General features: G+C 37.3%; 68 protein-coding genes (1 of these 68 running past the window's edge). 31 read left to right on the top strand and 37 right to left on the bottom strand.

What is annotated here, in order from left to right; all coding sequences use genetic code 11:
• Window positions 1-611 carry the 5' portion of a hypothetical protein gene (locus R7Q39_RS19220; protein WP_318076622.1) on the bottom strand. Its footprint begins 25 nt before the window's first position, so the window shows 611 of its 636 coding nt (coding positions 1-611); it begins with the start codon at window positions 609-611; the stop codon falls past the left edge of the window.
• A gap of 130 nt (window positions 612-741) precedes the next feature.
• Between R7Q39_RS19220 and R7Q39_RS19215 the strand changes: the two genes are divergently transcribed.
• Window positions 742-1,188 (top strand): hypothetical protein, encoded by a 447-nt coding sequence (locus R7Q39_RS19215; RefSeq protein WP_020330845.1) that lies wholly within the window; start codon window positions 742-744, stop codon window positions 1,186-1,188.
• 90 nt (window positions 1,189-1,278) lie between these two features.
• On the top strand, window positions 1,279-1,956 hold the full coding sequence (locus tag R7Q39_RS19210) for a hypothetical protein (protein WP_318076621.1): 678 nt from the start codon (window positions 1,279-1,281) through the stop codon (window positions 1,954-1,956).
• Between the two features lie 46 nt (window positions 1,957-2,002).
• Here R7Q39_RS19210 and R7Q39_RS19205 read toward each other — a convergent pair whose 3' ends face one another.
• Entirely contained in the window at window positions 2,003-2,230 is a 228-nt protein-coding gene (locus R7Q39_RS19205; RefSeq protein ID WP_085762157.1) for a hypothetical protein, read from the bottom strand.
• A gap of 126 nt (window positions 2,231-2,356) precedes the next feature.
• Here R7Q39_RS19205 and R7Q39_RS19200 point away from each other — a divergent pair, with 126 nt between their 5' ends.
• Window positions 2,357-2,905 (top strand): hypothetical protein, encoded by a 549-nt coding sequence (locus R7Q39_RS19200; RefSeq protein ID WP_318076620.1) that lies wholly within the window; start codon window positions 2,357-2,359, stop codon window positions 2,903-2,905.
• 55 nt (window positions 2,906-2,960) lie between these two features.
• Here the strand turns inward: R7Q39_RS19200 and R7Q39_RS19195 are convergent, their stop codons facing one another.
• The 6 genes from R7Q39_RS19195 to R7Q39_RS19170 form a co-directional block, all read right to left on the bottom strand.
• Window positions 2,961-3,341, bottom strand: coding sequence for a hypothetical protein (locus R7Q39_RS19195; protein ID WP_318076619.1), 381 nt, complete (start codon window positions 3,339-3,341; stop codon window positions 2,961-2,963).
• 47 nt (window positions 3,342-3,388) lie between these two features.
• On the bottom strand, window positions 3,389-3,703 hold the full coding sequence (locus R7Q39_RS19190; RefSeq protein ID WP_045592171.1) for a hypothetical protein: 315 nt from the start codon (window positions 3,701-3,703) through the stop codon (window positions 3,389-3,391).
• Between the two features lie 99 nt (window positions 3,704-3,802).
• Window positions 3,803-4,384, bottom strand: coding sequence for a hypothetical protein (locus R7Q39_RS19185; RefSeq protein WP_045592173.1), 582 nt, complete (start codon window positions 4,382-4,384; stop codon window positions 3,803-3,805).
• A gap of 103 nt (window positions 4,385-4,487) precedes the next feature.
• Window positions 4,488-5,198, bottom strand: coding sequence for a hypothetical protein (locus tag R7Q39_RS19180; protein WP_045592174.1), 711 nt, complete (start codon window positions 5,196-5,198; stop codon window positions 4,488-4,490).
• 80 nt (window positions 5,199-5,278) lie between these two features.
• The gene (locus tag R7Q39_RS19175; protein WP_038128624.1) at window positions 5,279-5,671 is read right to left on the bottom strand and encodes a hypothetical protein; all 393 of its coding nucleotides are present in this window, start codon (window positions 5,669-5,671) and stop codon (window positions 5,279-5,281) included.
• Window positions 5,672-5,805: 134 nt separating this feature from the next.
• Window positions 5,806-6,186, bottom strand: coding sequence for a hypothetical protein (locus R7Q39_RS19170; protein ID WP_318076618.1), 381 nt, complete (start codon window positions 6,184-6,186; stop codon window positions 5,806-5,808).
• A gap of 450 nt (window positions 6,187-6,636) precedes the next feature.
• Here R7Q39_RS19170 and R7Q39_RS19165 point away from each other — a divergent pair, with 450 nt between their 5' ends.
• The 5 genes from R7Q39_RS19165 to R7Q39_RS19145 all read left to right on the top strand — a co-directional run bounded on the left by R7Q39_RS19165 (window position 6,637) and on the right by R7Q39_RS19145 (window position 11,950).
• Window positions 6,637-7,407: a hypothetical protein gene (locus R7Q39_RS19165; protein ID WP_318076617.1), complete on the top strand. Its 771-nt coding sequence runs from the start codon at window positions 6,637-6,639 to the stop codon at window positions 7,405-7,407.
• Between the two features lie 49 nt (window positions 7,408-7,456).
• On the top strand, window positions 7,457-8,188 hold the full coding sequence (locus R7Q39_RS19160) for a hypothetical protein (RefSeq protein WP_318076616.1): 732 nt from the start codon (window positions 7,457-7,459) through the stop codon (window positions 8,186-8,188).
• A gap of 279 nt (window positions 8,189-8,467) precedes the next feature.
• Window positions 8,468-9,595, top strand: coding sequence for an RNA-guided endonuclease TnpB family protein (locus R7Q39_RS19155; protein WP_318076615.1), 1,128 nt, complete (start codon window positions 8,468-8,470; stop codon window positions 9,593-9,595).
• A 239-nt stretch (window positions 9,596-9,834) separates the two neighbouring features.
• Window positions 9,835-11,523 carry an ankyrin repeat domain-containing protein gene (locus tag R7Q39_RS19150; protein ID WP_318076614.1) on the top strand — a complete coding sequence of 563 codons (1,689 nt, stop codon included), beginning with the start codon at window positions 9,835-9,837 and terminating at the stop codon, window positions 11,521-11,523.
• A 214-nt stretch (window positions 11,524-11,737) separates the two neighbouring features.
• Window positions 11,738-11,950: a hypothetical protein gene (locus tag R7Q39_RS19145; protein WP_045592188.1), complete on the top strand. Its 213-nt coding sequence runs from the start codon at window positions 11,738-11,740 to the stop codon at window positions 11,948-11,950.
• A gap of 41 nt (window positions 11,951-11,991) precedes the next feature.
• On the opposite strand, the gene R7Q39_RS19140 is transcribed toward R7Q39_RS19145, so the two are convergent.
• Window positions 11,992-12,351: a hypothetical protein gene (locus tag R7Q39_RS19140; protein WP_118894546.1), complete on the bottom strand. Its 360-nt coding sequence runs from the start codon at window positions 12,349-12,351 to the stop codon at window positions 11,992-11,994.
• 891 nt (window positions 12,352-13,242) lie between these two features.
• On the opposite strand from R7Q39_RS19140, the gene R7Q39_RS19135 reads away from it, so the two are divergent.
• Complete coding sequence (locus R7Q39_RS19135) at window positions 13,243-13,971, top strand: hypothetical protein (protein WP_318076613.1); 729 nt, start codon at window positions 13,243-13,245, stop codon at window positions 13,969-13,971.
• Between the two features lie 151 nt (window positions 13,972-14,122).
• Here the strand turns inward: R7Q39_RS19135 and R7Q39_RS19130 are convergent, their stop codons facing one another.
• Window positions 14,123-15,250 (bottom strand): ATP-grasp domain-containing protein, encoded by a 1,128-nt coding sequence (locus tag R7Q39_RS19130; RefSeq protein WP_318076612.1) that lies wholly within the window; start codon window positions 15,248-15,250, stop codon window positions 14,123-14,125.
• Window positions 15,251-15,436: 186 nt separating this feature from the next.
• Here R7Q39_RS19130 and R7Q39_RS19125 point away from each other — a divergent pair, with 186 nt between their 5' ends.
• The 3 genes from R7Q39_RS19125 to R7Q39_RS19115 are packed head-to-tail and all read left to right on the top strand — an operon-like array spanning window position 15,437 to window position 16,586.
• A complete protein-coding gene (locus tag R7Q39_RS19125) occupies window positions 15,437-15,859 on the top strand; it encodes a hypothetical protein (RefSeq protein WP_045592195.1) in 423 nt (140 codons plus the stop codon).
• 25 nt (window positions 15,860-15,884) lie between these two features.
• A complete protein-coding gene (locus R7Q39_RS19120) occupies window positions 15,885-16,100 on the top strand; it encodes a hypothetical protein (RefSeq protein WP_045592197.1) in 216 nt (71 codons plus the stop codon).
• A 15-nt stretch (window positions 16,101-16,115) separates the two neighbouring features.
• On the top strand, window positions 16,116-16,586 hold the full coding sequence (locus R7Q39_RS19115; RefSeq protein ID WP_085762173.1) for a hypothetical protein: 471 nt from the start codon (window positions 16,116-16,118) through the stop codon (window positions 16,584-16,586).
• Window positions 16,587-16,622: 36 nt separating this feature from the next.
• Here R7Q39_RS19115 and R7Q39_RS19110 read toward each other — a convergent pair whose 3' ends face one another.
• The 8 genes from R7Q39_RS19110 to R7Q39_RS19075 form a co-directional block, all read right to left on the bottom strand.
• Window positions 16,623-17,393 (bottom strand): hypothetical protein, encoded by a 771-nt coding sequence (locus tag R7Q39_RS19110; RefSeq protein ID WP_223371010.1) that lies wholly within the window; start codon window positions 17,391-17,393, stop codon window positions 16,623-16,625.
• A gap of 39 nt (window positions 17,394-17,432) precedes the next feature.
• Window positions 17,433-17,792, bottom strand: a complete 360-nt coding sequence (locus R7Q39_RS19105; protein WP_053317729.1) for a hypothetical protein — start codon at window positions 17,790-17,792, stop codon at window positions 17,433-17,435.
• Entirely contained in the window at window positions 17,779-18,528 is a 750-nt protein-coding gene (locus tag R7Q39_RS19100) for a 2OG-Fe(II) oxygenase (RefSeq protein ID WP_229623985.1), read from the bottom strand. The genes R7Q39_RS19105 and R7Q39_RS19100 overlap by 14 nt, the downstream gene beginning before the upstream one ends.
• Window positions 18,528-19,184: a 2OG-Fe(II) oxygenase family protein gene (locus R7Q39_RS19095; protein WP_038128613.1), complete on the bottom strand. Its 657-nt coding sequence runs from the start codon at window positions 19,182-19,184 to the stop codon at window positions 18,528-18,530. The genes R7Q39_RS19100 and R7Q39_RS19095 overlap by 1 nt, the downstream gene beginning before the upstream one ends.
• 173 nt (window positions 19,185-19,357) lie before the next feature.
• Window positions 19,358-19,636, bottom strand: coding sequence for a hypothetical protein (locus R7Q39_RS19090; protein ID WP_045592212.1), 279 nt, complete (start codon window positions 19,634-19,636; stop codon window positions 19,358-19,360).
• Window positions 19,637-19,696: 60 nt separating this feature from the next.
• Window positions 19,697-20,476, bottom strand: coding sequence for a hypothetical protein (locus tag R7Q39_RS19085; protein WP_318076611.1), 780 nt, complete (start codon window positions 20,474-20,476; stop codon window positions 19,697-19,699).
• Window positions 20,477-20,751: 275 nt separating this feature from the next.
• Window positions 20,752-21,102 carry a hypothetical protein gene (locus R7Q39_RS19080; RefSeq protein WP_318076610.1) on the bottom strand — a complete coding sequence of 117 codons (351 nt, stop codon included), beginning with the start codon at window positions 21,100-21,102 and terminating at the stop codon, window positions 20,752-20,754.
• 21 nt (window positions 21,103-21,123) lie between these two features.
• Complete coding sequence (locus R7Q39_RS19075) at window positions 21,124-21,513, bottom strand: hypothetical protein (protein ID WP_318076609.1); 390 nt, start codon at window positions 21,511-21,513, stop codon at window positions 21,124-21,126.
• Between the two features lie 135 nt (window positions 21,514-21,648).
• Here R7Q39_RS19075 and R7Q39_RS19070 point away from each other — a divergent pair, with 135 nt between their 5' ends.
• The 7 genes from R7Q39_RS19070 to R7Q39_RS19040 all read left to right on the top strand — a co-directional run bounded on the left by R7Q39_RS19070 (window position 21,649) and on the right by R7Q39_RS19040 (window position 25,965).
• Window positions 21,649-22,026 (top strand): hypothetical protein, encoded by a 378-nt coding sequence (locus tag R7Q39_RS19070; protein WP_053312619.1) that lies wholly within the window; start codon window positions 21,649-21,651, stop codon window positions 22,024-22,026.
• Window positions 22,027-22,039: 13 nt separating this feature from the next.
• Complete coding sequence (locus tag R7Q39_RS19065) at window positions 22,040-22,756, top strand: hypothetical protein (protein ID WP_318076608.1); 717 nt, start codon at window positions 22,040-22,042, stop codon at window positions 22,754-22,756.
• A 98-nt stretch (window positions 22,757-22,854) separates the two neighbouring features.
• On the top strand, window positions 22,855-23,433 hold the full coding sequence (locus R7Q39_RS19060) for a hypothetical protein (RefSeq protein ID WP_318076607.1): 579 nt from the start codon (window positions 22,855-22,857) through the stop codon (window positions 23,431-23,433).
• 330 nt (window positions 23,434-23,763) lie between these two features.
• The gene (locus tag R7Q39_RS19055) at window positions 23,764-24,339 is read left to right on the top strand and encodes a single-stranded DNA-binding protein (protein ID WP_318076606.1); all 576 of its coding nucleotides are present in this window, start codon (window positions 23,764-23,766) and stop codon (window positions 24,337-24,339) included.
• A 164-nt stretch (window positions 24,340-24,503) separates the two neighbouring features.
• A complete protein-coding gene (locus R7Q39_RS19050) occupies window positions 24,504-24,992 on the top strand; it encodes a hypothetical protein (protein ID WP_318076605.1) in 489 nt (162 codons plus the stop codon).
• Entirely contained in the window at window positions 24,989-25,447 is a 459-nt protein-coding gene (locus tag R7Q39_RS19045) for a hypothetical protein (protein ID WP_318076604.1), read from the top strand. Before R7Q39_RS19050 ends, R7Q39_RS19045 begins: the two co-directional genes overlap by 4 nt.
• Before the next feature lie 47 nt (window positions 25,448-25,494).
• Entirely contained in the window at window positions 25,495-25,965 is a 471-nt protein-coding gene (locus R7Q39_RS19040; RefSeq protein ID WP_318076603.1) for a hypothetical protein, read from the top strand.
• A 43-nt stretch (window positions 25,966-26,008) separates the two neighbouring features.
• Here R7Q39_RS19040 and R7Q39_RS19035 read toward each other — a convergent pair whose 3' ends face one another.
• A complete protein-coding gene (locus tag R7Q39_RS19035) occupies window positions 26,009-26,359 on the bottom strand; it encodes a hypothetical protein (RefSeq protein ID WP_318076602.1) in 351 nt (116 codons plus the stop codon).
• A 155-nt stretch (window positions 26,360-26,514) separates the two neighbouring features.
• Here R7Q39_RS19035 and R7Q39_RS19030 point away from each other — a divergent pair, with 155 nt between their 5' ends.
• Window positions 26,515-27,552, top strand: a complete 1,038-nt coding sequence (locus R7Q39_RS19030; protein WP_318076601.1) for a hypothetical protein — start codon at window positions 26,515-26,517, stop codon at window positions 27,550-27,552.
• A 38-nt stretch (window positions 27,553-27,590) separates the two neighbouring features.
• On the opposite strand, the gene R7Q39_RS19025 is transcribed toward R7Q39_RS19030, so the two are convergent.
• The 3 genes from R7Q39_RS19025 to R7Q39_RS19015 form a co-directional block, all read right to left on the bottom strand.
• Entirely contained in the window at window positions 27,591-28,064 is a 474-nt protein-coding gene (locus R7Q39_RS19025; RefSeq protein WP_318076600.1) for a hypothetical protein, read from the bottom strand.
• A 155-nt stretch (window positions 28,065-28,219) separates the two neighbouring features.
• Complete coding sequence (locus R7Q39_RS19020; protein ID WP_258637186.1) at window positions 28,220-28,765, bottom strand: phosphatase PAP2 family protein; 546 nt, start codon at window positions 28,763-28,765, stop codon at window positions 28,220-28,222.
• Between the two features lie 152 nt (window positions 28,766-28,917).
• Window positions 28,918-29,463, bottom strand: a complete 546-nt coding sequence (locus tag R7Q39_RS19015) for a phosphatase PAP2 family protein (protein ID WP_020330817.1) — start codon at window positions 29,461-29,463, stop codon at window positions 28,918-28,920.
• A 338-nt stretch (window positions 29,464-29,801) separates the two neighbouring features.
• Here R7Q39_RS19015 and R7Q39_RS19010 point away from each other — a divergent pair, with 338 nt between their 5' ends.
• A complete protein-coding gene (locus R7Q39_RS19010) occupies window positions 29,802-30,206 on the top strand; it encodes a hypothetical protein (RefSeq protein WP_318076599.1) in 405 nt (134 codons plus the stop codon).
• Window positions 30,207-30,224: 18 nt separating this feature from the next.
• Here R7Q39_RS19010 and R7Q39_RS19005 read toward each other — a convergent pair whose 3' ends face one another.
• Entirely contained in the window at window positions 30,225-30,629 is a 405-nt protein-coding gene (locus tag R7Q39_RS19005) for an NUDIX hydrolase (RefSeq protein ID WP_318076598.1), read from the bottom strand.
• Window positions 30,630-30,751: 122 nt separating this feature from the next.
• Between R7Q39_RS19005 and R7Q39_RS19000 the strand changes: the two genes are divergently transcribed.
• Window positions 30,752-31,918 carry an RNase H family protein gene (locus R7Q39_RS19000; protein WP_318076597.1) on the top strand — a complete coding sequence of 389 codons (1,167 nt, stop codon included), beginning with the start codon at window positions 30,752-30,754 and terminating at the stop codon, window positions 31,916-31,918.
• A gap of 801 nt (window positions 31,919-32,719) precedes the next feature.
• On the opposite strand, the gene R7Q39_RS18995 is transcribed toward R7Q39_RS19000, so the two are convergent.
• Both R7Q39_RS18995 and R7Q39_RS18990 read right to left on the bottom strand, forming a co-directional pair.
• Window positions 32,720-32,986 (bottom strand): hypothetical protein, encoded by a 267-nt coding sequence (locus tag R7Q39_RS18995; protein ID WP_318076596.1) that lies wholly within the window; start codon window positions 32,984-32,986, stop codon window positions 32,720-32,722.
• Between the two features lie 82 nt (window positions 32,987-33,068).
• The gene (locus R7Q39_RS18990; protein ID WP_318076595.1) at window positions 33,069-33,704 is read right to left on the bottom strand and encodes a hypothetical protein; all 636 of its coding nucleotides are present in this window, start codon (window positions 33,702-33,704) and stop codon (window positions 33,069-33,071) included.
• Between the two features lie 344 nt (window positions 33,705-34,048).
• Between R7Q39_RS18990 and R7Q39_RS18985 the strand changes: the two genes are divergently transcribed.
• Window positions 34,049-34,258: a hypothetical protein gene (locus R7Q39_RS18985; protein WP_318076594.1), complete on the top strand. Its 210-nt coding sequence runs from the start codon at window positions 34,049-34,051 to the stop codon at window positions 34,256-34,258.
• Window positions 34,259-34,372: 114 nt separating this feature from the next.
• Window positions 34,373-35,695, top strand: coding sequence for a transposase (locus R7Q39_RS18980; protein ID WP_318076593.1), 1,323 nt, complete (start codon window positions 34,373-34,375; stop codon window positions 35,693-35,695).
• Window positions 35,696-36,166: 471 nt separating this feature from the next.
• On the opposite strand, the gene R7Q39_RS18975 is transcribed toward R7Q39_RS18980, so the two are convergent.
• The 5 genes from R7Q39_RS18975 to R7Q39_RS18955 all read right to left on the bottom strand — a co-directional run bounded on the left by R7Q39_RS18975 (window position 36,167) and on the right by R7Q39_RS18955 (window position 40,110).
• Entirely contained in the window at window positions 36,167-36,880 is a 714-nt protein-coding gene (locus tag R7Q39_RS18975) for a hypothetical protein (RefSeq protein ID WP_048516419.1), read from the bottom strand.
• 176 nt (window positions 36,881-37,056) lie between these two features.
• Entirely contained in the window at window positions 37,057-37,506 is a 450-nt protein-coding gene (locus R7Q39_RS18970) for an H-NS family nucleoid-associated regulatory protein (RefSeq protein ID WP_048516421.1), read from the bottom strand.
• 159 nt (window positions 37,507-37,665) lie between these two features.
• Window positions 37,666-38,355, bottom strand: coding sequence for a hypothetical protein (locus R7Q39_RS18965; protein WP_318076592.1), 690 nt, complete (start codon window positions 38,353-38,355; stop codon window positions 37,666-37,668).
• 49 nt (window positions 38,356-38,404) lie between these two features.
• Window positions 38,405-38,929, bottom strand: a complete 525-nt coding sequence (locus tag R7Q39_RS18960) for a hypothetical protein (RefSeq protein ID WP_318076591.1) — start codon at window positions 38,927-38,929, stop codon at window positions 38,405-38,407.
• 134 nt (window positions 38,930-39,063) lie between these two features.
• Window positions 39,064-40,110 carry a ParB/RepB/Spo0J family partition protein gene (locus R7Q39_RS18955; protein WP_053312419.1) on the bottom strand — a complete coding sequence of 349 codons (1,047 nt, stop codon included), beginning with the start codon at window positions 40,108-40,110 and terminating at the stop codon, window positions 39,064-39,066.
• Between the two features lie 224 nt (window positions 40,111-40,334).
• Between R7Q39_RS18955 and R7Q39_RS18950 the strand changes: the two genes are divergently transcribed.
• On the top strand, window positions 40,335-40,604 hold the full coding sequence (locus tag R7Q39_RS18950; RefSeq protein WP_318076590.1) for a hypothetical protein: 270 nt from the start codon (window positions 40,335-40,337) through the stop codon (window positions 40,602-40,604).
• Between the two features lie 129 nt (window positions 40,605-40,733).
• Here R7Q39_RS18950 and R7Q39_RS18945 read toward each other — a convergent pair whose 3' ends face one another.
• Complete coding sequence (locus R7Q39_RS18945) at window positions 40,734-41,444, bottom strand: hypothetical protein (protein ID WP_318076589.1); 711 nt, start codon at window positions 41,442-41,444, stop codon at window positions 40,734-40,736.
• Window positions 41,445-41,541: 97 nt separating this feature from the next.
• On the opposite strand from R7Q39_RS18945, the gene R7Q39_RS18940 reads away from it, so the two are divergent.
• The 3 genes from R7Q39_RS18940 to R7Q39_RS18930 all read left to right on the top strand — a co-directional run bounded on the left by R7Q39_RS18940 (window position 41,542) and on the right by R7Q39_RS18930 (window position 43,799).
• The gene (locus tag R7Q39_RS18940) at window positions 41,542-42,009 is read left to right on the top strand and encodes a hypothetical protein (RefSeq protein WP_318076588.1); all 468 of its coding nucleotides are present in this window, start codon (window positions 41,542-41,544) and stop codon (window positions 42,007-42,009) included.
• A 119-nt stretch (window positions 42,010-42,128) separates the two neighbouring features.
• Window positions 42,129-43,127, top strand: coding sequence for a hypothetical protein (locus R7Q39_RS18935; protein WP_318076587.1), 999 nt, complete (start codon window positions 42,129-42,131; stop codon window positions 43,125-43,127).
• A 54-nt stretch (window positions 43,128-43,181) separates the two neighbouring features.
• Complete coding sequence (locus R7Q39_RS18930; RefSeq protein WP_318076586.1) at window positions 43,182-43,799, top strand: hypothetical protein; 618 nt, start codon at window positions 43,182-43,184, stop codon at window positions 43,797-43,799.
• Between the two features lie 68 nt (window positions 43,800-43,867).
• On the opposite strand, the gene R7Q39_RS18925 is transcribed toward R7Q39_RS18930, so the two are convergent.
• From R7Q39_RS18925 to R7Q39_RS18900, 6 genes are all read right to left on the bottom strand, one after another.
• On the bottom strand, window positions 43,868-44,227 hold the full coding sequence (locus R7Q39_RS18925) for a hypothetical protein (RefSeq protein WP_318076585.1): 360 nt from the start codon (window positions 44,225-44,227) through the stop codon (window positions 43,868-43,870).
• Window positions 44,228-44,283: 56 nt separating this feature from the next.
• Window positions 44,284-44,889, bottom strand: coding sequence for a hypothetical protein (locus R7Q39_RS18920; RefSeq protein WP_318076584.1), 606 nt, complete (start codon window positions 44,887-44,889; stop codon window positions 44,284-44,286).
• Between the two features lie 350 nt (window positions 44,890-45,239).
• Window positions 45,240-46,418: a restriction endonuclease subunit S gene (locus tag R7Q39_RS18915; RefSeq protein ID WP_318076583.1), complete on the bottom strand. Its 1,179-nt coding sequence runs from the start codon at window positions 46,416-46,418 to the stop codon at window positions 45,240-45,242.
• Entirely contained in the window at window positions 46,415-48,511 is a 2,097-nt protein-coding gene (locus R7Q39_RS18910; RefSeq protein ID WP_318076582.1) for an N-6 DNA methylase, read from the bottom strand. The genes R7Q39_RS18915 and R7Q39_RS18910 overlap by 4 nt, the downstream gene beginning before the upstream one ends.
• Window positions 48,512-48,712: 201 nt before the next feature.
• A complete protein-coding gene (locus tag R7Q39_RS18905) occupies window positions 48,713-52,066 on the bottom strand; it encodes a DEAD/DEAH box helicase family protein (RefSeq protein ID WP_318076581.1) in 3,354 nt (1,117 codons plus the stop codon).
• A 126-nt stretch (window positions 52,067-52,192) separates the two neighbouring features.
• Window positions 52,193-52,348 (bottom strand): hypothetical protein, encoded by a 156-nt coding sequence (locus R7Q39_RS18900; RefSeq protein WP_020330797.1) that lies wholly within the window; start codon window positions 52,346-52,348, stop codon window positions 52,193-52,195.
• A 226-nt stretch (window positions 52,349-52,574) separates the two neighbouring features.
• On the opposite strand from R7Q39_RS18900, the gene yidD reads away from it, so the two are divergent.
• From yidD to R7Q39_RS18885, 3 genes are all read left to right on the top strand, one after another.
• Window positions 52,575-52,889, top strand: a complete 315-nt coding sequence (yidD, locus tag R7Q39_RS18895) for a membrane protein insertion efficiency factor YidD (RefSeq protein ID WP_318076580.1) — start codon at window positions 52,575-52,577, stop codon at window positions 52,887-52,889.
• A gap of 61 nt (window positions 52,890-52,950) precedes the next feature.
• Window positions 52,951-53,385 (top strand): GNAT family N-acetyltransferase, encoded by a 435-nt coding sequence (locus R7Q39_RS18890; RefSeq protein ID WP_053319386.1) that lies wholly within the window; start codon window positions 52,951-52,953, stop codon window positions 53,383-53,385.
• A gap of 71 nt (window positions 53,386-53,456) precedes the next feature.
• Complete coding sequence (locus tag R7Q39_RS18885) at window positions 53,457-55,121, top strand: DUF4942 domain-containing protein (protein ID WP_318076579.1); 1,665 nt, start codon at window positions 53,457-53,459, stop codon at window positions 55,119-55,121.
• Window positions 55,122-55,144 lie beyond the last annotated feature (23 nt).

The raw sequence follows: 55,144 nt of genomic DNA, 5'->3' as shown, positions 1-55,144 counted from the left end.
AACCTTGCATATGAGCAAGCATCACCGAACACACTCTTGGTTAAAATAACACCTTCATGCGTCATTTTATCTAAAGTGTCGAACAACATCGAAATGATTTCATTAACCTGTTTGTTCTCAAGCACGTAAAACTTGTTTCGATCAAGCGGGAACGAATTATCTTTTTGCAAGTAATCGTAGAGACGATTCATTAGCACACTTTCAGTACGCTGATACTCTTCACTATTAAATGCTCGAACTAAAAAATGACGACCATGATCTTTATCCAAGCGATTTTTTACCATAGAGATGTGTCTAAGAACATTGTTCTCTCTATGCACACTATCAAGTGATAGGTTTGCAATGATTGCTTCAACCTCTTCAGTGGATGCTTTCTTGATTTGTGCTTCTAAGAACCCCAAGCTTTCAGTGTAAAAGATCCAGTGTGGCTCATCATCTTTATTGGCATTAATGAAAAAACCAGTACGTAATGCTTCCAGCGTACTTGTCTGCTGACCTTCTCTCAGGTATCGAAAAGTTTCGCCAGCTAAAGTGACAATATGACCTTTCATTAGGGCTTCGATTACCTTTAAGGTCTTATGCTCTACATGGTAATAAATACTATCATTCATGGTGGTTTCCTTATTTTTGATTAATTATACATAAATTAGTCTCAATGTAAATATAATAATTTAACTCCAATATTATTGACCCTGTCTTTCATTGGTGTATAATTGAAGCATTCATCTATAAGGAGGTTGCATGAGTCTGAAGCTAGAACAAGATATTGAAATTAATGACGATATCTGGCGAATCAATAGCATGGTCTATATTCGTGATTTGAATGGTCAAATTGAAACTTACTGCCATTTGGTTTCTACGACTCGCACACGCGACCAAATTGAAGGAGCTGAGCCTCTTCAAGCTTATGCATGGGTGCCTGGTTCTAAGTTCGAACCCGATGTGCAATACGTGAAAGCCTCGAATCCTGAAATTCATTTACGACTTTCGTTACCTGAAGCAGTTTGGTTGATTAAAAAACCAGGATTTGGCAATGAATGGGTTGTTGCTGAAGATCAATTGCAGTTTTATCTTAACAGGCATTTTGATATCGATAGCGGAGAAATCGAATGCTTTAAATATCGAAGCATTAGTGAGCTATTGAAAGAAGGTAACGAAATCTCGCTATCTAATCCTCAAATGGGATAGCGCTTACCATTCCGCTACTTAAAATAGCGTTTTGTTTCAATTATTTATTAAATAAACTATAATAATTGAAATTAATTTAGGAATTTATTTATGTTCGAACATAACTTTGCAAATCGAAGTAAAGCTGGCAAGATTTCAGTCCATGATGTCTTCGATGACATCAAATTAACTGTTGGTGGAGATGAACTTGCTGATCAAGGATATATTACTCTAGATTATGAAAACCGCGATTTAAAATTAAAGTACATGGTCAAACCTTCTAAATCTGTTGTTGACCACATGGTTGAATCAGGAAGGGGATTACCAGGAAAAGTTGAAATCAACCTCCTTAATGAAGTGCTGTTTTATGCTTACTGGGATGCTAGCTATGGTAAGTTTGAAACTACACCTAGAATCGCAGGGATTGTAGATCAAAGTGAACTAAGTGAGTTCAAGAAAAATGCAGAATATGTTGGTGACTGCCTTGTAAATAAAGCGTATATCGACCTTTTAAAAGTTCACCCTCATTACAATATCCGTTCGGCGCGTGAGCCTCTTGGAAGTGAGTTAACAGAGGTGCAAAATCGAGCCAAGCTTGTCTGGGTTGCGGTAGGATATGCGCTTAATAATAAGAAGTTTATCGAATGTGCTGAAAGAGGCGACTTTAATAACTTCTACCTAGATCAAAGCCGACTTGATTTTCTTCGAGATAAGTTCAACGTAGATGTCAGAAATGTAGATCCAGAGAAGCAGATTGAAACAAAGAAACCTGACGGATTAGAACTCTAATTCGGGTATTGGGAACCATTTCTCAACTTCTCTAAAATAGAAGTTATCACAAGACAAAGAAATCCAATTTCTTCGCGTGTTTCTTTGTCTCTTCATCATCAGTTTTTATGACAACAATCCAACCACCAACGCCATTTCTCACCATCTGATATGAGTACTTGGACTCATCCTCAAGATTCAATAGACACATGTTAGCTAAGCTATATGATGTGAAATTGTGTGCTTTACTAGACAGGATTTCCTCTAGTTTTTCATCATTGATTTCAATAGACATTTATTTCGCCATTCTAGTATTAATCTCAAAGAATCAGCTTATCAAATAACAAACCCAATATCTCTATTTCATTGGATTTTTTATCTGTGATAAAATAAAAAAAATACAAAACAATAAGAATGCATTATGATCCCCAATCCTCACAAGTTCATGGTTACTGCGATAGATATGTTTTATCGACAATCCAAAATTGCTAACAAACCATCCGATCCATATACGTTAGGCTTTGACCCCTCAAGATTCTACACAAATGGTCATTGCGCAGAATTTGCCTATGTTCTTGCTGATTTTGCCGCAAAGAAGGGTTTAGAGCCATCAATGACAATAATGTTCCGTAACCGCATTAATGCTAAATCTGGTGAGGCTATAGAAAAAATCTTATCTCATTGCATAGTAGAAATGGACGGGCAAGCATATGACATATGCGGTGATGACGCTAGAATGACCTGGTTCATTAAGTCTGGATATATGAATCAGGATAATAATGAAGAAAGAAGCGAGTGGGAGTTTGTCTCTATCCCTATTGCAGATAGAGAAGATGCTTTCAAGCAGCTACAAGAACATTGTGCGAGACATAATGTTCCATTCTCTCGCGACCAGGTTGAAAAAGATCAAGCGATCTTCAACTCATTGACAGAAAAGTCCAAAACTAAAGATTGCGCTTTAGGTCTTTAATCCTCACTTTAATGAAAAAAGCATAGCCTCTCGGCTATGCTTTTATTTTAAGTAATCAATAAGAACACTGTTCTTCGATTCTCATTTTTAGGCGCAATTCTCCGCCAATCTGTCCAATACTTTTTGTTACATACTCAGTGATGAACTCGATGATTTTATTATCGACACCTTCAATACGTTTTAATTCGTCACTGTCTAGTTGGATTTTGTTCTTCATGGCGTACTTTAGAACAAGGTATCCATTAACAACCAAGTCGATAAGCTCATCATCACAATCAATATCATCGTGACCGTTATCAAGCCCATGAATTTCAAAGGTAGCTCTGATACGACTACCGTCAAGCTCACAGATCTCTAGGCAGAATGGGTTTTCACTGACATTGTATGAAAATTGCGAAATTTCATTTTTAAGTGCCTGTTTGTTTTCAAATGGCATGGTGTGACTCCGAAAATTTGCCAGACCTTTGAGATCTGGCATTGCGATTAAGCAAGCTTACTTTCCCAGTAAGCTTTTGAAAAAATACCTTCAACAAGAGGCATCTGGATATCAAACTTTCTCTGGATCTCGCAGAGAATACTACCGATTCGACCTGCTGATACACCGCGTACTTTGATGTAGGTGTTAACAATTGAATTTACAAATTTCATGTCTGGCGTAGTGTTACGGTTGGCTTCAAGCCACTCATTAAAGAACGAATCACACATACGGCTTTCTTCAAACTCTTTAAGAGTGTATTTGTCTTTATATTTGTTCTCGTTATACGCTTTTTTTAGGAAATTTCTGTAAGTAATTGTCATAAACCACCTCTCTTTTTGATGGTTTTAATTATACATTATTTAGTTTCATGGTCAATAATTAATTTATTAAATAATGTATAAAGCCCGATTAATCTTTCACTAAATCTTAAATTTGTATCCCAGGCGGAAAAATAGCGAATCACAATCCTTTCCAAGACTAGAGCAACCGTCATGCTTCGTGTAGTTGATGTCCACATGCATTGCCTCTGTTACGTTTACAGTAAGCTGTGGAGTAGCAGCGATACGAGAAACGCGCTCATCTGAATACCCTACAAACTTTCCGTTAGAAGTAGTGTAAGTGCGTTCTGTATCGTTGATGATACCTACATTGAATCCAAGATCGATACTGTCAATCAGGTAGTTAACATCAAGACGATACTTATATGATGCCATTACGGACAAGCTAGGGTTATCGAAAATATCCTTCATGTACCAAACCTCACCTCCAAGCTTGTGATTACTGTTCTTACTAGCAAAAGGGTAGTAAGCAACACCTAAACCTAGATGATTTTTATTAAAGCTCTCACTCGCAAGACCTGAGCTAGGAGTGTGAGTTGACCACCCACCAAACTTGATATCCAATTCATTCAAGTCAGAAGACTGTTCATTTTGAAATGAGAAAGATGGCGCTGAAACTAATGCCGCAGCCAAAATCATAGATAATGTGATTTGTTTTTTCATGAGGTTTATTCCCTATATTTTATGTATTCATTATATATTAATTAGTTTAATAGTAAAGAAATATTTCAGGCAATAAAAAACCACCGACATGCGGTGGCTTTGTTCACATCCATTGCTTTCTCTTTTTGCTCTGATCTTTCCAGCAGCGAATGATGCTATCCCAGCGGCATTCACCGTAACGATTCAGAGCTTGCGCCGTGGTCTTTCTTGCAGTCCTCAAAGGACATTGCAAATCGAACTCATCGCGGCTTGTAATCGCCTTTAACTCATTCGAAAGGGTGCAAGGCTTATAATGAGCGTTAAGACGTTTCTGGTGGTTTTTATCGCGCTTGTAGCCGCTTCTTACACCGTTAGGTCGATTACTAACCCAGTATCTGCCATTTCCCTTTCTCTCATGAAGAGCCTTATAGCGTTGCTTGTATCGCTCAACAATATACTCAACTGAAATTACACGGTTAAATGCATCCAGAACAATGTATTTGTTTACACAAGACAACCATAGGTAAGGTTCATTACCGTGCTTTGTGTAACTCCAAGGTTGACCAGGATACTTACTGCGAGCAAAAATATCATTCTTATCGGAAATCTGAACAGCCTGATTAAGCTTGTATTCATGAAAATGACCGATAAGAGAAATTCTTGGAGCAAATGTCTCGCCAACAATACAGTTTTCTGTCTTTAAAAGAGAGTAACAATATCTTCCATATCTAGAATAGCAATACCTATTAGGAAACTCAGCCTCAAGCTTCTCGAAGATCTCATTAAGGGAGTTAAATTTGGATTTGCTACCGTCAATGCATTTTAAATAATACATGTATCACCTCGTTTCTTAGTTAGTTACTAAGTCGGTGATACCCCCTTGTTCTATACTCATATCGGATCATAAGAATCCCCTTATTTAAGTTTAAAGTTCTCAAGTGACTTAAAAAATTCAGAGTCGTAACCCTGACTCATCAGCTCACAGATTGCTGCACCTACCACATGCCTTTCTCTTTGATATCCAAGAGAAGGATAAGTTTTGGATTTAAGCTTTCCACTATCGACAGCCTTAACCATTGCTTTCCAACGGTCTTCAATAATCGAGCTGAACATCATTGCAGTGTCTTCACTCAACCAGCCGTTCATCATAAGAGTAACAGGAAGAGTTCCCTGTAAAACATCCTTATTACTTTTCGTCAAGTTATTGATGACGAACTCTGCCCATGCGCGGGTATCTGGATCATCGATCTTAACTCGACAGTTCTTCAGATTCCAATCATAAGTAGGGGTGATGGATTGTTCGGTCATTAGCTAGCTTACCTTGTTGATAGTGAGGTAGTGATTTAAAAGACTCAAGAAAGGCTGATGCCTTTCAATGCCCGATTTTAGCATTATACCCAGTACACTTCATTATGCGTACTGGGTATTCAATTTTCTGATAGTTATAGCGAAATTTTCGCAAAAATCTCATCCAAATTCTTAGTTTCAAAAAAATCAGGCTCTTGATCTTCGATTTCAGTAACAAGTCTGTACTTATCTTCAATCAAAACGATTTCCAAGTTATCAATTCCATCATGATCGCCTGATTCAATGTATCGATGCATCATTTCAAGGATTTCATCTGCTTTGTACGCAATTTCCATTCGAACCGAAATGCTACCACTAATGACATTACCAATTTCTACCGATGCAGGAACACCATCAGAATGCACGAAGATTGGAAACACTGGGTGCTTAACAAAAGACGGAGACCCCATCTCCACATCGTTTTCGATACGAAAGTAATCAGGGATTTGCTTTAGCTCATTGAATGGTTTGTACATGGTGAAGTCCTTTAATTATTTATTTGTCTCTATTATACATATATAAAAACATCAGTCAATTACTGAGGTTTAATTTATTTATTAAATAGAGACCTTCAAAACGCGTAGCGTTTAGTGGGAGTTGTTCATGCTTCCTTTAAAATTATTCAGTTCTGTTATGTCCAGTTTCAACACAATATCTATTATACAAACAAATCAAAAAAATAAATTAAAACATGACTCTATATTTGTTGACTCTGAGCCTTACATATGTATAATTAAGCTATAACAGAGGGGAAGGCTAAGCAAGCTCTTAGTCAGTCGCTTTGGGGGGTAGACCCTTGGCATCACTCATCCTTAACGGGAGCTGGAAACCATAAACTTAATGGAAAACTCAAAATCCTCCTTTTATTTATCAAGGGTTTTGTAACGAGTGAGAACCCAAAGATAATGTATATTGGAGATTTACAAATGCCATCAACAAAAATCATCATTCCAGGCTCTAAAGCCCTAGAAAACGTATCTGCATCATTTATCGCTAATAAAGTTGTTGCTGAAGTAAAAAACAAATACGGCTCAGATTTTCCATGCACCCTGAAAGAGCTTGATGATTTCTTTGCGCCCAAAAAGTCTAAGTTAGAGCGTTATACCAGCTTATCTTTTTCAAAAAAGAAAGATAAGTTCCGTGACTTAATGTGCGATCTGTTCTTTGATATCGATGGCTATCAAGCTTTCGAGGGTATCTGGCATAAAGCATTCAATGAAGCCTTATCTGAGGTAGAGAAAGCGATTAACACCCTTCCTGAAACTATGTATTTTTCTCGCTGCGATTCGGCAGAAACCTTATTTCTTCTTGAAGATATGGATCTAGATCTCTCTATCGGCAAATACTGCTTTGAATCTTCAAACCAATTACGAGTCGATTCACAAAACCATGAATACAATGATGGTTGGCGCGAACTGAGCTGCCTAGAAAACAATTTGGTCTGCTCTGCATTTGTTGCTACCAATATCGCTATTGATACTGGCACATCTAGCTATGGTGGCTCTAGTGGCTTTGGTGATATGCACAGCGATATTGAATACATCGAAAACACATATGGATTGAACTTTGCTGGTAATCATTCAAACTACCACTCAGTAACATCAGACGATCAGTCTATTGTTATTATTGAAGCAAAACGCCCATCTTCGATTGAAGAAGTTAAAGCTGAGTTTGCTAAAAGAATTTCATTAATTTAAACATTTAGGGGAGGGTGCAGACTCTTCCTTAATATAATTGGAGTCAACTATGTACCATTCCCTTTTATCGAAATTCTATGATGCAGGCTTAAAGTTTGAATTTAACGCTAAGGACAGCCAGATATTTTCAATTAGTGTTGAGCCTGACATTACCGTTCAACTAGTGCTTCTATCTACTGGCGACATTAAGTTTAACTGCGCATCTAAAACACAAACTCTAGATCGAGTTGATGTTGTATATGGCTCTATCCAGATGATGGGTGGATTAAACAAAAATGATGTAATGTTCACATCTCATGTAAATATCGGCTCTCCAGCCCTTACGTTAGATTATTTGTCTGAAAAAGACGAATATCAATATGCAGATATTTATGCGATCCGTACTGCACTTGGCTCTATGATTGCTTTAACGATTAAAGACATTCTAATTGAGCAGAAAAAGGATTTGGAATACCTTCGTGCTATGTATATCGCTCACCTTGATGAAGAGCGGAAGGAAGAAGAAGAAAATAAACGGATTGAAGATGAGAAAAAACTACAGGATTTTCAATCCAAGCACACAATGATTGGTTCAACGGCTGCTGATTTACTGGCTAATGAAACTCAGATCTGGAAACAGTCACAAAATGACACGCACACCTTTCATGTGATTCGTTGTTCAGACTTCTCACCAGTGCAAGTTGCGATCACCCTAAAGAAAGGCTCAGCATTGCTTAATGGTGTCCGAACATCTAAGGCAAATATTATTGAGCAGCTTAAAGAGATGTACATTTTAAAATAATTTAAGCATTTACCTTGATTGTGATTTATGTATAATTCAAAACACATAAACAATTAAGGTCAACACCATGAAACAAAAGAATAAAATCAAGCTATCATTCGTTCAGAGTGCTATCATCCTAAATGTATCTATCAATTCGTTCTCATTTTTAGCAACTCCGCCGTAAACCCTCGCCCGATAAGGTCGGGGATATAATGCGGTTATCTCGACAGAGATAAACATTGACAATTCTAGTTGTTTATAAGATATTCTTCAATAAATTCATAGTGTTTTATTGAAATGTTACGAGCAACGAAGATGCGTATTTATCCAACGATAGAACAAGCTGAGTTTCTTGAAGCTCAGTTTGGCGCGGTTCGGTTTGCGTATAATAAAGCTCTGCACATAAAAGCTCACTTTTACAAAAAGAAAAGCATTTCATTAAACCTTAAAAAAGAGATAAAGCCACTGTTATCTCTTGGAAAGAAATCAAGAAAGTACTCCTGGTTAAGTCGGTTCGACTCTATTTCATTGCAGCAATCGATCATCAATCTTGATAAAGCTTTCTCGAACTTTTTCAATCCAAAGCTAAAAGCTAAATTTCCTAAGTTTAAGCGTAAACATGGTTATCAGAGCAGTTACCATTGCACTAGTCTAAAAATCCTTGAAAACGCAATCAAGATCCCGAAATGCAAACCTATCAAAGCTAAGATCCACCGAGAGATAAGTGGGACGCTAAAAAGCATTACCATCTCTAAATCCAGCACAGGTAAATTTTATGCTTCAGTACTGGTTGATTGTGGTAATGAGGCACCTGCCAAACCAAGGTATATCACAAAACTATCAGGTTACGATTTGGGACTGACGGATTACCTCATTAGCGATAAAGGTGATAAGGTTGCGAATCCTCGGTTTTTAATTAATGCATATAAAAACTTAAGGCGGAAACAAAAAGCCCTGAGTCGATGTAAAAAAGGCTCTAAAAATAGAGTGAAAGCAAAGCTATTGCTTGCCAAAGCTCATGAGCGTGTGGCTAACGCTCGGAATGATTTTCAGCACCAGCTTTCGAAACGAATTATTGACGAAAACCAAGCGATAATTGTTGAAACGCTAAAATCATCCAACATGCTAAAAAACAAACGACTTGCGAAACATATTGCTGATGCGGCTTGGGGAGCATTTGTCTCTAAGCTGGCATATAAAGCTGAAAGGTACGGTAAGTGGCTGATTAAGTGCGATCAGTGGCTACCTTCTTCGAAGACCTGCTCTTGTTGCGGCTACAAGATGGATAAAATGCCACTCCATATCAGAGTATGGACTTGCCCGAGTTGCAATGAAGTACACTGTCGAGATACCAACTCTGGCAAAAACCTGCGTAATGCAGGGATAATTGAATTAAAAGCGGCTGGATTGACCGTTTCTGCTTGATGATGCCTGCGTGAATCCTAATCAAGAATTAGGTTGCGGCAAACGATTCAAGAAGCCTCGCCCGATAGGGCGGGGAGAATCACTCGCAAACATGTAGGATTTTATTGGTTGCAAATAACTCAGAACTAGGCGAATATTCTTTTTGTCTTGATTGCTAACCAAAAGCCCTCTAATATTGTTAGAACACCTTGATTTATATTGCCTTATGCGTATAAATCATATGCGCTAGAGGGAACGACATGCTTATACAGAAACACAGCTCTGTAACCACTCTCATCAATGAGCTTCAATCTTCAACCCCTATCTTTAGTAATGAGCTTTCTGGAGGAAAGGAAGTCTCTGAAAAGTTGCTATCTTCATCTTTCTTACTTGCTAAGCAAATATCCGAATTCTGCTCCGATTTAATTAATAAAAGCGACACGATAAATGTCTTTATTGCTGGTGCTGATTACTCCGAATCCATCAATTACGGCAGATCTTACAAGCTTCTTAACACTCTGCTAGGAACTGATATCAAATGGAATATTTACCTAATAGGCGATGAGGTAAACCTATTTCCAAAGCTTGATATACCACTCAGTAGACAATTTAACGATCCTAAAGTAACCGTATTCAGCGGTGAAATGATGCTTAATGAAGGCATTAAAACTTTCGGCTTGCCAGACATTCTTGCTTTGAATCATCCTGGATTTGAAAAGCACTTCCATACATGGTTTGTCGAAGATGAAAGCATAAAATATTGCTTACAAAAGGGCGTACCTGTTATCGGATGCTCATATGGTGATGACGAAGTAACAACGGATAAGTTTTATGCTGAAACTTGGGGTATGGAAATACCAAATCATACCGCTAACCCATTTCAATTCATCCCTGATACATCGAAAAAACCCATATTTGAGGTCTCCCAGGAGGTTATTGATCTAGTTGAGCAAGGATACTGCAACTGGGCTGGCACGATTTGGGAGATGAAACCAGGCACTTTCAAAGTAAACAAAGAGAGAGTCGATATCATCAAAGACATCGATGTCGCGTTAGAGTCGATTGGTAAGTATCTGTATTACAGCGGTCAAATTTCTAATCCGATTGCTGCTTTTGAAAAATTAATGCGAACTGAAAATGGTGATCGCATTATTCGCATCTATTCTCAATACTCACTCAATATTGACAAGCTCTACATTTTTGATGAAGAGTCGAAGAACATCATGGAAGATGATATCGAGATTGATACTTCGGATTTCGACCTGTCTTGCCTTGAGAACTCGTTTAACCAGACAATGCTAGTTTGCTCTGTATTTAGAGACTACATAAAGCCTGAGATTGAAACCGAGGATGATGACGATGAGTTCGATGACGAAGACTTACCAGATGGATACGATGTCAATGAACTGATCTCTATGCTCGCTGGTGGAATAGGAGAAAATGCAGATTTTGAAAGTATGCTACCTCAATTACACTCCTTATTTGGATTCTCTGAGAAAAGAGAAATAAACGAGTCTGAAGAAAAAATCATTACGCTCATTAATGATGAGCGATTTAACGAGCTTTCTGCTTTGCCTCTCTCTGAACTCGCTGCCTTCAGAGATCAAAATCACAGCAATCTATTTCATGTTGCGTGTACGCTAGACAATCTTGAACTACTGAAGATTGCTATTGATAGTCGCATAAGCCCTCTGGAGCGCGATGGAGACTGTTTTAGCGGAATGGATATCTGTGCGGAGCGCGGCTCAAATAAGGTCTTAGAATACATCCTGGACAACCATATAGCCGATTCACTCATCAATGCTCAATGTAATAGGGGATTTACCCCTGCTCACAGAGCCATAACGTACAACCAAACAGACTCTCTTAATATTCTTAAGTCGCATGGCGCAGATATGACCATTCGGAATGCCGTTGGCATATCCCCTAATGACTACATAGGAGAATAATCGAGACTGGCAGGCATTAGCCTGCCTTTTTGTAGCTTATACCCCAGAATTTCAGTCTTGTAGATTTAATTGGTATTGTTTTATCACCCTTCCTTTTTTACTCATTTTTTACTCATTCTATACTCGAAGAACACTCATTTTATACTCGCAAATCGATGATTTACAAAGGGTTTTTATCTTGAAATAATAGGTGAAACTTCAAAGAGGATTTAAAATGAATACAATCACGATGACCGATGAACAATCAAAAAAACTGGAAGAGTTGGTATCAATTTCTGCACACAACAACCCATTAGATTTAATCAATGAGGCGTTAACACTATATGAGTTTAAAGTTGCAGAAGAAAAAGAGGGGAGGTTTCTTGCCTCTATCGACAAAGAAAGTAAGCAATATTTTCGTGTGAGCTTATCGGGAGATACAAAATAGAATGATTTAACGGGCAGGGATAGTGCTGCCCGTTATCGAAATCATTGATTATGCTGCTCAAACAAAGGCTTAAACCAAGCTTCAGGTGCATTTTCATTAATCCACTTTAACGCGATACGCTTTACGTGTGATTGAGTTAAAGTAATAATGACTTTAGGGTATGAATCAGCTTCTTTACCCCAGTTCTCATTCATTGAATCGATATCACGTTCAGCAACTTTCATAACCTCATCAGCTTGCTCTTCAAACATGCCATTATTCACTAGCATGTCTTTCATTACTTGGCGTACCGTTTTTCCGTTATAAGCCCCACGTTGAATGATTCTTGCTTTTTGTTCTGGAGTTAGATGTTTGCCAACTGAAATATCACTAGCAAGAGATACAGGAATTTCTTTATTCATTTTGATGCCCTAATTTAATTTTCTTTTATTATACAAAAGCAGAGCGTAAAGTAAATAAATTAATTTATTCAAATCCATAAAAACAAAAAACCGCCCGAGGGCGGTTGATTGCCTACACCGATTTCTCGATACAGTGGAAAGACAGACGCTTCGCTTTCGTTCTCTAGTGATCTTGGCGTTCACGCGTTTGTTAGACGCTTCACTAGCTTTGCTACACTCACGTTACGGGCTGAGTGCGATACCTCCAACAACCATTAACTTTTTGGCTCCGATAGAATCGTTAGGCCATAACCTTCTAACTTCACCTGACTAACCTAGATACCCGAGCATCTCCTTTAGCCCCCGTTAGGGCATGTATGACTTTTCAGCCTCTACATGAAAGCACTTCGTTAATAACTGTTTGCGTTTTCATCGGGACAAATGATAATACATCATTCAATTTTTTAGTTATCTGCTTGCCATAAACGCTTAAAGGCTGACCAAAAACAGACAATGAGTTGGCGCTCACCTCATTTTTTTAGCCTTGAATCCAGCGACCCTCTATAAGATGAGCTTAACCACCCACCGTTAAGGATTCAAATTCATCCTGCACACCTTTGAGTCGCCAAACCCACTAAGTGTGCGTCATCTCTCTAGTACCAACCACCTGAGAAGGCAAAATGTACATTGATGACCCCTCTATATTAGCACCGCCGCAGTAAGCAAGCACTTTCAGTTCGGGAGGTTTCCGAACATTCCTCTGGGGAACGATTTAAATCTTATTGAGTTAGAGATTTAAAGTCAATATATTTTTTATACTTATTTCAAATTAATTTTTTTGGTTCATGTTAGATTTACAATTCTTGACCAAAATGTATACTACTAAAAACACATAAGTACTGGAAATAGATAGTGAATCTTAAAAAAATCCACTCATTGAGTAAATTAGGAAGGGAGTGCGTTCAATTCCTGGAAGGTCATGATCACAAAGATACAGCGCATTGCTTCTTCGATATACTTGAACAAACATCGAATCTTATCACCAGTTATGGTTTCCGATTAGAAGACAATGACTGTATTAAGTCCATCTTCTGCGACTCGACAGGTTTTTTTAATCAGCTTAATAAATCGCATAAACATCACTGTGATTTTCTATATTCAGTATTTGAGCTAAATCAATCACCAATTAAGAAGCTTGTACGCTTGTATGACGCAATTGCAAAGCAAGAACATGACTACTTTTCACATGACACTAAGATGAGCGTTCTATTGCAGGTATCAGAAATCATAAAATTCGAAACCGATGAGGTTGCGTTTTATAGAGGTTCTGAATCAATGTTTAGCAAAGCCTTTATGGAAAGCATAAACAATGAGCACACTATCTCGGATATCACGCATATTATTAATACCGAAGTGAATAGCCGCAATCTCCGAACCCGACTCATCGATCACCATGCTGCAAATTTTCTATTTTCATTGATTAAAAATGATAGTTTTCCCTTTTACAGTAAAAGAGAAGACAAGATTGAACTAGGAAATTTCGGAAAATTTTTGGAGTCAAACAATCTATCTGACTCAAAAGAACTTGATAAGCTTATTGTGACAGTATTAAAAGCCTCCAAATTCAAATGCCTTTGGTAGTCGAAAAGTGCAAACTTGATAAGTAATATATATAACTAGTGAGCTTTGCACTTGAGAAATGTGTAAAGTTTTACTCATTAGATTAGAATTCAGCATTTTATGAGTAAAGTTTTACTCATTGATAAAAGCCTCCAATGTCGGAGGCTTCGTATCAGAACTCATCCAAAAGTAACTTAGGCTTAATTTTTGGTACAAGTAATCCTTCATTAGATGTTTTCAGTTTATCACCACCAGAAAGAGTCATAATCGCAAGAAAAAGCTTTTCTGGATCATTCATTAGATATCTACCGCTATTTTCATAGGGATTAATTTCGATAAGCTCTACACCGCTTGTTGTTTCCGCAAAGTCTGCCACACAAATCAAAGGGAGTCTTTCTTTAAACTTGCTTGCGAAATCCTGGGCGTAATCCAGTACATGTTTAGGACTAACATAGTAGTCATAATCAAAGTAACGACTTAATGATGTTACCTTTCCATCAACGATGAAAGCACGATGCTCTTTATTCGGAGAGGAACGAAGATCATCTAAGATGTTAATGACATCGCTTTTGATGAGTTTTCCATCCAAAGATTTGTAACTTGCTGGAATAATTTGGCTTTCTCCGATCCACGGATTGAAGTAACTTGATTGTTCAGTAAATAAGGTAAGCACAGAATCTTCAGATAAGGATAGGTATCGGTATAAGGTTGTTCCTTCAACATCAAGATCTGGTCTTTCTGATGTAGGCATTAAAATACTGATATTATTTTCATCAAACACCTTCGCTAAAGTGTTGCCGTGAGAGCCTTTATCAAGAGTTTTTAGAAAGAATGGAAATGACAGTTCTTTTGATTTCAAAGAATCAAGGAATTCGGCTTGTGACAAGATTTCAACGTTACGACCAATCTCATCTTTAGTGAATAGATCAGCCCAGTATTTGACGCTTTCTGAAGTAGCTTTATCAATAAAGTAATCAAATCCAAGATTGTCAGGGTAGGAGTTCGACTGTTTTCTTACAACAAGGGCAAATTTATCTTTATCCAAAGAATTAATGTCAAAGTTAACTTCCGCAATAGAGAACTTTCCCTCTTGACGATCTTGTTTTGTTTGCGGTTTGACATAAGCCAGGTATGGGATTCCAAGTTCTCTACAGGTCAGAACCTCTTTACCTCTTTCTCTCAAGAGACAATGAGTCATATCCTCTTCAATCTCATTAAATCTACAACCTGCGATTTCAAGAGCATTTTCGAAAAACGCAAGACTTTCGAACTCAATAGCTATAATTAAACTCTTTTTCATTTTTTAGCCCTTATAAATTTAATTGTTTAAATAATGCATTTCTCAGCACAAAAGTCAACTGCAAGCGACCACTACAAATCAAAACCTACGAATAAATCATTAAATATGCTTTTCTTTGCCGCTCATATATGTATAATAAGTGCGCTAGGGATTAACCCCTCTTAATCAATGATAAATATTGGAAAAATGAATACTAATATCCGACCTGAAAATACAGGTGTGTATGAGTTAAACTGCAAGATCGCTAAAGCTTTAAATCTTCCTCATAAGCAAGAGCTTGATAAGAAAGAACGTGCTTCTGGTGACTGGGATCAGAGAAGCGTACATATTCGAGTTCACTACAAAGATAGATTAAAGCCATATGACTTCACTCGAAACATTCCATTGCTTATCGCATACGCCGCTTGTTACGGTATCGACCTAATCAATAGTGGTGAAAAGCCAAAGTCGATTGCTACATACAAAAATGGCGATTCTGAAATCGAACTGAAAGAGTTTGTTGGGGAAACGGTGTCTGAAGTATTGATTAAAGCAATCCTGGCTCATTGTGAAATGCTTAAACCAACAGAACCCCAGTTCTTGGTGTATGATTACAAGTCAATGCTCTAACCAATTTTGATAATTTGGAAACAAAATGAACGCATACGAATTAAATGAACTCACCCCTAAATACCTAGTTGAGAGTGGTCATAATCGCTGCCACCCAGAAACCTGCACATGTTGGAATTTCCGCGTATTCGAAAAATCCAGTAATGGAAGCAAAGGTGAAAACGTATTGAATTCCGACTCATCGAAAGAAGTGAAGCAGTTCTTGCTTGAAAACGACCCTCAATACAAGAACAATGACTAAAAATGGCGCAAAGCAATGAAATCATTAATACTGAAAGCAAGTTATAAGAACTCTAATCTAAAAAAGATTTTTTTATCCCACTTGATTTACTTGGTTCTATTTATTGCTGGATACAATCTGTTTTTAGCCCTTTCAGATTCAGAAATTACTAAAGTATTGGAAAAGTCGGCGCTCTTTATTTTTATTTTTTCAATTTCTTCAATTCAAACTGAGGAAAGATTTCGATTTATTCCTAAGCTTCTATTTATGACAATTGTCATGGTTGCAAATGTCTTAATTGGTGTAACCATGTTTGAATACTATGGATCTTTGCCAACTGATGAAATTACCACTAGTGAAATTTCTGGCGATACAACCTTTAAAGCATATGCATTACTTTTTCTTCATTTCTTTATTTGCAAAGCCATTTCCTTCTATTTTGACTGCAATGAGAAAAAGATTGTTGAGGATTCTGTTAAAAGTGAAAAAACTGAAAAAGCCCTTTAAGGGCTTTTTTTTATAAATAAACCCAGAGCTTTTTGATTAAAAGAAAATGCTTCTCTTAGGTTTATGATAAATTTCATCGTATCTAGGGATTGTTTCACCAATCATTAGCTGATGGAGTTGTTCAAGAATTTCCTGCTTCTTAGGCAATAAGAATAACTTATAGTACAGTATTTTGAATGGGTTTGAGGTTGGTTCCATTATATTGATATCGAGAAAAAACCATTTTTTATAGTTTGTTCCAAACTGGAAATTAAACCCATCAGCATCACGCTTATCAATATAGCTTTGTTCAGCTTCCACATCAAAAACCGTTCCTGATTTAGAATCAAAGCTGCCATCATTGGAAATCGAGTGATTTGAAACATTAGCGACATTACTAACAAAGTGATAGGTAAGTGCAGGTATTTCAGATTTCAACACGGCTTCTAGAAACTTTGAACGGGATTCCTCACTACCAAAGCCTATTTGCAAATGAATACGTATAGGATGACCAGCGCAACTTGAAATTGTGTGGTATCCCTTATCCACAAGAGCCTTAACCGTTGGATAAATGGGCGGTTCAATTTGAGTCTCAAACTCTTCAAACTTTGGGGAAATAGACACAGTATAATAAGCATCAGAACCATGTTCTGGCGCTGGCTTGCCAGTATGCACTCTACCATCAGGAAACAACTTGTTATGCTTCTGCATAAATATCTCGTTGAACATTTCCTCGGCAGTCTTTTCCTGCCTTGACTCTGAATATTGTTCCTTGTGATATTGAGACTCAACAACAATGCTATTATTCTCACGATTCAAAATAGACATTTTAAACACCCACATCCATACGTTTATCTTTATTCTAAATTAGAAAAGTTCACTGATATAATCAAAGTCAGACACATTCAAATCACCATCAATTTTCGTGATTTTATCTATGGCGTTTTTTTGATCATATACCCATCCATCAGGGACGCAACCAATGAAATAACTAATTCCATCATTTGGAAAATCGTAACCATCACCATAATCACTCAAATAATCGGACAATGATTTACCATTTTTTATTGATGCAAAAATCATTTCATGAGGTTGGGCTACCACTAATAGTTTATCACCATTTTCCAAAGCACCTTCACTAAGAAGACATACAAAATAATCATTAACTGATTGGATGCTCAAACGTAAATCAAGAAGCCCGTTACTAAAAATACTATTCACCAACATGACCATTTTCCAATATCTCTAAAGCTGAATCTGTATTACCTAAAACCGCTTTTTTATGGTAGCTGTAAAAACCCTTTTCGGCTTTATAATCAACACTCCAATCAGGCTTATCAATCATTCCTGCTTGCGCAATTAACTGGAAACGACGACATCCAGGCTTAATCAATTTTGTTACTTCATGATAAATGGTTGGATTCATATTATTAAAAATCACAATCATACCGTGCTTAGGAACAACTCTATCCAAAAATGTCATCTTGCTTGGGTTTTCAGGATCCTTAACATCAACCTTGAAGAAGTCTAAACAACCCCCAGAATTTTCGTCACCGATATCATCACCAAAATAAGCAATGATATCCAGAACAGAGCGATCACCGACATCGCTATGAGGTTCCATGAAATAACCTTCAGTGCCGCAAAATGCACTAACATGGTATGAATTTCCATTCTCAAACTTGCTAAGTACAGGCTCAGCCCACAAGCAAAATTCATCCATGTAACGCTTAAACCACCTGTTTGGCTCGTCAGGTTTCATCATAGAGGCTACAGAGATGTATCTGGATTCATAGTATTTGTCGATCTCGCCATCTGAATTTAAGACATCAGGGACAACCTCAATCCAAGACTGGTTCTTCAGAACTTTAAGGATTTTGTTAGCCCACTCTTCCTGCAAGTAACCAACAGTAAATCCCTTTGTGAACAAATCATTTATATCAATTCTTTCAGTGGTAAACATTAGCCAATTTCCCCAATAATTCCGCAGACCAAGTATCTTGTTTTCGTAGTTTTTATTTCGGTGCATCTATGCTGATAATTCAGATCTGAGGGATTGAAGAATACTATCTGACCTGAATTATTGGTAGGGAAGCTTCCTATAACCTCTCTATCGATAATGCTTCCACGACTATCGTATTTTACTTTTGAAAACTGCAACACTCCGCCTTCACCTTCTTCAAAGTCTTCTTCATTAATGACCATGCAGAAGCTAATTACAGCCTGGTTAGTACAGTCTTGATGCCAATCTACGTAATACCCTTCAGATAGCTTACAGACAGCCACCTCAATTCCCAGAGGGCATTCTTCAATATCGAACATGGAAAGCACACATCCGAACTCACTGTAAATTTTATCCACCAGCAGTGATACCATTGGTGGTAAGCCGTTTTTGTTAAAGCTGTACTCTGTACCCTTACCGTGTGTGATTGAGTCCATGTGATACTCATCAAATGACAGCTTTTTAAAAAGCTTCAGAAGCTTCTTGTTTAAAGAGGGAATGACTTTATTACTAATAAAACCCTGCTCATAAAGCTTGTTCACATCTATATCTGAGTTTTCAAATATGTCAGCAGAATGCTTATGAACGAAATGGTCTTTGAAAAGATATTTGTCCATTGATAATTGCTCTTATTTTATTGATTTGGCTTTTTATTAACCAGTTTTTTATTAATTAATAACTTTTCAGAAATAATATACTAATGAGCAATTCTATACTAGAGCTGTTTAATGAAGGCATAAAAAAACCGCTCCATATACTGAAGCGGTCTTAAGCGCATACTGCGCAATTATCAATTGGTCTTTTTCCAGTCTTCACAGAACTTGTCGGCGTTCTCTTCGCTAGAACAGTGTTCTACCACTTTATCAAAGTACGGTTTCTCGCGCATAACTTCTCGTTCAGAAGCACCATGACTCTTTCGAGCTTCAAGATACTCATCAAACTCCATCTTTCGGAACTCATTGCCATTTTGCATCAAAATAACCATGATGTTTCGAGCAATGGTTTCGGATTCACTGTTTTTAACAATAGATCCCATTGGGTGTCGTGTGTAATCGCTTGGTTGTGCCATAGTAAACCTCTTTTTGAAGCCAGCGTTATCCCCGCTGGCATTTATTGTTATCGCCTAGAATTAGTTATAAGACACGTAAAGGGACGCGCTATTAGCCTTTAGATGCTGCTTTAAGAGTTCAGCAATGGTTTCGCCCTTCTCATCTTGAAAACCGCCTTCTAATTCGTGTAGAGCGCGGATTTTCTCTGTAGGGAATGACTCATCTAACTCATCATTCAAGTCAGTTGCCAAAAACTCAAACCACTCAAGAAGCTTATCTTTCAAAACCTCTGAATATGCAGCTTTGTTTACCATGATTCGGTAACGTGTGAACGACATTTCAGGATCATATGTGCGATTTTCAGCCGCAGTGTGAATGTAGTCGGTCAGCACATCGCCATACATAGAATCATAGACACGATAGTAATCAGTATCCGACTCAGTGAACGCAAGACGTTCAGAACACCATTCAAACAATTCACCGTCTTCATTTAGCAAATCATAAATACGCTCATCCAGCTCACCTTCAACTGATTTTTCAATTGCAACCAAAAGACGCTCAAAGAAAAAATCGGTGTCAATAAATGCATTCAAGTCGCTCATTAAATGCTCATTAAACAAGATTTCTGGATGATTCTGGCTTGTATCAGTGGACACCTGAACAGGCTCGGATAACGACTTGTTCTTTAGTTCAGCCTTCAAGGTGTTGATGTTATAGCCCTCAGGCTTTCCCAACATCGCTTTTGCTAGACACGAAGCGACAAAGTTCTTTTTAGGTGAAAATTTACCGTGGCTTTCGACGTGAAAGACTTTAGTAAGATTTAGTGCGTATTGTTCAAGATGATCATTAGATTCGAACATGGTTTCTATCCTTTATTATTTATGATTGCGCTGTCGGTTTTTTCACAATCACAAAAGTTCAAAGGTAGAATCATGTGATGAAGTGTGAACGCCTGTTTACCAATCATCTTTCGATGCCGACAAAATCCGCTGGCTGGCAAGCCAATTCCTAAACGAGTCAGAACATGCTGAGGTTGTTTTCTAAGGAATGATTTGATTATACATAAATAATATAGAAGGTCAATATAAAAAGGCGGATAAATCCGCCTTTTTTGATGCTGTCTTTGAAAGTTTTGTTAGGTATCAAGCTTAACAGGCACGTATTCACCGAATGTACCCCAATAAGCTGGAGTCCAACCTACAGGGTATCGCGTGTTAAACGGCATAGTAGGAACATTTTCTTTTGTTAGCTCCTCAAGCTCATTGATTAGCTTTTCTTCAAAAAGGCAAAGTTCGCTAAGATTAACATAGGTTTCTTCACCTCCGATGAACGTAGTTACATCAATATTAATCTGATTCCAATCAAAGACCTGATCGCAGCCACCGCATAGCGGCTCATTTGTTTCTTTAATAAGGTCTTTGTTTTCATGACCGCATTTTGCGCATGTCCAAGAAACCTCATTGATTTCAATATGTGTTGCATTCATTGTGCTATACCCCTATACGCTTCACAGGTTGAGAAGATGAATGTTTTCGTTTGCTGCTTGACAGAATTCAGCATAGGAATCATATGGCATTACAGCACTCTTAAAAGACTCGGTAATCTCAACAACTCGGAATTCACGAACATCTGTACCGACATTGTAAGTAACAACGTCTACTGTTTTACTTTCACTTGCTGTCATTTTCGGTGATTCAAGATGACTAGTGCCACCCTTTAGAACTGAAAATAAGACAGGGGCTAATTCTGAGCATCGAAACTCACCAACACCCTGACCGAAATCAGCCATTTCATATTCAGTTCCTGCTGAATAAGTGGTAGACCAAGATTCGCAATTTACTTCTTTCATTAACTTGCTTTCTTTTTCACGGATGCCGAACATTTGTAAGTTTTTCATGGTGCGCCTCGATATTGTTTACATTTTTCTTTGATGTTTTTCATTATACATATTTAATTATTTAAGTCAATATTTATTGACTTAATTTTTTATTGGTGTAACTTACTAAGCATTAAATAATTAAAGGATACCACCATGAAAAGAGAAGATTGCCTAATTGTCATTTCTGAAGCCCTGAAAGCGGCTTCAGTCATTACTAAAGCCCAGCTATGTGCTTACCTGCGAGTTAGCTTGGATGGTGATTGTGATTCTTGCTTGGATGAAATCAAGTCACACATTGAGTCTCTTCCTGAAACATTCTCAACAGAACAGCTATCAATCGGAATCGATTCACTTTCAGATGATGAAAACGATACTGAATGGGTTCAACTGATCAAAGATGGCGCAAACTACTTCTTGAGCATTGATTGCGGTATCAAATCAACACCATTTACGAGCCTGGTTGATGCTGTAAGTTCAGCTATTGACAGCGCAATGTGCGGTTATCCTGTATTCGACATTTCAAAAGCATAAAGAGGGCAGCGCCATGAATAAACTGAATAAAATCGTTATCGCTAAATACCTTATTGATAACTGTGCAGATCACCCATTTATCGTAGATATTTACCAATCTCATGGATTGAAAATCCTAAGCGAATCTGTACGAAACAGCCGTAATTTTTTGCTAGCTGTGACAGATAAAGTTGGATGTAATCTTGATGCAAGCACAGTGAGTACACTATGCACAAACAACCTAGTTTTAAAGCTTACTGAGTCATATCTAGATCTTAAATATGAAACCGTACATATCATCGAGAACATTGTTTTTGTAAGCAATCTAGAAAATGATCTGGTAGTTATCTCTGCCAATGGCGCGGAAACTCTTGATGGTGCGCTAAACAAGACTGATATTGAACAGTTAGTTTGTAAATACAACATCCTTAACGCTTCTAAAGGCGTGTTACTTAAAGTATTAGGTTACATTGATAAGGATATCGACACTATTACACACAATTTTGAGAATTTAACAGAAGGCGACAAGCTTTCACATCGACTTCACTCAACGCCAGTTGAGATCAAAGATACAAGTCGCAATGGCACAGGTACTTATCTAGTTCCGCAAAGTGAATTAGCGTCAGGAACTCAAAGCGGAAACGTGTTTCTCTTCAATCCTGAAAAGTCATTCGCGGTACTTGTTGAGGGAAGTGAAAACAACCTTTACACACATGCTATTGCGGAAAGTTTCGCGATTGATGCTGCATAAACAAGCAATAAAAATGAGGTGTTTTACCTCATTTTTAAATTGAGCTTGTGGCGTATAAGTGTATAATAGAAACAAATCACTATTCAAGGAATTGCAGAATGAAAACGAAGTACAGACCACATCTAATCAATGCTAACAAACCCTTTGAGTTTAACCCTTCCAAGGGTAATGAAGTGCGCTCAGCTTTGTTGCTTGTTCTTTTTCAGAACTTCCTAGCCATTGAAAATCATTCGTTAGCACCGTACAAGTCTCGCCTTGAATTTTGTGGTGAGAATAATCAACTCCACCCAAATCACCAAAGCTATGTGAATAGCGTAAACTCACATGCTTACGGCGATCTGTTCGAGCAATCACCTGATAACTTACAGGAATGCTCTGATGCTAAAAAGTTTGGTCTTCGCTTGGCATACTTTCCTCAAGTGCCTTGCAAGCCGTTTTACTTCCCTGTTAAAGACATCAAAGAAGCGGTTGAATTCTACAATCTGCTTGTTCGTTACGATGAGTTCTTGCTAACAGAATGCGACTCTATGCGTGTTGATTACTCCAACATTTTTGAGTTGGAGATGATTGATCCTCAAGATGGAGACTGGTGTTCTTGGTTCTTAGAATCTGGTGATGAGTATTTCGATGATTTCCGTCAGTACCTAGACCACATTGAAGAAAACGAAGCCGCATAAAGCACACTGATTCGGAATAGGGCAAGCAGTTTAAGCTTGCCCTTTTTATTTCCTATAGCTCAATATCAATCAAATCAGATAACCGATTAAATCAACGCTCATAAACCGAACTAACTCTGAAAACCATTCATCATATCTTTCAAGAAAAACTCATGGCTTCCCCATGAGAAATAGCAATTGGCTTTGTTCCTTTCTCTCTGAAAATATTTTTTAAATTATTTATTATTTATCTATTGACTTCGGTCTGGTTATACGTATAATTGTAAACATCAAGAGGGCAAAAGCTCTTAACAAAATTGAACCACACCAATAGTAAATAAGGAATAAATTATGGCATCTCGTGGCGTAAATAAAGTTATTCTCGTAGGCAACTTAGGTGGCGACCCAGAAGTTCGTTACATGCCTAACGGTGGCGCGGTGGCTAATATCACTATCGCAACATCTGAATCATGGCGCGATAAGGCGACTGGTGAGCAGCGTGAAAAAACTGAATGGCATCGCGTAGCTCTGTACGGAAAACTAGCAGAAGTGGCTGGCGAGTACCTACGTAAAGGCTCTCAAGTTTACATTGAAGGTCAACTACAAACTCGTAAATGGCAAGATCAGCAAGGTCAAGATCGCTACACTACAGAAGTTGTAGTTCAGGGCTACCAAGGCGTTATGCAAATGCTAGGCGGTCGTGCTCAAGGTGGTCAAGGTCAACCAGCTCAAGGTCAACCAGCTCAAGGTCAACCAGCTCAAGGTCAACCAGCACAAGGTCGCACTCAAGGTGGTCAACCTCAGCAACATGCACCACAACAAGCTCAGCCGCAGCATCATCAGCAGCCGCAGCCGCAGAACAATCAGCAGCAGCAGCCACAATACAATGAACCACCAATGGATTTTGACGACGATATCCCATTCTGAGCTAAGTTGTTGATTTTAAAGAGTTTTTCCCTAAAAGGGTTGGCATTAGCCAGCCCTTTTTTATTTATCTGCAAAAATATTTAATGGCGCTTTTTAATTATTAATTTATTGACCTTTAGAGTTATTAATGTATAATTATTAAAGTTGGTTTTAGGCGGTAATATATGAAAGAAATTAAAAAAATCCCTACTCGTCAAGATGCGGAAATTAACCATAATGGTCACGAAATTACGGTTATTACGCATATTAATAGTACGGGGCAGGGCGTTGGTCGATTACATCTTTACTTTATGAAGAACGATCTGGAACTCTTGAATGCAAGAATCACCTTTGTCCTAAGACCTCGTTCAAATTTCAAACAGTACAATATTGCCTTTTCACTGAATAAATCAATTTACTCGATCAGTTCAGATGATAACAATGACCCATATTATGTCTTGGAGACAAGTGACGGTCTCATTGAAGCAAGTCAGAGCCTTGCTAACCTAACTAGAAATCATCTTATGCGTACTGTTAAGAGCTGTTTTGAAGATTGCTATAAAAATTATTTGATTGAAGAAAAACACGTAACCATCAAGTCTGCTATGAACGATCTAGTTTTAGGTTATTTCAAAAGCGTAGACGCTCAGATCAAAGAGCAGGGGATCAAATGAGAGCTAATAGAACAAGTCGCATTGACACCTCGCTAGACAAGCTAGCTATCGAGATTGACCTTGATATTACTGAAAGCCAAAGAGTAGAAGGATACCTAACTTTTATTTTTGCTGAGTTTGAAGTTGCGGATCTCGAATTTGTTGCTCATATCGACCTTCATAACATGAAAAAGGATATGTTTACGATTGAAAGCCCTAAGCTAAAAATCAAGCATGAAAAGGGGATTGAAGGCTTTTACAAGCAGGGTAAGCAAGCGGTTTACTTTAAAGACGAGAAGCTAAAAGAAATCATTATTAATCGAATTTCAGCGTTTACAAAAAGCTTTCGCATGAACAGCGATAAAACCATTAGCCAATTCAGACATATTTTTAGAAGCAATGATAATCCCCAAGTTAAATTAGGGAACGTTGATACCTTATTTCAAAATCATATCAGGAATGCAATTCCTGATTGATGCGGCACCAAACCACCAAACCACCAAACACCATAGTAGGACAACTTATGTTATCAATTACAATCGGCACATGCCCTAACTGCAATCACCCTACACATAAGGAAGTAGGTTCTATTGGACGAAATTCTACGGACGCTTGCCCAAATTGCCAGTTGCTATACACCGAAGATTGCCAGACCAATAGCGCTCTTTTGGGGCGTATCTATGAGTGGAAACAAATCAAAAAATTTCATGAAGCGGGTACATTCTCAGAGCTTGCTGAAAAACTAAGAGCACTTGCTGTAGAGCATTATCAAGAAGATAAGCCAGCCTGGAGCTATGAAGAAAATGAAGATTTCAAAGGGCTATGTAAGCTTGGTGGAATGGAACACAGCGTAAAATACGGCTTATCACACCTTAAATCCATTGAAGATCGAAATATTCAATGGCGAGCACGTCAAAACAACCCTGATTTGCTCCCTCAAATCGCTCATACGCCTCTTTACGGGCAAAGTCAGGGCTTTGACAACCCTTTTTAAAAAACGCGTTAAAAAGCACTCTCTGAGAGAGTGCTTTTTCTGTCTAATTAGAAGTATCAACCACAAAGCGGTAAACTCCGATTTCACTAAGGTAATCTGACACCTCATCGAGACTGTTTAAAATAACTCGATTTTTACCTTTGATGACCAGATAGATGAGCGGATCATCACTCAATCCAGTGTCAACGAACAATTCCGAAAATAAGCTCAACCCATAACCCAGAATATTTGGCTTGTTCTTATCAATTGCCTTATACACACATACGTATGCATTATCGCCAAACTCACCTCTTTCCATACGGCTGCAAAGTTGCGCGAATTCATCCCCTTCCACGCCTTTTTCAGACGCATGAATAGAGTTTCCTGCTTCGAATTGGATGATTTTTGTATTCATAGTAAAAACCTTTAATTAATACGTTGCTACTGATTAAATTTGCTATCAATTTACATGAAAAACCCTCAAACACCTATATCTCATTTACTTTTGATTCTATATATGTATAATTAGTGCTAGTTGGATTTTTATGCTGACAAGCAAGGAATAGGAACATGCACCCACTTCAAACAATCTGCTTTACCTTATCTATGACACCAGTCAATGGAAAGACGGACAACACATTTCCTGGTAGCATTCGCGAACTCGTTAACCAACAAGCCATGACAACACCAATTTATAACCTTCTCTATGATTTGGAAAAAATGGTTGTTCACACGTCCTCTGATCTTGATGTTGAGTTTTATAAAAAGCAGATCATGACTAAAGCCGAATTGTTTTTCGATGGCGTTACAGAGCCGCTAATTCTCGATCTCATGCCTGCTCATATGGCTTTCCCACGATTCCCTGATCAGTTATTTAAGCCTAATCCAGCATCAGGTGAAATTGAGTTAGTAGAAGGCAATCCGTACTTTGATACATTTGAGGATGCTATCCAGAGTGTATTTCGCTATTACATTGCAATTGCTAGAATGTGCGGACACTCCAACTTAAAATCAACTCACATCATCAAAACGTTTACCGTTGATGTAAAAAACGTAGCAACTCGAACCGTCTACCAGAAAAATATTAGTGAGGATGCAAAAAACGCGTTTATTCTATGCCTTGATAAAAAATTCTCTGAGCCTGAAGCGATGGACGGTCTCATTGAGCACTTTATTATCAACTTTATTGGTGGCATGACGCAGCAAAACGCTCACGCTCCAGTTAAAATTATTCATGAAGGTAAACCAGCGGTACAGAACGCCTTCGAAGCGCGTGATTGGTCTGAAGAAGACCTGGCGAAACCTTATAATGAAATGCTTGCTGAAACTTCATTTGACGACTACGGCGACTGTCCTGCGTATATGAGCCACTATGAGAGACTTTCTCGTTACCATAAAGCGTTATTTGAAAGCTTAAACATCGTTAATTTCCCTATGACAGAACAACGTGATGGAGTTGAGATCAGCTCTTATAGAGAGTTCTACCTGACTCCATTTAGCGATGTGGTTGTAAGTCATCTTGGCGAAATCATCAAGAAAGAGATCGATAAAAGAGGTTTATCTCTTGGTGACTTGATTAAAACTTATGCTTTAACCGTTAAAGCTTAGAGAAAGCAAAAAGAGTGGCAACCGTTGCCACTCTTTTTTTAATCAAATGAAATGTAAGCTCGCTTCTGAGAACTAATCCTTTCACCTCGCACATGATAGATATTAATTCCGCAAGCCTCCATGTTTGTAATCATTCCATTATCAACAAAGTATTCTTTGCATCCTGTTTTATCAAAAGAAAGCTCCCCACCAAACTCTTCTTCGTTGATTGCGTACTTAATCTTATAAACTCCACCTTCGCCAGGGAATTCGCTCTCCCCAAAGTAAACCGCGTCCTTGACTGTGTACGTCTCATTTATGCTGTTTGATAAAGTAACATCTTTAGGCGTTGCTAATTTTTCATGATGAACATACTCATAAATATCCGTAGGAATAAACACGCGAATCATTGAAGCCCCTAAGGAAGTACCGTACTTTATTTCTTCCTTTACTCCTACAGATACAGAACAACCAGAAACAAAAACAGTGGCTAAAAGTGGTAGTAAAACTGATTTTCTAATCAGATCCTTCATTTAAATTCCTTTATTTTATCAATTAAATAGTGTTTCATTTTGGAATAATTAGACGGGATAAACCCGTCATTGTCAATCTTCTCCTTTGTGGCTTATTGATTTGCGTGAACGAAAAAACGGGAGCATATAGCCCCCGTCTCTTAAGTCTGAATTATTTAGAACTGCATACTTGCGTATAGACCCACTTCATCACCGTTAACATACGGAGCAAGAGCGATGTTTGTCATTGAGTAACCCATTTTAGTTACTGCATACTGAACGCCCGTAGCAAGTACCGCACCTGCTGCAACATCACGCCAGTAGTGTTTGTCAGCTTGAACGCGAGAGTAACCAACCACCGCTGTTACAGCATAAGCAGGCAGACCGTATTCCCAGCCGTAACGCATTTGTAGGAACGCTGCGCCTTGAGCTGCCGCTGATGTGTGACCAGACGGGAATGAGTTGTTTGCTGAACCATCTGGACGCTCTGCATCAACTGCCCACTTAAGTGCGTGTGTTGCTGCTGCTGTGTATAGTGCGCCTTCAGCTAGCTGAAACAAGCCTTCACCGTCACCTTTCCAAAGAGCGATTGCGCCTGCTGTAAGAGGAACACCGATCTGAGCAATATCACCAAACTTAGTTAGGTTTTCGTTTTCTGCGTGAGCCATTGGTGCTACTACGGTTGCTGCTGCCAGTGTTGCTGCGATGATTAGTTTTTTCATGGTGTATTTCCTTTTGAATTTTAACTTTAATTTAGGGAAGTCTTTGCTTCCCCTTAATGTTTATAATAATACACTAATTAGATTTAGAGTCAATACATTTTAATAAATTAATCTGTATTTACGGGGAAGTGTTTTCCCCGTAATTAGATCATTTAGAAGCTCATGCTTGCGTAAAGACCCACTTCATCACCGTTCACGTATGGAGCAAGAGCGATGTTTGTCATTGAGTAACCCATTTTAGTTACTGCGTACTGAACGCCTGTAGCAAGTACCGCACCTGCTGCAACATCACGCCAGTAGTGCTTGTCAGCTTGTACGCGAGAGTAACCAACCACCGCTGATACAGCGTAAGCAGGTAGACCGTATTCCCAACCGTAACGCATTTGTAGGAACGCTGCGCCTTGTGTTGCTGCTGATGTGTGACCAGACGGGAAAGAGTTGTTTGCTGAACCATCTGGACGCTCTGCATCAACCGCCCACTTTAGAGCGTGTGTCGCTGCTGCTGTATAAAGTGCGCCCTCAGCAAGTTGGAACAAGCCTTCACCGTCACCTTTCCAAAGAGCGATTGCACCTGCTGTAAGAGGAACACCGATCTGAGCGATGTCGCCAAACTTAGTCAGGTTTTCGTTTTCTGCTTGAGCCACTGGTGCTACTACGGTAGCTGCTGCAAGTGTTAGTGCGATGATAGACTTCTTCATGGTGTACCTCTTAAATTTACTTTATTGTTCAGATGCTTTGCATCTCTTTATGTTTCTTATAATACATTAATTAATTTAAAAGTAAAGTGCTTTTTAAATATTTAATTAAATTTATTAATGCATGTTCAAGTGACTATTCTAAGTCTTTTCTTAGCTGCATTCCTGCTGCTTGTTCTCAATAATACATTACTAACGATCAGAGTCAACAATAAAATTTAAATTATTTAATTTTTATCTTTTTTATAGCTTAAACTAAAGGTGGACTTTTATCGTAAGATGATGATAAAATAAGAAAAAATAAAGATTGGCGGCTTTAATGCCATGCGAAAGTAATGTTTATGATAAATTCAGAATTAACCAATAAAGTAGCTGTAGAATTCAAGATTGGTGAGACGAACTTAGTTAGCACCATATACCACTCAGATTTTGATACTGTTTTTCACGAGCTATCCGTTACGATAGGTGCGAACAGAATCAGAAATGCTAAAGCAGTATTGAAAGCGGAACTATCAAGCAGTGATTGCAGCATTGATACATTTGGACTCGATACGCTTAATGAAAATGAATCTGAACTAATCAATCAAGTAATTAATCAATTTGAGTCACTATCAAGCCAAGCCCGAGAAGTGTATGAGGCTGGTGGAAGAGGGTATGCAGGCTTCTCGCTAGTAAGAGATTTTCTTCACTCTGAGGTGATAAGCGCACTCAAAGAAAGAGAGCCATTGATGATTGAAGCCGCATAGCGGCTTCTTTTGTGTTTCTTAACCCTTGATAATATGGCTAAGTGTCCAACGGTCAATTCGATTTCCGTCTAACATAAACTGAAACAAATCTTCTCGCTTAACCCATGCATGGTCGGAATGATCATCGTTTTGTACAAGCGAAACCTCACCAGAAGTAGTTTTGGCGCTAAAGAGATTAGCTTCAAATTTAATTTCTGGATCTTCATCATCAGAAAGGAACATTTTTCCATCCATTTCAATAGAGACATCCAGACCCGTTTCTTCTTTCACCTCTCGAATGACAGCTTCAACTAGTGTTTCACCATCATCTACGCCACCACCTGGTGTTTCCCACATAGAACCGTGCTCGTCACTGCTTGAACGTTGAATAAGAAGGATGCCCTTATCTTCACTCTCAATCAGGCATTTTACGTATTTTTTCATGTATACCATCCTTTTGCTTTATCCCAACAATACTCAAATAAGCTTGAAGGTCAAGTTATCCTTGATTCCTTTAATCTATAGCTGATAAAATATTTAATATATAAAATTGAGATACTAACATAATGAGAAAAGCATTTATTTTATGTGATGGTTCATATGATTCTAACTGGAGAATTGGCACTTGTGCATTTTCACTTGTTTACAATGGCGAAACCATACGAATGACAGAACGGTTTTCCAACTTTGATAATGCAACACAGTGCGAATTTTCTGGCATCGAAATGGCATTTAAGCTACTTAAGGATAAACTTGAAAAAGAGAGTGAATCTTTTTTATTAGATGAGGTTCATGTTTTTACCGATAGTGATAAGGCTGTTGAGATTATTACTAAAGGTAAGTATGCATCCAAGAAAGAAAAAGAGTTATATGCTCCTTTTCGTAACAAAGTTCTTACGAATAAAAGCATCACTAAAAAAATCTCGTTCCATGTCCTAAAGTCTCACGTACATGAAAGCAAGGCTAATCATATTGAAAGCAAGCACAATGAAATTGATGAGCTAGCTAGAAAAGAGCTGAATTCATTTCGGGAAGATCTAATAAACCCAGCTCATCAAGGTAGCGGTTATGCAGGGGTGATATTGACTAACAATAGAAGCAAAGCAAAAGATGCTGAAATGTTTCGGTTGGGTTACATGCTTGCTCATAATGGCTATAAAGTTAGAGCTTACGGAACGCTTCCAAAGGTAAAGCACAAATCATTTACTGAAAGTTTATATCACCGACCTAATGATTTTAGCGATCACCCATTTTATAAAGGCTTTATGCATTGTTGCTCGAAGAAAGATTATTCAACTAAGCCAGCAATAGAAACCATTAATTCAAGTGATTCTCCAGTATTTAAAAACAGATCCCAGCAGAACAATAATGGTTGTGAAGGGTTGGATGCATGTTTGTATTTTAAGATAAATTCAGTCTATGAAAGCCGTTCAGATATCGACTTAAATGACAAAATAGCATTCAGATCTGGCGCGGTTATCAGAACAATGTTTGGAAAAAACGCATTCAATAACAGGATGTCATTATTAAGCATTAACAAAAGAGCTGAATTACCGTCAGAATTCGTAATCTCTTTTGAAAAAAATACAGAAAAAACCAAAATCCTAAACAGGTTATCTGAGCTTGTTGGGATTCCAACGTATTATGGTTATGAAGAACTTAAAGTAGATTTTACTCACCTTGATGAACAGCGCCTGCGCAAAAAATCATCTCATCCGCAACTAGCCCAGTAAAAAAGCTGCCTAATGGCAGCTTTTTATTACAATCCGTATCCGTAGTCATCACGACTTTTTTCATACCTATGACCACGTTCACTTAAATCTTTTTGCTCAATTTTTACGCCCCTTTCAGCATGTGATTCTCCCCGCCCTATCGTTATATATAGTAACTTTCAGGGTGTATAATGTGTATTAAGGCAGCATTTTGCTGCCTTTTTCACACCAGTAAGATGTGCAGATATAGAGTGTTTCGTATGTATTGTGTATGCGTGTGATGCAACACCTTCCTGCTAAGCCGCTGCGTAGCAGCCTACGGTCTATCAGCGACATCTCTAGCTCAATATACACACCGAACATACACAGTGTGTATAAACACCAGTGAGCCATAGATCATTAGCATTAAAAGGCTGGCACTCACTCACTCGCTAATAAACACACTTTTTACTCTATACTCCGATAGGGCGAGGCTTCTTGAATCGTTTGCCGCAACCTAATTCTTGATTAGGATTTAAGCAGGCATCATCAAGGAGAAACGGTCAATCCAGCCGCTTTTAATTCAATTAACCCTGCATTACGCAAGTTTTTGCCTGAGTTGGTATCTCGGCAGTGTACTGCATTGCAGCTCGGGCAAGTCCACACCCTGATATGAAGCGGCATTTTTTTCACGCCGAAGCTTTCATTCGATGGTATTTAAAGACTCAACAAAACAATAAAGGTGGATGGTAAGCTCCCTCCGTACTTATTGTGACGTGATATATTTTTACCACACATAAAAAAAGAGTTGCAGTAGCAACTCTTTTTATCACCTTTAACGCATTATGATGCTAACTTTTCAAAAACTGACTTCGGGATGAATGCGTATTTTTGACCACGAGGAAGTTTCTCTTTACCGCTTTGGTCAGAAACTTTCCAATAGGATACGATTGCACTTGGCTTTCCTTCCTTATCTAACTCAAAGACGGTAGCCAACCAGCCATTTGAACGTAGCGCTGAATGACCAGCAGCCATAGCGCACATTTGGTCTTCAGATTCGTCGCCCTGGAGTTTAGCAATACCTTTTACTACACGTATCAATCCAAACATATAATCACCTTGATAATTTTAATCGTTAAAATCTAACATGGATTACCTTACATGTATAAGGCATCCATCACGAGTTCTTAATCTAGCTACGAAGCAGAATAAAATCGAAAAATCGATCCAAGTCCTCTTTGTATTCATCGGCATCATGACTGATGAATCGCGCTGAACCAATTGGAGCCATATCCGTAGAACTCAGCCAGTAAGTTGCAGAGGTAGTACAAACAGTTAAATACACATGCTTGTTACCATGAGCGACATTAATCAACCGTAAATTTCGATTACGTGTTTCAACAGCATCGGTTTGTTCCGCTGTAAGGTGTCCCAATGAATTCAGGATATCTACAGTTTCTTTCGCGTTTACGCGAGACCCCAGAATTTGCTCTTCTACATCTTGATGACCATTACCTACGCGCTGACTAAAACATAAGTATGCGGAATCCAGACCATCCACAGCATTGCCGATCTTAAGGCTTTTAAAATACGAATCTTCAGTATTTAGAACAATATCGCAAAGCTCACGTAAATACACAGTAGGATTATCAACTCTGAGTTGAAGGTATAACTCTAGCTTGTTGGCGAAATCCTTATCATTATTCGCTTTTGCTACGAGTTTATATGCGAGACTAGAAGAGTCATTCCATTCGCGCTTAGTAACATACTTTTGTAGCTCGCTTAGTGCGTATAGAGCGAATTTAGATAGGTTTGATTCTTTTGTCATTCTTTCGACCTCAATAACTTTATGTTTTTATTATACATAAATTACAGTGAGAGTCAAATTGATTTAAATAAAAAAATGGCGCATATAAATGCGCCAGAGTATTTGAGGCAACAATCGAGGTGATTGTAATTTTATAGTTTTTATGATTTGTGTAAACTATGAATTGGAGATTCATGCTTAGTTGTATTGTAGTAATGGGGTTGTTAATAATCAAATCATTATTTTATATATGTGATAAAAATGTGACGTAGATCAATTCATAAGTGACTGATATTAAAATAAAAATATTGCTTTTTACTGTCACTGATATATTCTTAATCAAATATATGAAATGAGGAATAACGATGTTTGATCGCAACCTATTGAAACCACTTGAGACTGTTGTTTTCATCAACGACTTTCGATTTGTAAAGAAAGGAACAAGAGCTGTATTCATCCAACCTGATACCGATTCTGGACATAGCGTTGCACTTGTCGCCTTATTGGATGAAAACGCAGCATCTTTTCTAAAAGAAAATGGATTTAACGAAATTGTCGGAACTCTCCATCTATAATTGCGTATCAATTTAGGTGGGGATGGATAGCCACTACCGCGAAGCGGTAGAAAGTATTTGAATTATTATGAGTTTTTGGTTATTTTATCAATATATAAAAAGTGAGTGGCTATTATGTTTGGTAAAAAATCAAAATCAGAGTTTGATGATACTTCCAGAGTCTTAATGTGCAACATTAAGAATGGCTCTGCGAATTTTCACGCTTCAAAACGACTCACTCAAATCACAAGACGACTCTCAAATCGCGCTAATTTTATTATGCGTAAAGACTTGTTTACTGGTCGAAAATCCAATCAAAGTAAAGTCGATAAACTACTAAAGCAAGGTAAGCTTAATGCGCTAGATAAAGATCTGTATCGGCGCTTACCTGCTGCAATTTCTCAACGTACCATTCAAATTGTGGGTGATAACTGGCGTTCTTTTGCGGCTGCTAAAGCAGATTGGAAAAAGAATCCTGATAAATATTTAGAAATGCCTAGACCGCCTAAATATGTTAAATGGGCAAAAACGGTCTACATCCCTTGCAGCTCATTTAGAATTGAAAGTAATAAAATTATTTTTGCTAAAAACTTAAATCTAGATCCTGTTTCTTTGGAGAAAGGGAAATTTACCGATCAGAAATTCAATCCTAAAGCATCTGAAAAAGTAGTGAATGAAATTCGCATTGTGCCAACAGGGAGTGGTTTTCGTTTTGAAATAATTTATGACAAGCATAAACTTAATCAGAGTCAATTTTTATCAGATAACACGCGAAGCGTGTTACTTGATAAAAGTTCATTCTTATCACTCGATTTAGGCTTAAATCGGTTCGCAGCACTAGTTTCTAATAAGGCTGGATTTGTCCCGCTCCTTATAAATGGTGGTGAGCTGAAACGCATTAATCAGTGGTATAACAAACGTTGCGCAGAATTGCGCTCACTTGGTAAGCACAAACATATTGCGGCGGTTTCCGCAAAACGAAATCGACGCATTAAAGATAAACTGCATCGGATCAGTCGGTACATTGTTAATCTCTGCCTTAAAGAAGACATTGGCACCGTGATTGTCGGTAAAAACAAACTGTGGAAGCAGGATATTAATATCGGCAAACGAAATAATCAGAATTTCGTCAATCTTCCTCATGCGTTATTTATCAGTATGTTAGCTTATAAACTGAGAGAATTTGGTATCCGAATTATTGAGCAAGAAGAAAGTTATTCAAGTAAAGCTTCTTTTGTTGATAATGATAAAATCCCAACGTTTGATAAAAATGAACCTAACAAGAAACATAAGTTTTCAGGCAAGCGTTATAAGCGCGGATTTTATCGAACTAAAGAAGGTTTTATTATTCACGCCGATGTTAACGGCTCTGGAAATATTTCTCGAAAAGCAGGATACGAAGGTGCAAACCTAGTGTCTGGCGGTGTCGTGTTCACACCGATACTGATTGGAATATAATCGGTATTAGAAAGGTGGCAAGGTAACAATATTTCTAATCTAATTGTTCATGCCAACCGCTATGCGGTTAGGCATGAATAATTGGCGTGAAGTTACCAAGTCCAACCTGAAGCTCCATCTATAATCTCGCAGCGATTTAGATGGAGTAGTTCACTAGTGTCCAGGAACATATCGAACATAAGCGCAAGCATTGTAGTTTTGCGGAAGCACAATGGTATAACCCATTTACAACTTGCAAACCATGCTATGAAGATATTGTAAGCAAAACACAGCTAGATAAGGCTGAATTAGACATCAAAAGTCAGATTGAAAAACTACAGAACAATCTTTCCGATATCAGCGAGTACAAAGACCTTTTTAGTAACTCTGCCGTAATTCCACAACCAAACATTGCGTTGAATATTAGATATTTCTATTCTATAACTTACAGATAAAACAAATCCCGCTCCAATGCGGGATTTGTATTTTCTATTAATCAAACCAATGAGGTTTTAACGTAAGAACTTGCTCATTATCAAATGAACCTTGCAATCCAGTTTTCAGATAATCTCTTGTGAAATTAGCATTACTGCCCCAACTTTTATAGAGCGCATTTGCCATATTAATTGTTTTAGAAATCTCAGATTGTTCTTTGTGAGTTTCAATTAACTGTCTCAAAAATTCATAACGAATCGTTTCAACACCGCACTCTTTCATTGACTTTGAAACTAAAGAGATCATGCGAGAGTTTTTGTTGAGGTACGGAATAAGCTCTTGTCGAGCAATACTGTTATTCACATCAACACCGCTATGAAATAAAATATTATTGATAAAATCTGATTTAGTATACTTTGGAACGCCATTTCTCTCTTTAGCAAAGGCATAGAACATTGAGCCTGATGCATGTTCGTGCTCTCTTACGAAATGGTACATTTCGCCATTAACACCCATGAAAATTGGCTTTAAATACGATGTATTATACCACTTTAATGTTCCATACAAATATGTATAAACATAAGCACTCATGTTTGTGATTTTATTTTTCGCCGTTAACCTTTTACAATCAGATAGCTCGCCTTTAGCATTGGGGATTCGACTTTCGCTACGTAACTCGATAGTATTATCATTAATCCGTACAATTTCTAAACGGTGGAACGTTCTTCTGAAAACAAGATCAGCAAAAATTCTTTCTTCAACTTTATTCATGGTCTTATCCTTACTCTACAACTTGTTCTAATTATACATTAATATGGCTAAAAGTAAATATTTGGTGACTGGTGTTTTTTACTAGTAAAAAAAGAGATAGGTCTTAAAACCTATCTCTCTATCTTGTTATTTTAAATCTATTTACCCAATCTCAACTTTAAGGCTTCATAGGATTTTTAAGCTGCCTGCGCGATCTCTTCGATTTCAAAGTCAGCAAGCGACTTCCCATTTTCTAGCGCTTTTGCGATAACTGATGGAGTACGACCTTGACCTGTCCAAGTCTTCACTTCACCCTTACCGTCAACGTATTCGTACTTAGCTGGGCGTTTTGCGTACTTTTTTCGTGCTTTTGGTTGTTTTGTCTCAGCTTTTTTCATATAAGCAGCCAGTTCTTCTTCAGTGATACCATCTTCTTTCATTTGCGCAATGATTGCATCGAGACGAGCTTGACGTTCTTGTTGAGCTTTCTTTTCAGCTTCAACTAAATTCTTCTGTTCTTCGAACACTTTAGTCATGTTAGCCACTGCCTTTTCTAGCTGCTCTAGATTCATACCTGAAGTGATAGAGCGTACTGAGCGTAGGTTAGTCAGGGTTGCTGCATTAATTTCGTTATTTTTTTTAGCCATGAAAAGCTCCTTTAATTTTTGCGCTAGTTTGTAAGGCATTCCTTACTTGATGTTTTTAATTATACATATAAAAATTTTTTTGTAAATACAATTTTTAAATATTTTGTTATTTATCTAAAAATAAAAAGCTCCATAATGTGGAGCTTCTTAATATTTTCTTTATGCTGCGATTCTTGGCAACTTCACCAAGTTTCCTTTTATAATTTGGTTTAGTCCAAAATCCAAATCAGAATCACCCGTCAACACTTGATTACCTAAGTGCAGAGTTTGAATTAATTTTTCTCGGTCACAATCAACCAGGTTATATTGCATTTCATCCACTGACTTAACGATTGCGGCTAAACTGACTGCGTTGTGCGGATTCATTGAGTGACTTGCATGAGCAATATAGTATTTATACAAGTCATTTGGAGTCATATCTGTTCTTACTTCTCCAAGGGTATCTTTGAAAAACATTGAAACGCATTTACAATCTGAATATAAGCTTGAACAGTTTTTCGGCATTTTAGATGATGCAGATTGCATCATCAATTCAACAATTCTCAGTTTCTGTTCTTCTGTTAGGACTTCGACCAAGCCGATATCCATTCTTAATACTTTCTCGATCTCTGGCGTTCTAGAAATAAAGTGGTACAGAGTGAAAAGGGCGTTTTCATCAACATCAGCGATTTGCTTGATCTGTTTATTGAAAAGCAGATTTACCTTTTCACTATAGCATTGCTTAGAGCCTCGCTCAGCCCCTTTTTCTGCTGACCGCTCTAGATAACTCAGCATTGATTTCAACACGCTTAACGTGTTATCTCGGAAGTCTGGGCGGTCATAGAATGCTGCTAGAGTCTTTTCCTTCAACTTTAATGTCGATTTGCCATACCTGAATGCTCATAGAGTTTTCCTTATCTTATGCTCTTTTGCTTGAGATAGTAGCAATGGGTGAGACTAATCCAAATCGAATTAACTCCCACTCCTGTTTTGTTGCCTTATCCAAGGCTTCGATAGATTTTAAGATAGGCTTTGCAATCCCCATTTTTTCAGAGATTTGCTCAATATTGAATCCATTCTCTTTAAGCTTGGTCATTGAATTGTATGAATCAACGATTTTTTCAGATTCGCTTACTTCACGGTTATCATAGATCGACTGCTTTAGAGCCAAATCCTCTGCGCTTTCGGCTGGAAGAATATTGACATTTACAGATTCAAATTTTTGACCACCGAAATTAGCAAGAAACATTGCCAAAACATCAACAATTCCACTCTCCACATGAAACAAGCCATTACTTGATTCACGTACATCAATCTGAGCTTCTGGCGTTACACCGTTCGCAAAAGAGTTAGCTTTTAGCTTTACCGCTTCCAACGAAATATCAAGACTTGTAATCATTGGATCGATAACTAGCTGATTGATTTGTAATGTAGAATTAAGCATAAATGTTCCTCTTTAATTTATATTCTTATTATACTTATATTGATTGTTAGGTCAAGCTTTTAATTATTTAATCCGTTTCTCATTTTCTGCTAAAAACAAAAAAGCAGGGATCTCTCCCTACCTCTAATTTCAACTTATACCGCGATTGATAGCTGTTCTTCTTGTGCTTCAAACTCTACATCTTGGCTTTCGCCTTTCTTCGCTTGAATCGCCAGATCTTTCATCATCTGATCAGCGTTGGCATTGTGAGTATTGATTTCATCCAGATCGGCAGCAAGTGAAAGCAGCTTTTTAGCCATTTCTGCACTCATTGTCAGTTGTACATCTTTATCATCTTCAAGCGCTTCAATAGTCACCTGAGAGGCTAGAGAGGTTACAATACTACCCATACCAGTTACTTTTTTAGGTGGCAGTTTCATCTTTTTAAGTGCCGATGTACCTTGAGATTTCGTCGGTTTCACACCAGATTTCTTTGCTTCTTTCGCTTCGGTTTTAGCTCGAACTTCTTCCTTAGCCATTACGAGAGCGATATCTGCACCATGCTGACGAATATTGTTCCAAGCGTTAGTCGCTGAGTATTCACCAGACTGAATCATTGCTTTAAGCTCTTGTGGGGCTTTCATCAACACTAGGTAGTTAGACACTTGCACAGACGACACGCCTAGCTCATCAGCGATTTGAGTTTGATTTAAACCCATGTTAATCATGCGTTGGTATGCGCCAGCTAGTTCCATTGCTGTTAGCGGACGACCCTCAGCAGATTTGATCATACGCGCAAGCTGATCAACTTCGTTGCCTGTTACTTCGATAACAGATACCGCTTTCAGATCTACGCCGTTTTCAAGAGCTTGATAGATGGCAACAGTACGGTGATGACCCTCTACCACTTTCAGGCGTTGAACTCCGTCAACTTCCACAACTACCACTTCGATTGGCGGAACGTACTTACCGTCAGTGTAAGAGCGTACAAAGCCTTCTACGTGTTCAGCATCGATATCACGAACGTTGAAACCTTCTTCAATCCAAAGCATACGAGGATCAGCATTGAAGCCGTTTACGCGCTTAACATCGATTTCCTTGTTGCCACTTAGCTTACGCAGACCGTCTTTAGAAGCCAGTGCTACACCAGTAGCGGTTGCAGTTGCCGTTGCGATTGCTTTTTGAATATTAGTAGTAGTCATGGTGCGTTCCTTCTATGAGATTCTTTTACTTAACGCCCTGTGCGTCTTGATGTGTTCAATAATACATTAGTTGGCGGCAGAGTCAATATTAATTTTAAATTATTTAATATTTATTATTACCAAGCAAGCTACTGCATAAAATAATCATTTACTCTGCTTTTGATGTATGTATAATAAGTATGAGAAATGACACTTCTTTATTAGATTGGATTAAGGAAAGAAAAATGCACAACAATAAATTAGTAGCTATCCCCACAACCCTAAGACTTGAGGTTCCGTCAGATATGTCTGACGAGGCAATCAAAAAATTAGTTGACGCACTTACAATTGGCGATTTTGCAATTTACCCAGACGACACTAATAAATCCCTTATTAGTCAAGTTATTGAACACTCAACTGTTGAACCTGACATTGAAATTGAAAGCGTAGTCAATCAAGTCTCTAGTGTTGATCTTTGGTCTGCTGGCAATGAATACAGTGTGATTGAATTATAGGTGAGTCTCATTTTTTAAAATTTGTTACAAATACATAAATACGAGTGGATCCTTCTAAAATCCAAGTAACCTGAATTAGAATGGAAAGACTTCAGTAAGATGACAATCTGAAGTCTTCCATTTCACGATTTATTGGAAATCACTAGGTTTCCGCATTTTCTCAAATCCTTCCTCATTAATATGCACTTTGTAGTCACAATAGAGCAACTGAGCAGCAATTGATTCTTGATAGCCGCTAATCACAGGGATGAATGCGTTAACAAATCCCTCTTTGGTGTCTACCTGATCTGCCTTCATAAACGACTTTAATGTATTGGTATCAACGTCTTTACCGTATCTTTGCTGAATGCTCGAAATCGAACCAGCGATAATACCATAAATGATATCCATGATATTTTCTGTACTGTCATAATCAAAGGAGTAATAAAGAGCTGGCATTACAGGCTTGCATTTTAGAACTGTAACTTGAAATTTCGTGTAATTTGATTCATCAGGGATAAAACCGATCTGATTAACTGACAGTAAAAACACCTCTAAAGCATCATATTCATTAGGGGCAACGATGGCGTTACATCCTTGACTTCCATCTACATTCGTAGAAAAGACGAACAAGTTTTCCATTTCACTTGTGTTCACAGTGGATGGGTAAAACTTCTTTAAAGGACGTAGGGTACTATGAACTTTTGAAAACAAACCACTTTCAACAACCTTGTCAAAATCCACATTCAATTCTCTTGAAATAAATTGTTTTAATGCCTTGAATACCGCCTGCATTCTACCATTGGCATCCAGTACAAAGCATGTTGGCTTATCCGAAACAACCTCAATTAGCTGATACATTTTTTAACCTATAATTTTTTGTTTACCTTTACGTTTAGTGACAATATAATTACAAACAATTCAAATATCAATAATCTTGAAATTAAAGAAGAAATTTATGAAAAGCACCGACAATTTTAGCATTGTATCCAATGGATATAGTGTGGATGTAGAGCTAAACATTATGGTTGTCCATACCAACGTTCTACAGTTCAACATTAGAACGATGACCGATGGGCGCATGATTGGAAGTCACTCAACACACTACAATATGAATGACAACTCAATTTCATTTTTCAGCCAACTATCGAATGAAATCAAGCATTTACGACTAACAAAATTTATGACTAAAGAAGAAATTGAAAAATCTTTAGGTAAAATTATTGAAGACACAAGCGCTGAAAAAGAAGCTTATAATGTGCATAACCTGATTGTTAAGCATTTCACTCTTGAGTGTTCCAGCATTCAGCAAACCCTAGAATCAATGACAATCCCAGTGATTGGTGATATCCAAGGTAGTGACTTCAAGCTCATCCAGGACTTGTTGGGACATCGTCTGCAAGGGCTTTTAAATACAATCCAATAATCAAAAACTAATGAGAAAGACATGATATTTCATGTCTTTTTTATTTATTTAATTATTGACCAAGGGTTATTTTCATGTATAATTAAGACAAATCAGAGCTAAATCAAAAGGGGATAGGCTTGAAATCAACAACACCAATGCAGCGACTAAAGCATTACATTAATATTCTGCTTCAGAGAACTGGCAATTATTACTGCACTCGATTAGAAGCTCGCGAAGCCAAGACAAACTCTCCTTATGATGACTTTGGTTTTGACAAACAACGAATTGTTGGTGATCACGTCATTCTGTTTACACACACAGACGATCATAAAGCTTATCACCGACACAAAAGAGGTGAGATCACCAAGTTCTCCTACAAACACCCATCTATGGGGTTAACTTTTGAATACTTGGGTTCTGACAAGCCGCTGATTCAGTTTAGCTTTCAAGATGCTAACGCATTGAATCAAGTTCATTACTCCATTCCTTTCGATATTGAGAATTTTAAACAAATCATCAAAGTCGCACTGAATAACGAGCTTTTTAATGAAGAAATTATTTATCATTTAAAAGAGGTTTTTTTAGCAGGAAAAATGGATGAAAGCTTAAAAGCTAAAATCACAGAACAAAATGACGAGTACGAAAACGAGTGCCGTTCTTTTGGCGAGCATGTTGATACTGAGCTTAAGCAAGCAGAAGCATTAGTAACCTCATTCAATCAAGCTAAACAAACAGCACTTAAAGAACTTTCTGAGGTCGCTCAAGAGGTTGAACAGTCAGAAGAATACGCTTTGGTTAAGCAATTAAAAGCTCAGCTAAAAGACGCTGAACTAAAACTTGAAGACAAGAAATCTAGCTTGATCAAAGAGAGACCGAGCCTTGTTGAAAGCCAAAATCTAATCAGCGAATTGCAAGACCCAGATAACGGCATCGCCTTTAAAATTTACTCAATTTATCAAGGTATTGCCGAAAAGGTTCTAGCTGAAAATGGCTTGACAAAGAGTGCGAGATTAAGCAAATTTAAAGGACTTAAGAATAAGGTGTTCGAGTTGCTTAACCAAACTTCACTACACTTACCAAACAGATGGAAAGTGAAAATTTCCGAAATCGAAGTTCAAGTTAAGAACTCTAAATAAACCAATTGATTCATGGGCTGCTAGCAGCCCTAAATAAAAATAAAGAGACACATCATGCGAAATATTCCATCTTACCTAAAAGAAGAGCTTAACAAACTTGGCATTACAACCCGTATTGTTGAAGGGTTTGATGAAGAGAAATATGAAGTTCCTCGCCACATCAACAAGATCCCTACAGGTTGGCAAGTACGCTTTGCCAGAAAGGGTGAGCCTTACTTCTCTTGCGCATTTGCTAACAATAATTATGGCGGTGCTGACAACGCGCTGGATGAAGCAATTCTGTGTCTCTTAGATGAGCAAAAAAATCACAAGCTGACTGATTTTCTTGATATCGGCAATAAGGATGGCGTTAAAATCAGTTTTGCGAAAACATCACGTATTGATAATGGTGTACCTTGCTATTCAGCATCGGTTACTTTGCTTCATCAACGAAATGGTAGCCTATCAGTAGCAAGTCGTTACCTTGGAACCAAGAACACTTTAACCCAAGAAAGACTAGATAAGGCGGTTAAAGAGCTTTTAGGGGCATGGTACTGGGCTAAAACCATGAAGGAAGAAATTGGACGAAGAGCATTCTCAGAAGTTTCAAAGAAAATCCCCAAAAATGCTGCTGATTATCTTCCGCAAAACTTCGAGATTCCTTCCTATAGGGTTGAAAGTCTGTTGAGTTAGCTTAACAAAGCTCACGTTTCTGTGAGCTTTATCCATAAAAATCATTTACCATGCATCAATATAATTATTTATTCTTCACTAAAATAAAGATTAGCACCTTTCAAGGATGCAAATTTTGAACGTGAGGATTTTTGAATATTCAAACAATAAAGATTCCCAACAATACCAGTTTCGGAAAAGTCTACTTTATGGTCTGGTGCGCAATAACTCTTACCATCTTTCTTGCTTCTAAATAATGAAAGTGTAAAATTAATACCACTTTCAATTTCAGTGAAATAGCAAATTAGATTAGTGGATTTGCCCCACGATTTCCCATTTAACTTAACCTTTATATTTTCCCCTAATGGTGGCTCATTATTATGATGCGCTCTAAGCAACATAGCCTCTTGGGAAGTTACTGCTCTTTTATTATTATCACTTTGAATCATTATTATTTCCTTTTTGTTATTTAACATTATATAAATAACACAAAAATAATTAACATTCAAGATATTATTCTTATTATACTATGCAAATGAAGAAAATCATCCTGATCATTATGAGAAATAGTAATAATGCTTGACGTTTCTTTTCTTATTTTATTGTGGATGGCGCACTCAAACTCTGCTCTTTCCTCAAGCTTTGCATCTTTATAATAAACAAATTCATTATCTGGCTTTAAAAGCTGATTAATCCTATCAATAAGCAAGGATTCCTCACCATTAAAATTCGTTTTAATAATGTGCTCAATAAACTCGTTAGGCAAAAGCACTTGCACTTCATCACCATCAACACTGAAGATATTGGTAATTACTTTATTTTCAGTTTCCATAATAAAAAAAGCATAATGCATAGTATTTACATATCTTGACCAATCTTTGTATTCATTTTTGAAAAATGAATTAAAATCTTTCAGATCTCTTTTAGCATCATCAATGAAACCAACCCTTCTTTCCTTCGAGTTTGAATAACCATACAGATTATGCTCGGTATCTGCATTTGTAGAGTGTCCTTTAGAACAAGAAAAAAGGTACTTCGCGAAATTTTTTAAGTGCTGCTCATCACTGAATTCCTGCATACCAACATTAATTGTAAATATTTCAATATTCATTTTATATATACCAACAAAAGGATTTTGTTAATATTACCATTACTTACAGATCATAAAAATCTAAGTGAAAAGCAATGAAGTAAAAAAATCGTAATGCCAACTGCTCTCTCGACGCCTCACTGCTTTTAAAGTGCAATTGGAAAATTTTTTATGAATAAAAACAATACTTAAGAAAAATAATAAAACATTAAAAGACGAAATCCTGCTATCGTTTAACAAAAAATAAATTCTTTTAGATTATCTATAGCTTTTCATTATTAATTTAATTCTTTTTATTAATAATATTAATTACCCCAACAAAAAACAATTAAGCTCACCTAAGTGAGCTTAATTTATTAAAAATATACTGTTTACTGACCACTCACCGCCTCATTAATCAGGCTCTTTTTGTACTCAAGAAGGAGGTCGATTTTTTTGTTGATGGCATTTTCTAACTGCATTATCAAGGCGATATTTTTTTCAATAAAATTATTAATAGCAAGAACTTCATCTTCATCAGGTAAAAATACCTCTAAATTCCTTACAAAATTCTTATCTAGGTTTCTAATCCCCATACCCTTAAATCCCAAATCATCAATAACCTTTAATTGCGAGACTATAAAGTGAAATAAAAACTTAGTGTGTAAGTCTGAAACATTACTGTAAAAAGACCAACAGTGATCGGATTTTGAAAAATATTTTTCGGACAAACTAGCGTTTGCAACTCCACCATCCCCCATTACAATAGACATTTTTTCATAATCATAGAAATCACAGAATGAGTTTTGTTTTATTGATGACTTGAAAAACTGATACTTACCTGTCAACTCCCCTACAGAAGCAGGTCTGTTAGATTTTTCATTCTCAACAATAAGATCTTTCACTTTAAAAGAACCCCACCTTATCTCATTCGCAGGCGTACCATCCAAAATCCGACACCCATTTGCATCCAAACCTTTCGTGACCGCATTGTGGATGAGGGCTGTTTTGTATTCTTCGAGATGGTGGAGTTTTTGGGTTAGATTTTTAACCTTAGTATCAATAATAGATACTTTTACTCCTAAAAGTTTACTTATTGATTTTTGTTCATCAATACTCGGAAGGCTAACACCTATATTTAAAACATCTGATGCGCTAATGTTTGCTTGTTTGGTGCCATTAGCTAATGGATACAGCTCATTCAATAAGTATTCAGACTGCAATAAAAACAGTAGATATTCTTGCGTTATATTATGCTTCGCACTTATTTTTAACACTCTCTGATTTACTAGAAATTCACAATTTTTGTCAATCGCTACAGCATATCCATAATCTTTTTTACCTAATGTTCCAGTTAAGGAAATTAAGATATCTCCTTCGCTAGCGATATATTCATGATGTGACAACAGAAATCCTTCGCTAACAAATGTAGGTGAGCGTTCAAGACTTAATTTATTATTAAATAGATTTCCTATTTTGATTATTTGAACACCATCATCACAGAAATCTTTACTGCTAAAAGCATAACCTGAATAAGTTTCTATACAATTCTTTAGCTTTATCTGTATCATCCCCACAGCCCCTTCTCAAGCTCTGCAAGTTCAATATCAATCGCTTTAATATCATCAGCAATCTCTTTGGTAGAACGAAGCACAACAGGCTTATAGAACACCTTGTTAAAGTTGACTTCAACACCCACCGAATTGTCACCAAGAATGTATTCCTTGCGAACCCACTTATCCAAGAACGCTTGAATAGATTTCTCGTTTTCTTCACCTGGTAGGTAAGGGATAATTTCATAATCTTTTGTCAGTTCCGCTTTTAACTCGATTGAAAGCTTCATAACTGACTTGCCTGATTTCTTGCCAAGTGTCAGTTTTGGAACAATGAATCCACGCCCCATGCTTTTTTGATTGTCAAAAACGATGTTTTGATTCTCAACTGACGAGTGATACACATCATTCACATTAAGATCAGAATCTATGAAAACTTCCTTAAGTGAATCCACCAATTCTTTATCTGGTGTCATTTCACTACTGAAAATCACACCATCAACACTAGATGTGATTTGCTCTACCACAGAACCATCACTCGTTTTGAAGGCGAACTCTTTGCCATCTTTGCAAACTTTTAGCTCTGATACTTTACTCAGCTTTTTAAAGCCTTTTAACTTTTCACTTTCTGAAAGGGTGTCATAAACAGCTTTCCCGTCCTCATCACGCTCAATAAGCGTCAATTGCTGCTTGTTGTAGTAGAAATCGTACTTAGAAAGAAATTTAACGTCATCTGATTCAACTGGATTGTCGAACTTATCCATGACCCAATCAATGTGTTCAGAATCCATTTTATTGGTTTTCTTACCCATTGATTTCTTAAGCTTAGAGAATTTCTCTGAAGCATTAATCAGTATGATCTTGTCTTTACGGTCAGCAGGCTTATTCTTATTGATAACCCATAAGTAAGTAGTGATCTGAGTATTGAAAAACTCTTCTTTTGGCAATTGCACCCAAGCTTCAATCCAATCGTTATCAAGCAACCACTTACGTACCTGACTTTCGGCTGAGTTAACATCGCCAGTAAACATTGGAGATCCGTTATGGACAATAACAGCCTTACCATCAGATTTAAGCTTACTCACTGCGTGTTGCATGAACAGTAATTGACCATCTGATCTTGAAATTCCTGTATTGACAAAACGCCCTGTTTCATCTGCTATCACATCTTTTTCAGAGTCTTTCCAGTCAATACCGTATGGAGGGTTTGCAGAAATAAAATCAAATTCTTTACCAATAAATTTATCTTTAGCTAGCGTGTCTCCATGCTCAATCACATGCTTTGCACCGCCTCCAGACTCTGTACGAAAACGGGATTCAATTTTTGCTAATGCATAAAGGGAATCATTAATCTCTTGTCCGTAAGTGCTAGTAGTAATATTAGGTAGACGCTTTTTAATTTTGTCCGCACTGCCAAATAGCATGTTGCCACCGCCACAAGTCATATCGTATAGCGTGACTGACTTTTTGTTATCAAGAACAGCGTATCGAGCCTGAATTGCAGCAACAAGGTCTATGATGTCATCTGGAGTGTATTGCTCACCAGAAGTTGCAGCAGAGATGTCAGCCCACTTACGCTTAATATGCTCTTCCAAAGTTGTGATGTCAGATGCATCATAGTCGCGCAGATCGATTTCAGCCCATTTTGATGTGTAGTCTTTCAGGCGACCTTTGCTTTTTAGTGATTTTATATATTTTGGAATATCAAGATAAAGCGCATCAGTATCCTGAAGACCTAACAATAGCTTTGTGTTATCGTCCCAATCGTTTAAATAATCAGCAAATTTTTCATCAAATCCTTCTTGGACTTCGCAGATATCTGCAAGTGTACCAATACTAGTTGGCTCACCTTTAGCAGCAAGCATTACATGCTCATTATAACTGAAGTCTTGAGTGCTATCTTGCAGCTCTTCACGAATTTCTTCTGTGCTGTAACCTTCGTCAATTAGATTATTTACCATCGTAATAAGACGGGCTTCAACCATTCTTAACACAAAAAATGGCATCATGTACTGGGGAAATTCAGACTGTTTTACGCCAGCTCCACGTAAAGTATCACACGTAGACCATATTTTACTTTCGTACTTCAAAATATCAGATTTTAGACACATTTAATTTAACTCAACTTCAATTTATTAATTACTAATTTATTTAGTGAAAAAATAAGGAATTAGCACGAGGTATTCTCGAACTACTCATTAATATTTTATTGTTAATATTTGATATTATTTTCTTAATATTATTGATATGTTTAGCTATTAAGCTTTATTTAATGAATTATAAAAGCTTGCCATTTTATGGCAAGCTTTTTATCAGTTATAAGTTTTTATTTTGATTTCGAATTCGGTCTTCAGCTCCCCGCAGAAGAGAGTGCTTGCACTGTTCTTTTGTGGGCAAACAAACTCCTTAAGGCACTTAACAAAATTCTCGTCAACACCAAACTTTTTAGCATTAGTTCCGCGCATCACCTTCATTAAAGCTGCTTTGAAACCATCAAATTCCAAGCGCCCACCATCCTTAATGATATTGACAAAATCAACATTTCTATCCTGAATAAAATCAAACACTAGATCTCTCTGCTCGAAGTACCAGTGCTTAAAATCCTCACGGGTAATCTCGTCACGATTTAGGTCTGATATGTAGGAAATGCTTGATTTTACCTCAACAGGCTTACCACTTCCGCTAGAGCTAGCGTTAACATCATCTTCAATAACCACATCTTCCAGCATAAACGCCAAATCATCGTCATCAATGATTACATTGATTGGTATTAAGTCTTTTGACTCCTTCACCGCTCGCAACTTAGATAAGAACATACGCAAAACAAAGTGTCGGATGTGACAGAGGTGTTTTTTGTCAATATCAACAACAACCTTATATTTTTCAATATGATTGACATATCCTATAATTGGCTTAACAAACTCTTTGAGATACTCTTTTAACTCTTTTTTATCAGAAACACGCTTCTCTACTTCTTTCGCGACCAAAACTACGACATCTTCAACTTCCATTTGAAACTTTTCATCGAGTTTTCTTCCTGAATGATTTCTTGCGAAAGCGAGTAGTTTCTTGATTCCATCATCACTTCGCATGTTCTGATGAAAACCCTCTATTTCAGACAGAATATCTGTTGCGACAATTTTTCCAGAAATAGTAAGGTTTTCGTATTTTCTAAATGCCTTTTTTATTTCTTCTATATTGTTGTTTTCGTGAGTCCAATCGATCACAAGGCAATCTTCTTTACCCTTAGCTGTACGGTTAACACGACAACAAGTTTGCACAGCTTCAATGTCTTTAATGTTACGATCAAGAAAAAGAGTGTGCAGGTTCGGATCATCAAAGCCTGTTTGCAATTTCTTTACAACAATAATTAACCCATTGAGTGACGACTTAAAATGCTTAATCACTTCTTTTTCATTAGAGAAACCACAAAGCGCATGTGATTCTTTAGGAATACTGTCTTGCGCATTCTTATTATTGGTATAAACAACGTAAACTCTAGCGTGAAGTCGCTTAAGAATGTCTTTACGCTTGTTTTTATTGAATGAATGCATGTCTTCATCATTAATATCTTGACCACTTTTCACCTTTTCAACAAGTGTGTTACTTGCACCAAGACTTTCTAGAAGTTGGATTTTAGAATTTATGAACTCCTCAGAAAAAAATTGATAGTACATTTGAGCCGCTTTAACAGAATGACAAGCAAACATAGCTTTTCCTCTGCTTGTTTGCCCCTTAGGATTGATTCTGTCAAAAATATTGTCAAACATCATGCGGGTAGAGTGCTTAACAATAGCTTTTGCTCTCTTAGGGTTTTCGTATATATCCTCCTTTTTAAAGCCATAAGACTCTGATCTTGAATCAATCTCTGACTTGTCAGAGTCTATTACAACCTTAAAGCTTGGTTTAACCAATCCCTTCAATGGATTAAGCACGAATCCCTCTTGAATGGCTTCTTTCATGGTAAAAGCATCAAATGCACACCTTTTTTCTTTGTAGCTATGAAAAGAACCAAATCTGGCAAGCACTTCCTCAGAAGGGGTTGCAGTAAGGCCAATAACAAGGTTCTTCACTTTTTTTGATATTACAGCATCACTGAATATGCTCATCATATTCTGGTGTTGATCGCCTGAGTTGCTTCTATGAACCTCATCAATAATAAATGCATAACGCTTATTGGTTCTGGCGATATTGGATTCAAGTAAGAGTTTTTGGATTGCTTTCGCGCTTCTAAACTTCTGTATATTAATTATTATTACTTTTTTACTTGTGGAATCCAAAGCCTCCACTAACTCATCCTTACTGCCTATTTCAGCAAAACTTGAGTTATCCATGCCAGGCATTGAGTTCAGTTTATTATTTATTTGATCTTTTAAATCAAGTCGGTCTGCAACAAGGAACACTTTTTCATATGCTGGCTTTGCATCGAACTGTAAGTTCTTTATTCGTCCTGCAAGCCAAGCCATGATATTTGTTTTACCAAAACCTGCCGAATACTGAAGAAGAATAGAGTTGATTTTGTTAAATCCATTAATACTATTGTACTCGTATATAAGAGCGTCTTTTTCATGCTGATTTCTTTTAGCAACAGATTCATGGTTAAGGATTTCATTAATCAAAAAATCTGGATCTGACTCATGCTTTAGTAGGGTAGTGATTCTTGAAATCGTTCTATCGACACCAAATTTCTGCTTAGGTCTAGGAGAGATTGGTACTGAGTTACTTTTCTCCACAGCGCTAGACTCAACAAAATTATAATATGCGATTTCATTGTAGACACTGTGCTTTGAATAATAGCTAGTCAGAACCTCTTTCAAAGTATCACTCAATTTAAGGCTTGGTATATCTGACTCGTTTCTGGAGGAAGTTATTATTCTTTTGAATAGTTTACGACCCTTGTTATAATAATCGGTCTGTGAATAAGAGCCATAATTATCCTTAGCCAGTGAGCGAGCATCTTTTTTTAACTCTCCATGCAAATTACGAGCAACCGATGCATCGGAGTTATCTACACTTATTATTGAGCAGGGTTGAGACCAAAGCTGTAAGGCGTGTCGGTAACTTTCTGATTTTTCATCACTGTTCGAAACAAAACCATGCGCCTCTGCGTAATTAGTTAGAATCTTATCTATACCATGATCAACACTCCCACTTGAATCTAAATTTTTAATCTCTAGATAAGAGAAATAAAAACCATTAATAAAGAAGCATAGATCTGGTCTTCGACTAGACACCCCATCTGGATTTCTTTTGTAAACAACTTCCTCTACAACTGTAAAGATATTGCCTGACTCATTCATTTTTTCGCCAAAGAATTCTTCGTTATCATTATTTGAAACAACATAAAGATAAAATTCCTGACCCTCAAATGTTATGCTTTTGTTTCTTAGTAAAAATTCCGCAATATTGTATTGTGATCTGGATATTCGAGACTGAACTTCTTTTATAAGCTCACCCATCCATGAATCACTCTTTGCTCTTTTTTTTAGTTTTTCGTAGGATGTTTTATTTCTACCTTGAGAGAACCACCTTTTAGCTACGCTAGGTATAACAAGGTCATCTGTAACAGTCTGAGCATTGGCTTCCTCATACCCGAGACCGCCTTGTGATACAGGAGAGATTAAAAAGTCTATAATATTTCTTTGGAGTATATTTTCTTTTTTCATTTTTATTCTTTTATTTATTGTTTTTTTACAATCTTAATTATTTTTTAGTAAAAATGCAAAGCTATATCACCAAGCTTTTTCCTCTTTATATTTTGTTTTTTATGCGATAGGTTGCCTACAACGTTTTCATAAGCTAATCTCATTTTGACTCATTCTTTTTCTGTTTAGCGCCTCGTCACTAAAAAACACCTTATTGTAAACAGCAACAATAAACTCGGTTGGCTTTTCAGAAAAACTCTCAAACATATCTTCTTTAATTTTAGGTTTAAGTTGCTTGAGCATTAGCTCCCTAGATGGCAAGCATCTACTTTGACATATTTCATTAATGCAGTTCATACACGGCATAGGAAAAACACCATTTTTTCTTAATTTTTTCTATTTTCTCAAATTCATCACCAAAATTGAAATTTTGGATAATTCAATTCTTGGTTTACTTTGGCTTCTATCGATCTTAAAATTGCGAATGTCAATTAAAATAACTTTAAAAAGTAATAATTAAAGAAGACAAATGTTAAGCAAAATATCTTTATCTGCAATACAATTCTACCAAAAATTCATATCGCCAAAGAAGGGATTTCGTTGTGCATACGGGGTACTTAACAATACTCATGGATGCTCAGGAAGCGTGAAAGCCATTATCGAATCCAAAGGATTGATAAACGGGTTTTCAGACATTAAGGGGCAGTTTTCTGCTTGTAAGCAGGCAAGCGAGGAACTTAAGCGAAGAAAGAAAAAGAAGAAAAATGATGAAGATGGTGTTTGTCTTGAGCCATGCACCTGTTCGGCTTGTGACTTTTTAGATGCGGTTAGCTGCATACCATAAAATTGACTCTTAATGTTAATTGTGTATTATTAAATAATTAAATTCAAACAGGTAATCAGTCATGAGCCATTATATTGCAGAAAACCACGAATTCGGTGAACTAAGAGGTGTCTACACATCTTCTACTGAAGATCAATTTATGATTGATGATGCTATTGATATGACCAGTGATTTCGATGAGCGCTTCATGACTGATTTCCTTACCGTTGTAGAACAAAATTTTGAGCGAGTATCCTTTTTAACAAAGATCTATGTGAATCCTGAACATAGAGGTCATGGTTTCGGTGCTCAAATGCTTGATAGCTTTTTAGATAAAGTGAAAGAGTCAGAACTTATTTTTTTGTTAGCAAGAGTCTCAAACCCTCAAGCGAAAGGTTTTGATCTCATCGACTTCTACTGCGATAGAGGTTTTTTCCCAATTAAGCTAAGCGATGGTGATCTACTAATGGTAGACAAGAAAAATTTCGAATTATTCAAAACCACTCTGGATTTTTAATTGATTAAATATTTACTTTTTCTGTGATTTATGTATAATTTAAAACATAAATAAAGAAAAGGAAATCCAAAATGAGCTGCGCATTACCATCAGTATTCAACCATCAATCGAGTGGTGTTTCTACATTTAACCCAAGGTATCTTGGTGATAAACTCGATGAAATCATGCTGAAATACGAAGTCACTAAGCAAGAACTCAAAGATGCATATCAGTATGTCAATGCTCATAGAGCTGTCATTTCCGCTCACCTTATTTCAGGCAATAATTCTCTATTTCTTAACAGTTTGGATAATGCGATTAAATCCCTTGATGCTACTTTCTGGCTGCATTTAATTGATGACACTAAACTCCGTAATTACATGGATACAGGTTCGTATAACAACTGGAAGGATAGCCTAACAGACTCCAAGAAAACCCCTGAATTCAACAGAGAAAACGCTGAAGCTCAGTTACAAGCCTACATTGGTGATATTGAGAGTATTTTCACTCATAGAATCAACACCATTTTTACAAAGCTATCTCCTGAACATGTCACTAACTCTCCAGCAGGTTTTAGAAACCGAATGATTTTTAGTCAATGCGGTTCTAGCGTTGAAGATTTTAAAACAAGTGGATATGTACACGATTTACGATGTGTGATCGCATTACTGCGCGGTGAAAACGAGATGCCTACCGTTCGCTCAACCGAAGTTATCTTATACCGCGTATTTGACAATACTGGTAAATGGTTACTAGCTGATGGTGGTTCATTACGCATCAAAGCATTTAAGAAAGGCACTGTACACATTGAAATCGACTGGACTATTGCCGATCAACTTAATGCTGTTTTGGCAAACCTTCACCCTAATTGCTTGCCTCAAGCTCGAAAAATTAAGCCCTTGTTTAAATCAACGCTAGCACCAGTAGACACCCTCATTAGTCACGAAGTACGCGCAAGATTTAGCCAGGTTAAGATCAGTCACCCTTTGATTGATAACCCTGAATATGTAACTGGTAAACGCGCATTCACGCCTAAGCTCATTCGAGATAAATCAACCTACGTTGCCACTCTTTCATTTAATAAGTTTGATACAAATTACTTAGACGAAGCAAAGTTTATTCTATCTACGGTGTTTGGTAGCGAACCTACTTTAGATAGCTTTACCAATGAGCTTGAATGGAAGCTGGGCGACTTTAACCCTTATGAAGCACTCGATCATCTGATTTGTGTTGGAACATATCCAGAAGTGGTTAGCCACCAGCTTTATGAGAGCACAGATTACATTTGCAGCTTAGTTTCAGATGTGATTAATATTGATGCAAACGAGGATGTTTGCGAGCCTTCTGTGGGGCGCGGTAAGCTTGCAAAGTTATTACCTAAAGACCAAACCAAATGTTTCGATATTAACTCTCTAAATTGCGCTGTGGTTGCAGGATTGGGCTATTCGGTTGAGCGAAAAGACTTCCTAGATTATGCGAATGAAACACCAGATCGTTTCGACTGGATTATCATGAATCCACCATACCTAAATCAATTGTATTGGACTCACCTAAAAGCTGCAATGAGCCTATTAAAGAGTGGCGGTAAGGTGGTTGCTGTAGTACCTCAATCTGTTAAAAGCAAAGAATCTGAGCTTCCAAGCGATATCACCATGACCATCAACTACGAGATTAAGGAACAGTTTGAAGGCACTGGCGTTCTAAATATCGCTGTAATTACATTAGAAAAATCAAATGTAATCAGGGGCGAGTTTTAATTATTTACTTCTGCCTCTATCTA

This window comes from Vibrio sp. 947, assembly GCF_033339115.1.
Lineage (GTDB): Bacteria > Pseudomonadota > Gammaproteobacteria > Enterobacterales > Vibrionaceae > Vibrio > Vibrio alginolyticus.
This window is presented reverse-complemented; position numbering and strand designations above follow the sequence as displayed.

Excerpts from the sequence above, each read along its gene's own strand:
- R7Q39_RS19215 (WP_020330845.1), top strand. The coding sequence starts at position 742 with ATGAGTCTGAAGCTAGAACAAGATATTGAAATTAATGACGATATCTGG.
- R7Q39_RS19210 (WP_318076621.1), top strand. The coding sequence starts at position 1,279 with ATGTTCGAACATAACTTTGCAAATCGAAGTAAAGCTGGCAAGATTTCA.
- R7Q39_RS19205 (WP_085762157.1), bottom strand. The coding sequence starts at position 2,230 with ATGTCTATTGAAATCAATGATGAAAAACTAGAGGAAATCCTGTCTAGT.
- R7Q39_RS19200 (WP_318076620.1), top strand. The coding sequence starts at position 2,357 with ATGATCCCCAATCCTCACAAGTTCATGGTTACTGCGATAGATATGTTT.
- R7Q39_RS19195 (WP_318076619.1), bottom strand. The coding sequence starts at position 3,341 with ATGCCATTTGAAAACAAACAGGCACTTAAAAATGAAATTTCGCAATTT.
- R7Q39_RS19190 (WP_045592171.1), bottom strand. The coding sequence starts at position 3,703 with ATGACAATTACTTACAGAAATTTCCTAAAAAAAGCGTATAACGAGAAC.
- R7Q39_RS19185 (WP_045592173.1), bottom strand. The coding sequence starts at position 4,384 with ATGAAAAAACAAATCACATTATCTATGATTTTGGCTGCGGCATTAGTT.
- R7Q39_RS19180 (WP_045592174.1), bottom strand. The coding sequence starts at position 5,198 with ATGTATTATTTAAAATGCATTGACGGTAGCAAATCCAAATTTAACTCC.
- R7Q39_RS19175 (WP_038128624.1), bottom strand. The coding sequence starts at position 5,671 with ATGACCGAACAATCCATCACCCCTACTTATGATTGGAATCTGAAGAAC.
- R7Q39_RS19170 (WP_318076618.1), bottom strand. The coding sequence starts at position 6,186 with ATGTACAAACCATTCAATGAGCTAAAGCAAATCCCTGATTACTTTCGT.
- R7Q39_RS19165 (WP_318076617.1), top strand. The coding sequence starts at position 6,637 with ATGCCATCAACAAAAATCATCATTCCAGGCTCTAAAGCCCTAGAAAAC.
- R7Q39_RS19160 (WP_318076616.1), top strand. The coding sequence starts at position 7,457 with ATGTACCATTCCCTTTTATCGAAATTCTATGATGCAGGCTTAAAGTTT.
- R7Q39_RS19155 (WP_318076615.1), top strand. The coding sequence starts at position 8,468 with ATGTTACGAGCAACGAAGATGCGTATTTATCCAACGATAGAACAAGCT.
- R7Q39_RS19150 (WP_318076614.1), top strand. The coding sequence starts at position 9,835 with ATGCTTATACAGAAACACAGCTCTGTAACCACTCTCATCAATGAGCTT.
- R7Q39_RS19145 (WP_045592188.1), top strand. The coding sequence starts at position 11,738 with ATGAATACAATCACGATGACCGATGAACAATCAAAAAAACTGGAAGAG.
- R7Q39_RS19140 (WP_118894546.1), bottom strand. The coding sequence starts at position 12,351 with ATGAATAAAGAAATTCCTGTATCTCTTGCTAGTGATATTTCAGTTGGC.
- R7Q39_RS19130 (WP_318076612.1), bottom strand. The coding sequence starts at position 15,250 with ATGAAAAAGAGTTTAATTATAGCTATTGAGTTCGAAAGTCTTGCGTTT.
- R7Q39_RS19125 (WP_045592195.1), top strand. The coding sequence starts at position 15,437 with ATGAATACTAATATCCGACCTGAAAATACAGGTGTGTATGAGTTAAAC.
- R7Q39_RS19120 (WP_045592197.1), top strand. The coding sequence starts at position 15,885 with ATGAACGCATACGAATTAAATGAACTCACCCCTAAATACCTAGTTGAG.
- R7Q39_RS19115 (WP_085762173.1), top strand. The coding sequence starts at position 16,116 with ATGAAATCATTAATACTGAAAGCAAGTTATAAGAACTCTAATCTAAAA.
- R7Q39_RS19110 (WP_223371010.1), bottom strand. The coding sequence starts at position 17,393 with ATGTCTATTTTGAATCGTGAGAATAATAGCATTGTTGTTGAGTCTCAA.
- R7Q39_RS19105 (WP_053317729.1), bottom strand. The coding sequence starts at position 17,792 with ATGTTGGTGAATAGTATTTTTAGTAACGGGCTTCTTGATTTACGTTTG.
- R7Q39_RS19100 (WP_229623985.1), bottom strand. The coding sequence starts at position 18,528 with ATGTTTACCACTGAAAGAATTGATATAAATGATTTGTTCACAAAGGGA.
- R7Q39_RS19095 (WP_038128613.1), bottom strand. The coding sequence starts at position 19,184 with ATGGACAAATATCTTTTCAAAGACCATTTCGTTCATAAGCATTCTGCT.
- R7Q39_RS19090 (WP_045592212.1), bottom strand. The coding sequence starts at position 19,636 with ATGGCACAACCAAGCGATTACACACGACACCCAATGGGATCTATTGTT.
- R7Q39_RS19085 (WP_318076611.1), bottom strand. The coding sequence starts at position 20,476 with ATGTTCGAATCTAATGATCATCTTGAACAATACGCACTAAATCTTACT.
- R7Q39_RS19080 (WP_318076610.1), bottom strand. The coding sequence starts at position 21,102 with ATGAATGCAACACATATTGAAATCAATGAGGTTTCTTGGACATGCGCA.
- R7Q39_RS19075 (WP_318076609.1), bottom strand. The coding sequence starts at position 21,513 with ATGAAAAACTTACAAATGTTCGGCATCCGTGAAAAAGAAAGCAAGTTA.
- R7Q39_RS19070 (WP_053312619.1), top strand. The coding sequence starts at position 21,649 with ATGAAAAGAGAAGATTGCCTAATTGTCATTTCTGAAGCCCTGAAAGCG.
- R7Q39_RS19065 (WP_318076608.1), top strand. The coding sequence starts at position 22,040 with ATGAATAAACTGAATAAAATCGTTATCGCTAAATACCTTATTGATAAC.
- R7Q39_RS19060 (WP_318076607.1), top strand. The coding sequence starts at position 22,855 with ATGAAAACGAAGTACAGACCACATCTAATCAATGCTAACAAACCCTTT.
- R7Q39_RS19055 (WP_318076606.1), top strand. The coding sequence starts at position 23,764 with ATGGCATCTCGTGGCGTAAATAAAGTTATTCTCGTAGGCAACTTAGGT.
- R7Q39_RS19050 (WP_318076605.1), top strand. The coding sequence starts at position 24,504 with ATGAAAGAAATTAAAAAAATCCCTACTCGTCAAGATGCGGAAATTAAC.
- R7Q39_RS19045 (WP_318076604.1), top strand. The coding sequence starts at position 24,989 with ATGAGAGCTAATAGAACAAGTCGCATTGACACCTCGCTAGACAAGCTA.
- R7Q39_RS19040 (WP_318076603.1), top strand. The coding sequence starts at position 25,495 with ATGTTATCAATTACAATCGGCACATGCCCTAACTGCAATCACCCTACA.
- R7Q39_RS19035 (WP_318076602.1), bottom strand. The coding sequence starts at position 26,359 with ATGAATACAAAAATCATCCAATTCGAAGCAGGAAACTCTATTCATGCG.
- R7Q39_RS19030 (WP_318076601.1), top strand. The coding sequence starts at position 26,515 with ATGCACCCACTTCAAACAATCTGCTTTACCTTATCTATGACACCAGTC.
- R7Q39_RS19025 (WP_318076600.1), bottom strand. The coding sequence starts at position 28,064 with ATGAAGGATCTGATTAGAAAATCAGTTTTACTACCACTTTTAGCCACT.
- R7Q39_RS19020 (WP_258637186.1), bottom strand. The coding sequence starts at position 28,765 with ATGAAAAAACTAATCATCGCAGCAACACTGGCAGCAGCAACCGTAGTA.
- R7Q39_RS19015 (WP_020330817.1), bottom strand. The coding sequence starts at position 29,463 with ATGAAGAAGTCTATCATCGCACTAACACTTGCAGCAGCTACCGTAGTA.
- R7Q39_RS19010 (WP_318076599.1), top strand. The coding sequence starts at position 29,802 with ATGATAAATTCAGAATTAACCAATAAAGTAGCTGTAGAATTCAAGATT.
- R7Q39_RS19005 (WP_318076598.1), bottom strand. The coding sequence starts at position 30,629 with ATGAAAAAATACGTAAAATGCCTGATTGAGAGTGAAGATAAGGGCATC.
- R7Q39_RS19000 (WP_318076597.1), top strand. The coding sequence starts at position 30,752 with ATGAGAAAAGCATTTATTTTATGTGATGGTTCATATGATTCTAACTGG.
- R7Q39_RS18995 (WP_318076596.1), bottom strand. The coding sequence starts at position 32,986 with ATGTTTGGATTGATACGTGTAGTAAAAGGTATTGCTAAACTCCAGGGC.
- R7Q39_RS18990 (WP_318076595.1), bottom strand. The coding sequence starts at position 33,704 with ATGACAAAAGAATCAAACCTATCTAAATTCGCTCTATACGCACTAAGC.
- R7Q39_RS18985 (WP_318076594.1), top strand. The coding sequence starts at position 34,049 with ATGTTTGATCGCAACCTATTGAAACCACTTGAGACTGTTGTTTTCATC.
- R7Q39_RS18980 (WP_318076593.1), top strand. The coding sequence starts at position 34,373 with ATGTTTGGTAAAAAATCAAAATCAGAGTTTGATGATACTTCCAGAGTC.
- R7Q39_RS18975 (WP_048516419.1), bottom strand. The coding sequence starts at position 36,880 with ATGAATAAAGTTGAAGAAAGAATTTTTGCTGATCTTGTTTTCAGAAGA.
- R7Q39_RS18970 (WP_048516421.1), bottom strand. The coding sequence starts at position 37,506 with ATGGCTAAAAAAAATAACGAAATTAATGCAGCAACCCTGACTAACCTA.
- R7Q39_RS18960 (WP_318076591.1), bottom strand. The coding sequence starts at position 38,929 with ATGCTTAATTCTACATTACAAATCAATCAGCTAGTTATCGATCCAATG.
- R7Q39_RS18955 (WP_053312419.1), bottom strand. The coding sequence starts at position 40,110 with ATGACTACTACTAATATTCAAAAAGCAATCGCAACGGCAACTGCAACC.
- R7Q39_RS18950 (WP_318076590.1), top strand. The coding sequence starts at position 40,335 with ATGCACAACAATAAATTAGTAGCTATCCCCACAACCCTAAGACTTGAG.
- R7Q39_RS18945 (WP_318076589.1), bottom strand. The coding sequence starts at position 41,444 with ATGTATCAGCTAATTGAGGTTGTTTCGGATAAGCCAACATGCTTTGTA.
- R7Q39_RS18940 (WP_318076588.1), top strand. The coding sequence starts at position 41,542 with ATGAAAAGCACCGACAATTTTAGCATTGTATCCAATGGATATAGTGTG.
- R7Q39_RS18930 (WP_318076586.1), top strand. The coding sequence starts at position 43,182 with ATGCGAAATATTCCATCTTACCTAAAAGAAGAGCTTAACAAACTTGGC.
- R7Q39_RS18925 (WP_318076585.1), bottom strand. The coding sequence starts at position 44,227 with ATGATTCAAAGTGATAATAATAAAAGAGCAGTAACTTCCCAAGAGGCT.
- R7Q39_RS18920 (WP_318076584.1), bottom strand. The coding sequence starts at position 44,889 with ATGAATATTGAAATATTTACAATTAATGTTGGTATGCAGGAATTCAGT.
- R7Q39_RS18915 (WP_318076583.1), bottom strand. The coding sequence starts at position 46,418 with ATGATACAGATAAAGCTAAAGAATTGTATAGAAACTTATTCAGGTTAT.
- R7Q39_RS18910 (WP_318076582.1), bottom strand. The coding sequence starts at position 48,511 with ATGTGTCTAAAATCTGATATTTTGAAGTACGAAAGTAAAATATGGTCT.
- R7Q39_RS18905 (WP_318076581.1), bottom strand. The coding sequence starts at position 52,066 with ATGAAAAAAGAAAATATACTCCAAAGAAATATTATAGACTTTTTAATC.
- R7Q39_RS18900 (WP_020330797.1), bottom strand. The coding sequence starts at position 52,348 with ATGCTCAAGCAACTTAAACCTAAAATTAAAGAAGATATGTTTGAGAGT.
- yidD (WP_318076580.1), top strand. The coding sequence starts at position 52,575 with ATGTTAAGCAAAATATCTTTATCTGCAATACAATTCTACCAAAAATTC.
- R7Q39_RS18890 (WP_053319386.1), top strand. The coding sequence starts at position 52,951 with ATGAGCCATTATATTGCAGAAAACCACGAATTCGGTGAACTAAGAGGT.
- R7Q39_RS18885 (WP_318076579.1), top strand. The coding sequence starts at position 53,457 with ATGAGCTGCGCATTACCATCAGTATTCAACCATCAATCGAGTGGTGTT.